The organism is Millisia brevis NBRC 105863, from assembly GCF_001552615.1.
Taxonomy (GTDB): domain Bacteria; phylum Actinomycetota; class Actinomycetes; order Mycobacteriales; family Mycobacteriaceae; genus Millisia; species Millisia brevis.
Genome location: NZ_BCRN01000001.1, coordinates 57,672 through 115,342 on the forward strand (window position 1 = coordinate 57,672; position 57,671 = coordinate 115,342).

47 protein-coding genes, 1 pseudogene and 1 riboswitch (2 of these 49 cut by a window edge) are annotated in these 57,671 nt (G+C 68.7%); of the genes and pseudogenes, 27 read left to right on the plus strand and 21 right to left on the minus strand.

Going from position 1 to position 57,671, the window contains the following annotated elements; all coding sequences use genetic code 11:
* Positions 1-648, plus strand: partial view of a catechol 1,2-dioxygenase gene (catA, locus tag MB1_RS00250; RefSeq protein ID WP_066902556.1) — the 3' portion only. Its footprint begins 228 nt before the window's first position; the window shows 648 of its 876 coding nt (coding positions 229-876); its start codon lies off the left edge, out of view; the stop codon is at positions 646-648.
* A 62-nt stretch (positions 649-710) separates the two neighbouring features.
* Here catA and pcaD read toward each other — a convergent pair whose 3' ends face one another.
* The gene (gene pcaD, locus MB1_RS00255; RefSeq protein ID WP_066902558.1) at positions 711-1,481 is read right to left on the minus strand and encodes a 3-oxoadipate enol-lactonase; all 771 of its coding nucleotides are present in this window, start codon (positions 1,479-1,481) and stop codon (positions 711-713) included.
* Between the two features lie 796 nt (positions 1,482-2,277).
* Positions 2,278-2,886 (minus strand): TetR/AcrR family transcriptional regulator, encoded by a 609-nt coding sequence (locus tag MB1_RS00260; RefSeq protein WP_245649998.1) that lies wholly within the window; start codon positions 2,884-2,886, stop codon positions 2,278-2,280.
* 406 nt (positions 2,887-3,292) lie between these two features.
* On the opposite strand from MB1_RS00260, the pseudogene MB1_RS26390 reads away from it, so the two are divergent.
* From MB1_RS26390 to MB1_RS00270, 3 genes and pseudogenes are all read left to right on the plus strand, one after another.
* A pseudogene (locus MB1_RS26390) lies at positions 3,293-3,832 on the plus strand (alpha/beta fold hydrolase); the annotation flags it as partial.
* A 283-nt stretch (positions 3,833-4,115) separates the two neighbouring features.
* Entirely contained in the window at positions 4,116-4,280 is a 165-nt protein-coding gene (locus MB1_RS27015) for an alpha/beta hydrolase (RefSeq protein WP_439646915.1), read from the plus strand.
* 177 nt (positions 4,281-4,457) lie between these two features.
* On the plus strand, positions 4,458-6,002 hold the full coding sequence (locus tag MB1_RS00270) for an alpha/beta hydrolase (RefSeq protein ID WP_066902562.1): 1,545 nt from the start codon (positions 4,458-4,460) through the stop codon (positions 6,000-6,002).
* 25 nt (positions 6,003-6,027) lie between these two features.
* On the opposite strand, the gene MB1_RS00275 is transcribed toward MB1_RS00270, so the two are convergent.
* Complete coding sequence (locus MB1_RS00275) at positions 6,028-7,458, minus strand: MFS transporter (protein ID WP_066902564.1); 1,431 nt, start codon at positions 7,456-7,458, stop codon at positions 6,028-6,030.
* Positions 7,459-7,559: 101 nt separating this feature from the next.
* Between MB1_RS00275 and MB1_RS00280 the strand changes: the two genes are divergently transcribed.
* On the plus strand, positions 7,560-8,438 hold the full coding sequence (locus tag MB1_RS00280; RefSeq protein WP_066902566.1) for a helix-turn-helix transcriptional regulator: 879 nt from the start codon (positions 7,560-7,562) through the stop codon (positions 8,436-8,438).
* A gap of 31 nt (positions 8,439-8,469) precedes the next feature.
* Here MB1_RS00280 and MB1_RS00285 read toward each other — a convergent pair whose 3' ends face one another.
* Positions 8,470-9,117, minus strand: a complete 648-nt coding sequence (locus tag MB1_RS00285) for a TetR/AcrR family transcriptional regulator (RefSeq protein ID WP_066902568.1) — start codon at positions 9,115-9,117, stop codon at positions 8,470-8,472.
* Positions 9,118-9,186: 69 nt separating this feature from the next.
* Here MB1_RS00285 and MB1_RS00290 point away from each other — a divergent pair, with 69 nt between their 5' ends.
* Complete coding sequence (locus tag MB1_RS00290) at positions 9,187-10,152, plus strand: SDR family oxidoreductase (RefSeq protein ID WP_066902570.1); 966 nt, start codon at positions 9,187-9,189, stop codon at positions 10,150-10,152.
* Between the two features lie 8 nt (positions 10,153-10,160).
* Here MB1_RS00290 and MB1_RS00295 read toward each other — a convergent pair whose 3' ends face one another.
* Positions 10,161-10,874: a M24 family metallopeptidase gene (locus MB1_RS00295; RefSeq protein ID WP_066902572.1), complete on the minus strand. Its 714-nt coding sequence runs from the start codon at positions 10,872-10,874 to the stop codon at positions 10,161-10,163.
* A gap of 71 nt (positions 10,875-10,945) precedes the next feature.
* The gene (locus MB1_RS00300) at positions 10,946-12,394 is read right to left on the minus strand and encodes an FAD-dependent oxidoreductase (RefSeq protein WP_084350543.1); all 1,449 of its coding nucleotides are present in this window, start codon (positions 12,392-12,394) and stop codon (positions 10,946-10,948) included.
* A gap of 112 nt (positions 12,395-12,506) precedes the next feature.
* Between MB1_RS00300 and MB1_RS00305 the strand changes: the two genes are divergently transcribed.
* Positions 12,507-15,173, plus strand: coding sequence for an excinuclease ABC subunit UvrA (locus MB1_RS00305; RefSeq protein ID WP_066902574.1), 2,667 nt, complete (start codon positions 12,507-12,509; stop codon positions 15,171-15,173).
* 285 nt (positions 15,174-15,458) lie between these two features.
* A complete protein-coding gene (locus MB1_RS00310; RefSeq protein ID WP_066902576.1) occupies positions 15,459-16,469 on the plus strand; it encodes an alpha/beta hydrolase in 1,011 nt (336 codons plus the stop codon).
* An 11-nt stretch (positions 16,470-16,480) separates the two neighbouring features.
* Here MB1_RS00310 and MB1_RS00315 read toward each other — a convergent pair whose 3' ends face one another.
* Positions 16,481-16,903 carry an SRPBCC family protein gene (locus MB1_RS00315; protein ID WP_174531922.1) on the minus strand — a complete coding sequence of 141 codons (423 nt, stop codon included), beginning with the start codon at positions 16,901-16,903 and terminating at the stop codon, positions 16,481-16,483.
* A 105-nt stretch (positions 16,904-17,008) separates the two neighbouring features.
* Positions 17,009-17,458: a tautomerase family protein gene (locus tag MB1_RS00320; RefSeq protein WP_066902578.1), complete on the minus strand. Its 450-nt coding sequence runs from the start codon at positions 17,456-17,458 to the stop codon at positions 17,009-17,011.
* 94 nt (positions 17,459-17,552) lie between these two features.
* On the opposite strand from MB1_RS00320, the gene MB1_RS00325 reads away from it, so the two are divergent.
* The 3 genes from MB1_RS00325 to MB1_RS00335 all read left to right on the plus strand — a co-directional run bounded on the left by MB1_RS00325 (position 17,553) and on the right by MB1_RS00335 (position 23,331).
* Positions 17,553-18,143, plus strand: a complete 591-nt coding sequence (locus MB1_RS00325) for a TetR/AcrR family transcriptional regulator (RefSeq protein ID WP_245649956.1) — start codon at positions 17,553-17,555, stop codon at positions 18,141-18,143.
* Positions 18,140-20,629: a molybdopterin-dependent oxidoreductase gene (locus MB1_RS00330; RefSeq protein ID WP_066902582.1), complete on the plus strand. Its 2,490-nt coding sequence runs from the start codon at positions 18,140-18,142 to the stop codon at positions 20,627-20,629. Before MB1_RS00325 ends, MB1_RS00330 begins: the two co-directional genes overlap by 4 nt.
* Before the next feature lie 416 nt (positions 20,630-21,045).
* Complete coding sequence (locus tag MB1_RS00335; RefSeq protein WP_066902584.1) at positions 21,046-23,331, plus strand: EAL domain-containing protein; 2,286 nt, start codon at positions 21,046-21,048, stop codon at positions 23,329-23,331.
* Positions 23,332-23,412: 81 nt separating this feature from the next.
* Here MB1_RS00335 and MB1_RS00340 read toward each other — a convergent pair whose 3' ends face one another.
* Positions 23,413-23,637 (minus strand): hypothetical protein, encoded by a 225-nt coding sequence (locus MB1_RS00340; protein ID WP_066902586.1) that lies wholly within the window; start codon positions 23,635-23,637, stop codon positions 23,413-23,415.
* 173 nt (positions 23,638-23,810) lie between these two features.
* Here MB1_RS00340 and MB1_RS00345 point away from each other — a divergent pair, with 173 nt between their 5' ends.
* Both MB1_RS00345 and MB1_RS00350 read left to right on the plus strand, forming a co-directional pair.
* Complete coding sequence (locus MB1_RS00345; protein WP_066902588.1) at positions 23,811-24,506, plus strand: ion channel; 696 nt, start codon at positions 23,811-23,813, stop codon at positions 24,504-24,506.
* Between the two features lie 97 nt (positions 24,507-24,603).
* Positions 24,604-25,605 (plus strand): AurF N-oxygenase family protein, encoded by a 1,002-nt coding sequence (locus MB1_RS00350; protein WP_066902590.1) that lies wholly within the window; start codon positions 24,604-24,606, stop codon positions 25,603-25,605.
* A 49-nt stretch (positions 25,606-25,654) separates the two neighbouring features.
* Here the strand turns inward: MB1_RS00350 and MB1_RS00355 are convergent, their stop codons facing one another.
* The 3 genes from MB1_RS00355 to MB1_RS00365 form a co-directional block, all read right to left on the minus strand.
* Complete coding sequence (locus MB1_RS00355; protein ID WP_066902592.1) at positions 25,655-25,993, minus strand: hypothetical protein; 339 nt, start codon at positions 25,991-25,993, stop codon at positions 25,655-25,657.
* Positions 25,994-26,461: 468 nt separating this feature from the next.
* A complete protein-coding gene (locus MB1_RS00360; RefSeq protein WP_066902594.1) occupies positions 26,462-27,253 on the minus strand; it encodes a thiazole synthase in 792 nt (263 codons plus the stop codon).
* Positions 27,249-27,361, minus strand: a riboswitch (TPP riboswitch). It overlaps the preceding gene by 5 nt.
* Before the next feature lie 27 nt (positions 27,362-27,388).
* Positions 27,389-27,985 (minus strand): hypothetical protein, encoded by a 597-nt coding sequence (locus tag MB1_RS00365; protein ID WP_066902596.1) that lies wholly within the window; start codon positions 27,983-27,985, stop codon positions 27,389-27,391.
* Between the two features lie 264 nt (positions 27,986-28,249).
* Between MB1_RS00365 and MB1_RS00370 the strand changes: the two genes are divergently transcribed.
* From MB1_RS00370 to MB1_RS00380, 3 genes are all read left to right on the plus strand, one after another.
* Entirely contained in the window at positions 28,250-29,827 is a 1,578-nt protein-coding gene (locus tag MB1_RS00370; RefSeq protein ID WP_066902598.1) for a protein kinase domain-containing protein, read from the plus strand.
* Positions 29,824-30,333, plus strand: a complete 510-nt coding sequence (locus MB1_RS00375; RefSeq protein WP_066902600.1) for a hypothetical protein — start codon at positions 29,824-29,826, stop codon at positions 30,331-30,333. Before MB1_RS00370 ends, MB1_RS00375 begins: the two co-directional genes overlap by 4 nt.
* A gap of 127 nt (positions 30,334-30,460) precedes the next feature.
* Complete coding sequence (locus MB1_RS00380; RefSeq protein WP_066902602.1) at positions 30,461-31,057, plus strand: histidine phosphatase family protein; 597 nt, start codon at positions 30,461-30,463, stop codon at positions 31,055-31,057.
* A 16-nt stretch (positions 31,058-31,073) separates the two neighbouring features.
* On the opposite strand, the gene MB1_RS00385 is transcribed toward MB1_RS00380, so the two are convergent.
* A complete protein-coding gene (locus MB1_RS00385) occupies positions 31,074-32,594 on the minus strand; it encodes a long-chain-fatty-acid--CoA ligase (protein WP_066902604.1) in 1,521 nt (506 codons plus the stop codon).
* A 145-nt stretch (positions 32,595-32,739) separates the two neighbouring features.
* Between MB1_RS00385 and MB1_RS00390 the strand changes: the two genes are divergently transcribed.
* The 5 genes from MB1_RS00390 (at position 32,740) to MB1_RS00410 (ending at position 37,595) form a co-directional block, all read left to right on the plus strand.
* Entirely contained in the window at positions 32,740-33,420 is a 681-nt protein-coding gene (locus MB1_RS00390) for an esterase/lipase family protein (protein ID WP_157083827.1), read from the plus strand.
* An 80-nt stretch (positions 33,421-33,500) separates the two neighbouring features.
* Positions 33,501-34,688, plus strand: coding sequence for a cupin domain-containing protein (locus MB1_RS00395; RefSeq protein WP_066902608.1), 1,188 nt, complete (start codon positions 33,501-33,503; stop codon positions 34,686-34,688).
* Positions 34,685-35,542, plus strand: a complete 858-nt coding sequence (locus MB1_RS00400; protein ID WP_066902610.1) for a fumarylacetoacetate hydrolase family protein — start codon at positions 34,685-34,687, stop codon at positions 35,540-35,542. The genes MB1_RS00395 and MB1_RS00400 overlap by 4 nt, the downstream gene beginning before the upstream one ends.
* 2 nt (positions 35,543-35,544) lie before the next feature.
* Entirely contained in the window at positions 35,545-36,258 is a 714-nt protein-coding gene (locus tag MB1_RS00405) for a maleylpyruvate isomerase family mycothiol-dependent enzyme (RefSeq protein WP_066902612.1), read from the plus strand.
* A 47-nt stretch (positions 36,259-36,305) separates the two neighbouring features.
* Positions 36,306-37,595 carry an FAD-dependent monooxygenase gene (locus MB1_RS00410; protein ID WP_066902614.1) on the plus strand — a complete coding sequence of 430 codons (1,290 nt, stop codon included), beginning with the start codon at positions 36,306-36,308 and terminating at the stop codon, positions 37,593-37,595.
* Between the two features lie 88 nt (positions 37,596-37,683).
* On the opposite strand, the gene MB1_RS00415 is transcribed toward MB1_RS00410, so the two are convergent.
* A complete protein-coding gene (locus MB1_RS00415) occupies positions 37,684-38,145 on the minus strand; it encodes a MarR family winged helix-turn-helix transcriptional regulator (protein ID WP_066902616.1) in 462 nt (153 codons plus the stop codon).
* 175 nt (positions 38,146-38,320) lie between these two features.
* Here MB1_RS00415 and MB1_RS00420 point away from each other — a divergent pair, with 175 nt between their 5' ends.
* The 5 genes from MB1_RS00420 to MB1_RS00440 all read left to right on the plus strand — a co-directional run bounded on the left by MB1_RS00420 (position 38,321) and on the right by MB1_RS00440 (position 43,291).
* Positions 38,321-39,244 (plus strand): SDR family oxidoreductase, encoded by a 924-nt coding sequence (locus MB1_RS00420; protein WP_066902618.1) that lies wholly within the window; start codon positions 38,321-38,323, stop codon positions 39,242-39,244.
* Positions 39,245-39,273: 29 nt separating this feature from the next.
* Positions 39,274-40,152, plus strand: coding sequence for an amidohydrolase family protein (locus MB1_RS00425; RefSeq protein ID WP_157083828.1), 879 nt, complete (start codon positions 39,274-39,276; stop codon positions 40,150-40,152).
* On the plus strand, positions 40,149-40,601 hold the full coding sequence (locus tag MB1_RS00430; RefSeq protein ID WP_066902620.1) for a MaoC family dehydratase: 453 nt from the start codon (positions 40,149-40,151) through the stop codon (positions 40,599-40,601). The genes MB1_RS00425 and MB1_RS00430 overlap by 4 nt, the downstream gene beginning before the upstream one ends.
* Positions 40,602-40,672: 71 nt before the next feature.
* A complete protein-coding gene (locus MB1_RS00435; RefSeq protein WP_066902622.1) occupies positions 40,673-42,505 on the plus strand; it encodes an acyl-CoA dehydrogenase family protein in 1,833 nt (610 codons plus the stop codon).
* 48 nt (positions 42,506-42,553) lie between these two features.
* Positions 42,554-43,291, plus strand: a complete 738-nt coding sequence (locus MB1_RS00440; RefSeq protein ID WP_066902624.1) for an IclR family transcriptional regulator — start codon at positions 42,554-42,556, stop codon at positions 43,289-43,291.
* Positions 43,292-43,361: 70 nt separating this feature from the next.
* On the opposite strand, the gene MB1_RS00445 is transcribed toward MB1_RS00440, so the two are convergent.
* Together MB1_RS00445 and MB1_RS00450 are read right to left on the minus strand one after the other, a co-directional pair.
* The gene (locus tag MB1_RS00445) at positions 43,362-44,915 is read right to left on the minus strand and encodes an acyl-CoA synthetase (protein ID WP_066902626.1); all 1,554 of its coding nucleotides are present in this window, start codon (positions 44,913-44,915) and stop codon (positions 43,362-43,364) included.
* 15 nt (positions 44,916-44,930) lie between these two features.
* Positions 44,931-45,488 carry a MarR family winged helix-turn-helix transcriptional regulator gene (locus tag MB1_RS00450; RefSeq protein ID WP_066902628.1) on the minus strand — a complete coding sequence of 186 codons (558 nt, stop codon included), beginning with the start codon at positions 45,486-45,488 and terminating at the stop codon, positions 44,931-44,933.
* A 198-nt stretch (positions 45,489-45,686) separates the two neighbouring features.
* On the opposite strand from MB1_RS00450, the gene MB1_RS00455 reads away from it, so the two are divergent.
* Positions 45,687-47,027, plus strand: coding sequence for an MFS transporter (locus MB1_RS00455; protein WP_169801572.1), 1,341 nt, complete (start codon positions 45,687-45,689; stop codon positions 47,025-47,027).
* A gap of 144 nt (positions 47,028-47,171) precedes the next feature.
* Here MB1_RS00455 and MB1_RS00460 read toward each other — a convergent pair whose 3' ends face one another.
* The 5 genes from MB1_RS00460 to MB1_RS00480 form a co-directional block, all read right to left on the minus strand.
* The gene (locus MB1_RS00460; RefSeq protein WP_066902631.1) at positions 47,172-48,986 is read right to left on the minus strand and encodes a wax ester/triacylglycerol synthase family O-acyltransferase; all 1,815 of its coding nucleotides are present in this window, start codon (positions 48,984-48,986) and stop codon (positions 47,172-47,174) included.
* Between the two features lie 165 nt (positions 48,987-49,151).
* Positions 49,152-50,078 carry a cutinase family protein gene (locus tag MB1_RS00465; RefSeq protein WP_066902633.1) on the minus strand — a complete coding sequence of 309 codons (927 nt, stop codon included), beginning with the start codon at positions 50,076-50,078 and terminating at the stop codon, positions 49,152-49,154.
* Between the two features lie 335 nt (positions 50,079-50,413).
* Positions 50,414-51,880, minus strand: coding sequence for a glutamate synthase subunit beta (locus MB1_RS00470; RefSeq protein WP_066902635.1), 1,467 nt, complete (start codon positions 51,878-51,880; stop codon positions 50,414-50,416).
* Positions 51,873-56,474, minus strand: a complete 4,602-nt coding sequence (gene gltB, locus MB1_RS00475; protein ID WP_066902637.1) for a glutamate synthase large subunit — start codon at positions 56,472-56,474, stop codon at positions 51,873-51,875. The genes MB1_RS00470 and gltB overlap by 8 nt, the downstream gene beginning before the upstream one ends.
* A gap of 502 nt (positions 56,475-56,976) precedes the next feature.
* Positions 56,977-57,671 carry the 3' portion of a CHAP domain-containing protein gene (locus MB1_RS00480; protein ID WP_245649958.1) on the minus strand. Its footprint extends 49 nt past the window's final position, so the window shows 695 of its 744 coding nt (coding positions 50-744); its start codon lies beyond the right edge, outside the window — the gene reads right to left on this strand; the stop codon is at positions 56,977-56,979.

The window sequence follows — 57,671 nt, forward strand, 5'->3', positions numbered from 1 at the left end:
ATCAAGGTCGGCGAGGACGGCGAGTGGCCGTTGTTCCTCGACGTGTGGCTCGAACACTCCGTCGAGGAGGTCGCCAGCTCCCACCGCAAGGGCAGCAAGGGCACCATCGAGGGCCCCTACTACATCGGCGGGTCACCGGAACTGGCGTGGGACGGCACGATCCCGATGCGCGACGACGAGCCCGGCACACCGCTGCTGTTCGCCGGGCAGGTCCGCGCCGTCGACGGAACCGCCTTGGCGGGAGCCAAGATCGAGCTCTGGCATGCCGACGACCTCGGCTTCTACTCACAGTTCGCGCCGGGTCTGCCCGAATGGAATCTGCGCGGCACCTGGATCGCCAACGCGGACGGCCGCTACGAGATTCACACCCGTCGACCGGCGCCGTATCAGATCCCGACCGACGGGGCCTGTGGTCAGCTCATCGCGGCAGCGGGCTGGCACGCTTGGCGACCCGCGCACCTGCACCTCAAGGTCAGCGCGCCCGGGTACGAGCTGATCACCACGCAGCTCTATTTCCCGGGCGACCCGCACAACGAGGACGACATCGCCTCGGCGGTCAAGCCGGAATTACTGCTCGACCCCAAGGATGATCCGTCCGGCGACGGGCTGCGCGTCGACTACGACTTCGTCCTCGACCCCGAGGTGTAATCGCCGCGCACCACTGATCGGTCCGGAGCGGCGTCGCTCGATCGCCGCTCCGACCGCTCGTTCTACGTTGCCTCCAGATGTTCGATGATCGCAGGAGTAATCACCTGCGGCTGTTGCGCATTGGCCAGGTGAGCCGCCTCGGGGACGACCAGCAGACGCGCGCCGTCCACCCCGGCCACGATCTGTTCGAGCCTGCTCGGCGGGGTGGCGAGATCATCCGCGCCGACGATCGCGAGCGTCGGCACCTTGATCGCCGAGAGGCCTTCGCGCAGATCGAGTTCGGCGATCGCCTCACAGCAGGCGGCATACCCCTCGCGCGACGTGGCGGCGACCATCTCCTCGAAGTGCCGCCGTTGCTCGGGCTCGGCCTCGAGGTAGGGCGCCGTGAACCAGCGTCCGACGACGGCCTCGGCGATCGCAGACGCGCCGTGCTCGCGGACGGTCGCCGCTCGGTCGGTCCATCCGGTGGCCGGCGGCAACTGGGCCGCCGTGCACAGCAGCACGAGTCGGTCGACGCGCTCGGGGTTGCGCATCGCCACCCGCATGGCCGTCATTCCGCCGAGCGAGAGTCCCACGAGGTGGCAGTCGGCGATCCCGAGACGGTCGAGAAGCGCGATCACGTCGTCGGCGAGGTCGTCGATGGTCGTCGTACCCGTGGGGACCGGCGACGCCCCGTGGCCGCGGGTGTCGTAGCGGATCACCCGGAATCGCTGCTCGAGGTCGGGCAGTTGCGCGTCCCACATCCGCCGATCGGAACCGAGCGAGTTCGACAGCAGAACCGTGGGACCGTCGGTTCTGCCGGTCACCACCGCGGCGACCTCTACAGCACTCATCGGGCGCACCCCGAGCCCACATACATCGCTCCGGTCATGCGGCTGGGCCGTATGCGAAGGGGAAGCAGCGATATCGGGACACCGCGCTCGATCTCGTTGTGCGCGTGGCGCCGCCCGCGTGAAGATGCCATGCCGTTCAGGGTAGGTAGGGACGCCGGTTCGAGGGAAATACCGATCTCGGCGGGATTATGACGATCGGGTTATCAAACGACACGCAGGTCTCGTGGCTGCCGCAGCCATATCGATCGGGGTAGCGATGCCGGGTTCGGCATCTGCACAATCGTTCCCACCGCTGGACCCGGAACCTTCCGGCGCCATGAGTTTGGGTTCCACTTTGGTGGGTTCGGCGGAGTTGGGAAGGATATGGGTGCGGCCCCACTCCCAATAAGTGGTCGCTGAATTGCATCCGAGGCGGAGTGTGTCGAAGTAGTTGGCGGCGTACCGCACTCGAGTTCCGAGACGCAGCCCCGGCGGACGGGCCGGTGGGCGCAACCCGCAGGACCAAGTGGCCCGCGCTGGTCGCCCACTTTGCTCCACCCCGACTGTCCCGCTCGACGGCTGGGCGCTGTGCAATCATTCGCGCCACAGCTATGCCATGACAATTATTGTCGCGACACCTCTGTGGCGCGGATGATTGCACACTCACCCGGCGCCCCGGCTCGGAACCGGTCGGACCGCCGACCACCTCGACAAGCTCGGCTAGTCGACCGGTAGTTGCCCTCCGGGAAGCACCCCGCGGCCGGCCAGGCCGCAACAGTTGAGGCTCGAGCAGGGCGGTCGCGGTCCGGGCGCCGAATCACTTCGCCGAGTGGAGCACCGCATCTACTGCCGCATAAAGCGTTTCGGTCTCCCGGTGCAGGATCGAGTCGTCGGCGGGTAGCGCTCGGACGATCGAGAGCCCGGTGCATACGGTGCCGAGGAAGTGCACGTGCGTGTCGATGTCCTCGTCCCGCAGCGCGCCCTCCTGTGCCAGGACGGTGAGCCAGTGCCGCAGGTGGCGATCGCCCTCGTTGGTCATCGCCTTGTAGGTGCGGCGCGCCTCGGCGGTCGGTTCGGAGACGATGTACGCGTCGAAGACCTTGACCCAGGCCCGGCGCGCGGGCTCCCCCACCTCCGGCGCGAGGATCTGTCGCAGGCACCGGACGAGACGGTCGCGAGCCGGCAGCGAGCGGTCGTGGATGATCTCCTCGTCCGAGGTGACGACCGAGTAGATCGTTTGCATCACCGCGTCGTGCAGGGCCCGCTGGGTGGGGAAGTGATGCCGCAGCGAACCCATACTCACCCCGGCGCGCGCCGCCACCGCCCGCACGCTGAGCGAGGAGGCCGGATCTTCGCCGATCATCTCGCACGCCGCGATCAGGATGCGCGCCCTCGTGTCCGGGGGTTGCGTGCCGCTCTCGACCACCTCGGCACCCCCTCCCGGGATCGACATACCTGCGTTAGCACACTGTGCTACCGTGGCGAAGGTACCACCAGCACAGCGTATTGGTCAGCCGACGCTCCCAACGAAGGGAGCGCCGCACCCGCCGACACCACCTGTGAAGAGGACACCCATGGGCCTGCGCCTACCGCGAGCCACCCCTGTCGCGGCGATGCTCCTGGTGGCCGGTGTCGTCGCCGGGTGTTCCACCTCTGCGACACCAGCGACGCCGACGGAATCGGCTGCCCCGGCGGCCGATCCGGCCGAGTTGGTGTGGGCCACCTGCCCGGAAGGGGTAGAACCCGCCGACGCCGAACCGTCCGGGCTGCGGTGCACCACCGTTTCGGTGCCGCTGGACTATGCCGATCCCGATGGCACGCGGATCGACCCGATGATCTCGCGACTGCCGTCGACCGATCCGGACCGGCGACGCGGCGTCCTGCTGCTCAATCCGGGCGGACCGGGTGGAACCGCCCTGGACCAGCCCACCTTCCTCGCCACGCAGGGGCTGTCGCAGGATGTGCTCGACAGCTACGACCTGATCGGCATGGACACCCGCGGTATCGGCCACTCGGCCCCGATCACCTGCGGATTCACCAATGGCGATGCCTACCAGGGCAATATCCCACCGTATCCGATCGACGATGCCGCCGTGGTCGAGCGGGCGACGGCCGTCGAGCAGATCGCCGACCGGTGCGCGGCCAACGACACCGACGGGCGCCTGCGCCACATCACCACCGGCAACATGGCGCGCGATCTCGACCGCATCCGCGCCGCCCCCGGCGAGGACACCGCAAGCTACCTCGGCTACTCCTACGGCACCGCCCTGGGCGCCGCGCATACCTCGATGTTCCCCGATAACACCGACCGCGTGGTGCTGGACAGCAATATCGGCGACACCCACCTCGATCGGGCCGGCCTGCGCCGCTACGGCCTCGGGATGGAGGAGACGTTCCCCGACTTCGCGGCATGGCCGGCGGAGCGGCGCGACCATACGTCGAGTGGCCCGAGGATATTGCCGACTATCGGCAGGCGGTCGCCGAGGATCGCGAGCGATACCCACTCTTCGGCGCGGAGGCCGCGAACATCCTGCCCTGCGCCTACTGGCACCACGAACCCGCCGAGGGATCGATCCCGGTCGACGCGGACGGCCCGACGAATGTGCTTGTCGTGCAGAACCAGCGGGACCCGGTCACCCGCTGAGCGGCGGCCGGATGATCAACGACGCGTTCGGAGATCGTTCCCGCCTGCTGGAGATCGACGGCAGTGGGCACGGCGGATTCGTTCGAGACGGCAACCCCTGCGCCGCGGAGACGGTCACCGCATTCCTGGTCGACGGCACGATGCCGGAACAGGACGTCACCTGCGAGGCCGTCTGACCGTCGGCGCCGAACGAGACCCACACAAGGCCAGCACAGTGTGCTAGCACAGTGTGCTACCGTGGCGTTTGTATCACCAGCACAGCGTATTGGTCTGCTGACATCCCCTCGTCGGGAGCGGGCTGCGCTGCCGGGGCGACACCGTCGCACCCGACATCACCTGCGAGAAGGACCCTCATGAGACTCCGATTGTCACGATCGGCCCCCGGGGCGGCCCTGCTGCTGGCGGCCGGCCTCGTCGCCGGGTGCGCCCAGGCTCCCGATCCGACCGCACCCACTCTCTCGTCCAGGACCACCGAATCGGCCGCAGCGGCTGCCGATCCGGATGAATTGCTTTGGGCGGCATGCCCCGAGGGCATCGAACCGGCCGATGCCGCACCCTCCGGGCTGCAGTGCGCCGACGTGACGGTGCCGCTGGACTATGCCGATCCCGACGGCACGCAGATCGACGTGATGATCTCGCGACTGCCGGCGACCGACCCCGCGCAGCGGCGCGGCGTGCTGCTGCTCAACCCGGGCGGGCCGGGCGGTTCGGGCTTGGACCAGCCGCTCTTCCTCGCCGGACGCGATATTTCGCCGGAGGTGCTCGCCGCCTACGACCTGATCGGCATCGACACCCGCGGCGTCGGACAGTCGGCGCCGATCAGCTGCGGCTTCACCAACGGCGATGCCTACAACGGGAATATCCCCCCGTACGCGGTCGACGGGGCCGCGGTGGCCGAGCGGGCGCCGATCGTGGAGGAGATCGCGCAGCGCTGCGCGGCAAACGACACCGACGGGGTGCTGCCCCACATCACGACCGCGAACATCGCCCGCGACCTCGACCGCATCCGCGCCGCCCTCGGCGAGGACACCGCAAGCTTCCTCGGCTACTCCTACGGAACCGCCCTGGGCGCCGCGTATACCTCGATGTTCCCCGATAACACCGACCGCGTGGTGCTGGACAGCAATATCGGCGATACCCACCTCGATCAGGCCGGCCTGCGCCGCTACGCGCTGGGCATGGAGGAGACCTTCCCCGACTTCGCACGGTGGGCCGCCGACCGCAACGATCAGTACCAGCTGGGGCAGACCCCGGAGGAGGTGCGCGCCACCTACGTCGAGCTGGCCAACCGCTTCGATCGGGACCCACTCGGCCCGCTGGACGGCGCGACGTTCCGACTGAGCACCTTCGCGTCGCAGTACCACGTCAACCTCTACCCGGACCTCGCCGATGCGTGGCAGGACGCGCGCAGCCCGAACCCCGACCTCGCCGTGCCGGGTCCCGCTCCGGATCCGGCGGCGTTGCGCCCCTTCGACAACGCGTGGTCGGCGTTCCTGACGGTGACCTGCAACGACGTCGAGTGGCCCACGGATGTCGCCACCTACCAGCAGACGGTCGAGCAGGACCGCGAGCAGTTCCCGCTCTACGGTGCGGCGTCCGCCAATATCCTGCCGTGCGCCTACTGGCCGATCGAGCGCACCGCGGGCCCGGTGCCGATCAACCGGGACGGGCCGACCAATGTGTTGGTCGTCCAGAACCAGCGCGACCCGGTGACCCCGCTGCGCGGCGGCGAGCTGCTCAACGACGCGTTCGGTGACCGCGCCCGGCTGCTCGAGGTCGACGGCAGCGGACACGGCGTCTACGCCATCGGCACCAATCCCTGTGCGCAGGAACTGGTCACCCGATTCCTGGTCGACGGCACGATGCCCGAACAGGACGTCGTCTGCGAAGCGGTCTGACCGGGCGGCAGGCCCTGCGTTGGTGTCACCGCCCCAGGCCCGCGATCCCGGCGATGGTCAGACACAGCAGGGCCTGCGCGCCGACGACCACACCGAACCCCGTTCCCATCGATCCGGAATGGGCTGTCACCGTGGTGAACACGTAGCCGAGGACCGCCACCCCCAGGGCCAGGGCGACCTGCTGGGTCGTCGACATCACGCCGCTGCCGAATCCCGCCTGCGACGGCGGCACCTCGGACAGGGTGAGGGAGAACAGCGTCGGCGCCACCAGTCCCTGGGCGAAGCCGGCGAGGGTCAGCAGCACCCCAAGGGTGACGAGGCTCGGCTCCGGCCACCCGTGAAAGACCTCGAATGCGCTCGCCGCCAGGGTGATCGCCATCGCTCCGGATCCGAGGGCGATCAGCGGCCGGCGTTCGAACCGGGCCACCAGGCGCGGGGTGAGCAGCGAGGCGGTCAGGAACGCGACCATCATCGGGGCGAGCAGCAGCCCGGCGCGCATCGCGCTCAGCCCGAGCCCGCGCTGCGTCATGACGGCGAAGGTGAACATGAAGCCGCCGAAGCCGGCGAAGAACAGCAGGCTCAGCAGCAGGCCCTGCGACATCGAGCGGACCGCGATCAGCGTCGGCGGCACCAGCGGCACCCGTCCGGCGGCCTCGACGCGACGTTCGTGCAGCACACAGGCCAGCAGCCATATCGGCGCGGTCGCGAGGATCAGCCATGCCCACCACGACCCGGCGCCCTCGGTCAGGGGGATCAGCAGCGCCAGCAGGCCCAGGCCGAGCAGCACGGTGCCCGCGACGTCGTGGCGGGCGGGGTTCGGCGAGCGGGTCTCCGGGATCAGCCGGCGTCCGAGGATCAGGCCGACCACGACAACCGGAATGTTGACCAGGAAGATCGACCGCCACTCGGAGCCCGCGATATTCGCCGAGACCAGCCATCCGCCGCCGACCTGTCCGACGATGGCGCCCAGACCGGCGGTGGCCCCGAACCAGGAGATGGCCCGCAGCCGCGGGGCACCGGTCAATGTCGCCTGGATCGTCGCCAAGACCTGCGGGGTGACCATCGCGGCGGCGGCTCCTTGTACGACGCGAGCCGCGACCAGCAGTCCCGCGGTCGGCGCGAGCCCGCAGAGCAGGGAGGCGATGCCGAACGCGGCCATGCCGATCAGGAAGACCCTGCGGCGTCCGATGGCGTCGCCGAGTCGGCCGCCCGCCACCAGCAGCAGGGCGTAGGTGATGCCATAGCCGGCGATCACCAGTTCGAGGGTGGAAGCGGATGCGCGCAGGGAGGATTGGATGTCGGCGAGGGCGACGTTGACGATGAAGAAGTCGGTCATCGACAGGAAAGCACCCATCAGCAGCAACAGGAGCGCGGGCGTGGCCAATGCGACCGGATGTCCGGATTCGCTTGTCTCGGATGGTGGGCCGACGGCCGAACGATCTGAGGTTGAGGTCATGCGGTCAGCGTGCGCGGGCCCGCACCCCGGTACCAGGAGTGCAGATATCCGGGTATCACCACCACCTGGATCCGACGCCGGCGGCGGAGCAGAATCGTCGTATGACGGCAGATGACCCGGACGCTTCGGCGGGGGCTCGGGCGGCGGGTGAGCTCCGGCGCCGGGAACTCGCGTCATTTCTCCGGTCCCGCCGCGAGCGTATCTCCCCCGCGGAGGTGGGCCTGCCGCAGGCCGGCCGCCGCCGTACCCCGGGATTGCGCCGCGAGGAGGTCGCGCAGCTCGCCGGAGTGGGCGTCACCTGGTACACCTGGCTCGAGCAGGGCCGCGCCATCCGGGTATCGGTGCAGGTCCTCGACGCGGTGGCCCGCACCCTGCACCTCGATCCGAGTGAACGCGAGCACCTGTACACCCTCACCGACGCCGGCCAACCCGAGCAGCGGCACCTGTGCGCGGCGGTCCCCGACCGGGTGCGCGCGGTGGTCTCCGCCCTGCCGTATCCGGCGAACATCGCCAATCCCCGCCGGGACATCCTGTTCTCCAACGACCTCTCCGCCCGGATCTGGGGGCCCTACGACGAGGAGGACCCCGACGGGCGCAATGTCCTCGTCCAGATCTTCGTCACCAAGAGGTGGCGTTCGGTGTCGATCGACTGGAAGGACTCCGCCACCACCCAGGTGTCCGAATTCCGCTCGGCGATGGCGACGCATATGGCCGAACCGGCCTGGACGCGGCTGTTGGATCGGTTGTTGACCGAATCGCCGGAGTTCGCCGAGATCTGGGCACGGCACGAGGTCGGCAGCGGGCAATCCCGAACCAAACTCGTCCGCAGTCGGGACGTCGGATTGTTGAAGTTGGACTACACGCATTTCTGGCTCGGGCCGACCAGCGATTTGCGGATGACGACGTACACCCCGGCCGACTCGACCACCGAGAGCCGGTTGGCGACGCTTCGCGAGGTCATCGCCGCCCGAGCGGCCTGATCACCCGGTACCCGGGCCGGCTGGTCGCCCGCTACCGGGCGGCCACTCCGATCAACTGGGCGGTCAACGCGGCGGTCAGCAGCGTTTCGAAACTGTCGGCCGGGTCGCCGAGACCCAACCGGTCGCAAGCCTGCCGGACGACGGCGGTCGGGGTGCAGAACGGCCACAGCCCCGCCACCAGTACCAAGGCGGACATCGCGGCGAACTCCGCCTGCTCGGCGGTCAGTCCGAGCGCCGCCTCGAACAAGCGGGCCAGGGCGCGATGATGCTCGACGGCGCGCGCCTTGAAGTCGACGGCCACCTCCAGCGGCACATTGCGTTCGAGCACCGAGTTCAGCGCGGCGGACAGCTCGCACAGCTCCGGCCGTTTCGCCAGGTTCGAGGCGATCGACGCGGCGACCGGGCCCGGACCGACCCCCGCCGGGAGCACCCGTTCGAGCTCCTCGAGCCATTCGCCCCAGAGGCTGTCGAGCAGATCGAGAAAGATCGCCTCGCGAGAAGGGAAGTAGTGCAACACATTTGTCTTCGACAGTCCGGACCGTTCGGCGATCCGCCGGATGCTGATGCCGTCGAGGCGCGACGTCGCGATCTCGGCGCGGGCAGCCTCCAGCACCGCCAGCCGACGTTGGCGAATCTGCTCCGGCCGTCGGGCCCGCTGAAAACTCGCGCCGACATTCACGTTTGACAAGATAGCAGACCGCAGTACCGTTATTAGCGGGACAGCGGTCCACTAACTGGAGGAGAAACCATGCCCGGCCTCACTCTCGACGTACCCGACCTCACCGGACGCCTCGCGGTCGTCACCGGCGCGAACAGCGGCCTGGGATTGGAGATGACGCGGCGGCTGGCCGGCGCCGGAGCCGAGGTGATCCTGGCGGTGCGCAACCAGCAGAAGGGCGAGGCCGCGATCGCCGACGTCACCACCTCGGTCCCCGACGCCACCCTGTCGCTGCGCCATCTCGACCTCGCCTCGCTGCGCAGCGTGCACGACACCGCGACCACACTCCTCGAGGAGGACCGGCCGATCGACATCCTGGTCAACAACGCCGGGGTGATGGCCCCGCCGACCCGACAGGCCACCGAGGATGGGTACGAATTGCAGTTCGGCGCCAACTATCTCGGCCACTACGCCCTCACCGTCGACCTGCTGCCCTTGCTCCGGGCCAACGGCGGCGCCCGGGTGACCACCATCAGCAGCCTTGCCGCCCATGCCGGCAGGCTCACCTGGGACGACCTGCAGAGCGCAGGCGGCTACAACCGGATGCGCGCCTACGGGCTCTCCAAGCTCGCGGACCTGGTGTTCGCTCGTGAACTCGCTCGACGCAGCGCCGCCGAGGGCTGGCGGATCATCAGCACCGCAGCACATCCCGGCGGCACGCGCACCAACCTGCTCGACGCCGGCCCGACCCTCGGCCGCGGCCGCCATCCCGTCATCGGCACGATCTTCGACCTCGGCAACCGGGCCCCCGGAATCCTTCAGGACGTTGCCGACGGCGCCCTGCCCGGCCTGTACGCGGCCACCAGTCCCGACGTCGCGGCGGACGGCTACTACGGCCCGACCGGCCCCTTCGAGGTCGGCGGCGGCGGTGTGCGTCCGGCCCGGCTGCCACGCGCGGCCCGCAACGATGCCGACGGCCCGCGCCTCTGGGAGGTATCGGAAGGGTTGGTCGCCGCGGCCCGCCGGAACGCGACAGCCACGGTGGCCGCCTCCTGATCGATCGGTCAGGGCCGGTGGTCGCCGAGGTCGAGCAGTTCCTCGACAAACCCACCGATACCGCGTTCCCGGTCGACGAGGTGGATCTCGAGAATCCAATGACATTGCCGCCCGGAGTGATCGAGCCGACGCATCGGCCGATCGCTACCGGGGGCGATATAGGAGCCGATCTCGTCGCCCGCGATCTTCTCGTGCGGGAACTCGCCGACGAGGTGTCCGGCGATCTGGCCGCCGAATTCCCAGCCCGCCTCCTGTGCGAGTTCGACGACGCGAGCGTAGAGCTGCGCCCCGGTGATATCGGGGTGTGCCTCGAAGTGTTCCCGGCCGGCGGCAAATACGGCCGGCAGCGCATCGCGGAGGCCGTGCTTGACCGGGTCGTCCCCCAACACGAAGGTGCGGCCGAAGTCGGCTTCCCATTGCTCGAAGATCGGACCGAAATCGCAGAAGACGATGTCGTCCTCCTCGATGAGTCGGTCCGGCGGATTCTCCCGATAGGGCTGCAGGGTATTGATGCCGCTGCGGACGATGCGCTTGTGCCAGAACTTGGTGGTGCCGAACATCTCGGCGGCGAGATCGCGAATCTCGTTGCTGAGCTGCTTTTCTCCGGCGCCGGGTCGCACCAGTCCGCGGTCGGTGATCGCGTCGAAGAGTTGAACCGCCTTGGTCTGCGCGTCGATCAGCCGCACGGCTCGGATGTCTTCGTCCTCAACGGGGGCAACCATCCCTCCAATCTACCAATCGGCCGCACCCGCAACCGCGTGCGAAGTCGGCGCATCCGGCGGCACCTGCCCGCCTAGTGCCCGGTATGTACCGCGGATGCGGTGGCGCGCTGTCGGCGCGGCGGTGGCGACCACCGCGCGAGCTCGTCGCGCCAGGTCCCGTCGGCGGCGGTCCCCGCCCAGGCGATGTACCCGTCCGGACGCACCAGAACCGCCGGGCCCCGATCGTCGCGGCGCAGCACCCGGACCTCCGACGTCGGGCCCGGGTCGTCACCGGCGGGGACCACGAGCACGAAGTGCAGGTCGGACTGCCGGTCGAGCATCAGGCCGGCGGCGGTCGGGATCATCGCCGCCCGCCGGCCGACAACGCCGGGACCGGGGTAGCGCACGGTGATTCCGGACAGTCCCGCGGCGACCGCCCGGCGGACCGCGGGCACCCGCAACGCCGCCCCGACGGCGGCCCGAGCCGGCCCTCCGATCCGGTCCGGCAGGGTGAACAAGCGCAGCATGGCGCCGCTGCGTCGCAGGACGCTACGACCGACGGGGTGACGCTCGCGCTGATAGCTGTCCAGCACCTCGGTGGGAGCGCCCGCCAGCACGTGGTCGAGCTTCCAGGCCAGGTTGGCGGCATCCTGAATGCCGGTGTTCATGCCCTGGCCCCCGGCCGGTGAGTGGACGTGAGCGGCGTCCCCGGCGAACAGCACCCGCGCCTGTCGGTAGTCGCGCAATTGTCGCTCGTCGCTGCGGAATCGCCAGGCCTGCTCCACTGTTCGGATGGTGACCCCATCGGTGCGGGTGCGCTCGAGCAGCCGACGCAGTTCGTCGTCGGTGACCGGCTCGTCCTCGGCCGGCTGCCGATGGCGATCCCACCCCATCGCTCGGTAGCGCCGGCCGTCCCCGTACGGGGCGAGGAAGGTGAACGCGTCCCCGCCGACCCCGATCGACAGGCCGTCCGGTGCCCCCTCGGCGACGACGTCGGCCAGGATCACCGACCGGATGACCGTGTGGCCGGGGAAGGGCAGCCCGAGCAGCGATCGAACGGTGCTGTGCGCGCCGTCGGCGGCCACCAGGTAGCGCGCCCCGAGCCGGGGGCCGGACTCGCCGCGGCGGCTCGTCTGCACCTGGACGCCGTCGCGGTCGAGTTCGATTCCGGTGACCTCGTGATCGCGCAATACGGTCGCGCCGCTCTGCCGCGCATACCGGTCCAGTTCGGTCTCGACCACATATTGCGGGACCACAAGAATGTAGGGAAACGGTGTGGGCAGACCGGACAGATCGACGCGGACGCCGCCCGGCACGTGCACGCGATCCTGCGGATGCCCCACCGCAACCACCGCGTCCGAGAGGTGACGCTGCCGCAGAACCTCCAGCGTGCGGGGCATGACGGCGAAGGCGCGGCTGCGCCGGTCGATGGTTGGTCTTCGCTCGACCACCGCGACCGATCGGCCCAGTGCGGCAAGATCTCCCGCCACGAGCAAACCCGCCGGACCTGCACCGATGACTACGATGTCGTATTCGTGCATTTTTCCTCCTCGCCTCTTTTCGGGCGTGACCGAGGATCGGGATGCACCTCCCAGAGTCCTCTTCGAAGCCTGCGAAGTCACGGGTGTCACCGGTTTCTCGTAACCTGCTCGGGTGGACACGGCCAACGCTCAGCTCTCCGGCTCCGGTCGACAGCAGCCGCCGATCGACGTCCGGGTGCGGGGCGCCCGCGAACACAACCTCGTCGACGTCGACGTCGATATCCCGCGCGACGCGCTGGTCGCGTTCACCGGGGTCTCCGGCTCCGGCAAGTCGTCGCTCGCCTTCGGCACGCTGTTCGCCGAATCCCAGCGCCGATATCTCGAGTCCGTCGCTCCCTACGCGCGGCGGCTGATCGATCAGGTCGGCATCCCGGATGTCGACGCGATCGAGGGGATGCCGCCGGCGGTCGCTCTCCAGCAGCAGCGCACCGTGGGCAACGCACGGTCGACGGTCGGCAGTCTGACCACGCTGTCCGACGTCGTGCGCATGCTCTACTCGCGGGCCGGCAACTACCCACCCGATCAGACGATGCTCTACGCGGAGGATTTCTCCCCCAATACCGTGCAGGGCGCCTGCCCGGTCTGCCACGGTATCGGCCGGGTCTACGAGGTGCCCGAGGAGTTGATGGTTCCCGATCCGACGCTGTCGATCCGGGAGGGGGCGATCGCCTCGTGGCCGGGCGCGTTCCAGGGGCACAATCAGCGTCGCACGCTGATCTCGCTCGGCTACGACGTCGACACCCCCTGGCGGGATCTGCCGCAGAAGGACCGCGACTGGATCCTGTACACCGAGGAGCGGCCCACCGTCCCGGTGTTCTCGAATCTCGATCCGGAGCAGACCCGGCGGGCGATCGAGCAGGGCGCCGAACCCGACTATCAGGGCACCTACGTCGGCTCCCGCCGCTACGTTCTGGACACCTTCACCGGTAGCGGCAGCGCCTCCCGCAGGAAGCGGGTGTCCGAGTTCGTCATCAGCGCGATCTGCCCGGCGTGCAAGGGAAATCGCATCAAGCCCGAGGCGCTGTCGGTCACCTTCGAGGGCCTCGACATCGCCCAATTCTCCCAACTGACGGTGCTGCAGTTGACCGAATTGCTCACCGCGGTCCTGGCCGCCGAATGGGTACCGTCCGACATCGGGTCGGCCGTCCTGCCGAGCGCGCAACGCCGCCGGGAGGAGGTGGCGCGGCGGGTACAGGCGGGCGGATCGGCGCATGCCGCCGCTCCCGACGTGCGGCATACCCCGAATATGTCCCCGGAGAAGCGGGCGGCGGCGCAGCGCCTGGCCGCCGAGTTGGTGGATCGGCTGCGGCCGCTGATCGACCTGGGCCTGGGCTACCTGTCGCTCGCACGCAGTACACCGACCCTGTCCTCCGGTGAACTGCAGCGCGCGCGGCTGGCCAATCAGCTGTCCTCGCACCTGTTCGGCGTGGTCTACGTGCTCGACGAACCGTCCGCCGGTCTACATCCGCGGGATCGGGACGCCCTGTTGGGCATGCTGAAGGGACTGCGCGACCGGGGCAACACCGTCTTTGTCGTCGAACACTCCCTCGACATCATCGGGGCGTCCGACTGGTTGGTCGACATCGGACCCGGAGCGGGCGAACAGGGCGGCCGGGTGCTCTACAGCGGGCCGCCGGAGGGATTGGCCGACGTCGAGCAATCGGTCACCCGGCGGTATCTGTTCGGCGCCCGGGCCCCGATCACCCGCACACCGCGCGAGCCCGCGGGTTGGTTGCATCTGAAGGACGTGTACCGCAACAACCTTCGCGGTGTTTCGGTGGGAATCCCGCTCGGCGTCCTCACCGCGGTGACCGGCATCTCCGGCGCCGGCAAGTCGAGCCTGGTCAGCCAGGCACTGCCGACACTGATCGCCGAACACCTCGGCCGGCCGATCCACGGGGTGGTGGTCGAGGACGAGAGCACCGACCTGTTGACCGACGAGGCTCCGCGCCCCACGAACGGTGAGATCACCGGGGACATCGACCATCTGGGCCGGGTGGTGGTGATCGATCAGAAGCCGATCGGCCGCACGCCCCGCTCCAATGTGGCGACCTATACCGGGATGTTCGACCACATCCGCAGCCTCTTTGCCGCGACCCCCGAAGCGCGTCGCCGCCGCTACAACGCGGGCCGCTTCTCCTTCAACGTCGCCTCCGGGCGCTGCCCGACGTGCACCGGCGAGGGCTGGGTGATGGTGGAGTTGCTGTTCCTGCCCAGCGTCTACACCCCCTGCCCGGAATGCCACGGAACACGGTACAAGGCAGAGACATTGGAGGTCACCTGGCGCGACCACTCGATCGCCGACGTCCTGCAGCTCAACGTGGACGAGGCGCACGGCTTCTTCGAGGGCGAGCCGGAGGTGCTGCGCGCGATCGACGCCCTGCGCGACGTGGGCCTGGGCTACCTGCGGCTCGGCCAACCCGCCACCGAACTGTCCGGCGGCGAGGCGCAGCGGGTCAAGCTCGCGACCGAACTGCAGCGCGGCCGCCGCGGCGACACCCTCTACGTCCTCGACGAGCCCACGGCCGGACTGCACCCCGCCGACGCCGACCGACTGCTCGATCATCTGCAGAATCTGGTCGACGCCGGGAACAGTGTCGTGATCGCCGAACTCGATATGCGGGTGGTCGCCCGGGCCGACTGGGTGATCGACCTCGGCCCCGGCGCCGGCGACGACGGCGGCAGCATCGTCGCGACCGGCACCCCCGCCGAGGTGGCGGTCGATACCGACAGCGTCACAGCCGATTACCTGGCACAGGCGTTGGCCGGACGCCCCTAGCGGTTCGGCAGACGGCTACATCGACTGCCGGCATCACCAACCGCCACCCACCATGAGCCCATGAGCCCTCCCCGGTTCCTCGACCGCATCGGATACTCGCGCGACCGTCCCGACGGGGGCTCGCGTCCCTGATCAACGCGGCCGGCACCATCCCCCATCCCCGGCCCCGCGATCCGGCAAGCATCTGGACGTTTCGGATAATCCGATTATGCTGCGATGCGACGCGCGTCACATGAGACGCGGTGTCCAACTCACATCTCATCGCGGGGGGAACGTATGAATGGAGTGGCTCGACATATCAACCGGATCGGGTGGCGGTTCGGCCGACTGGCGCTGCTGATCCTGCTGGCATTGGTCGCGCTGCCGGCGGCCCCGGCAGCCGCCCAACCGACCGGAGCGGCGATCGTCTCCGAACGGGTGAGCTTCGCGTCCGCCGGAACGTCACTGGTCGGATACCTCTTCCGCCCCGCCGGCGCCGCGGGTACCTCCCCCGGTCCGACGATCGTGATGGCCCACGGCCTGGGTCTGACCCAGTCCAGCGGGCTGCGGCCGTATGCCGAACGCTTCGCCGCCGCCGGAGCGCGGGTGCTGACCTTCGACTATCGCGGCTTCGGCGAGAGCGACGGAACGCCACGTCAGTTGATCGATCCGTGGGCCCAACTCGACGATTGGCGAGCCGCGATCGGCTGGGCGCGCGACCAGAGCTGGACGGACACCGATCGGGTGATCCTCTGGGGTAGTTCATTTTCCGGTGGACACGTCCTGGAGCTCGGCGCTCGGGACCCTTCGCCGGCGGCGGTGGTCAGCCAGGTACCGCACGTCAACGGCGCGCTGTCCTCGCTCGCCGCCGACATCCGTTCGGTGCCGGCGCTCGGGCTGACGTCGGCGGCGGATACCGCGGCCGGTGCGGCGGGGCTACCCCGCGTGACGATTCCGCTGGTCGGGCCGCCGGGGTCGGTGGCGCTGATGACCCAGCCCGGCACGATGGAGGGGTATCTCGGCCTGATCGGCAACAATCCGCAGTGGGTCAACGCCGTGCCGGCGTCGATCGTGCTGCAGATGCCGTTCTACAGCCCGGATGTCGTGGCCGCCGCCTCGTCGGTGCCGACCTATATCGGTGTCGCCGCCGACGACGCGGTGACCCCGGCGCCGCCGGCGATCGCGCTGGCCCACCGCATGGGCGCCGACTTGCACGTCTATCCCGGCGGCCACTTCGACGTGTACACCGGGGCACCCTTCGAGCGGGTGATCACCGACCAGTTGGCGTTCCTCGCACCGTTTCTGAACGCCGCGTAGATCGGCATCGGTCAGTGCCGGTCGACCAGGGGCAGGGCGGTACGCCGGGACTCGAGCAGGGACTTGAGGCGATCGAGGTCGTCCTCGACCATGCCGGTATCGCGGTCGAACTCGGCATTGCTCAGTTCGAACTGCCGGATGGTGAAGATGACCTCGGCGCCGTCCGGGTGGGCGATCACCCGAATCGGATTGGTGACCACGGTGCCCGAGGGAAGGATCACGTCGTGGTCGAGGATCCCGAAGTCGTTGCGGGGTACGAAGCGCACCGTCACCGCTCCCATCGGGGAGTCGACGAGCAGGTCGTCGCCGTTCCGGGTGACATCCGTACTGGCCAGGCCGGTCGCCCACAGCGGCAGATTGTCCGGGTCCGCCGCAAATCGGTAGACCGCGTCCGGGGACGCGTCGATCACCCGACTCAGATGGCGGCTGCGCATATTCGCTCCTCGTTCGCGTCGATCCGGAAGACACCAACGATAGTGGCGACGCATCGGCCGTCGGGGCGGCTCCGGAGCGCAGCGGCGCGCTCCGGGCCCCGACCGTCACGCGTCGGCGGACTGACGCTCCACCGCGGAGAGGTTCTTCAGGTCGGCGAATCGGATCACCTGGCCGCCGGCGCCCCAGTTTCCCTCGGGTACCTCGTTGACGAGGGTCCAGATATGGGCGGCGCGCTCCCCCTGCGGATCGATACCCGCGGCGGCGGCAACCAACTGATGGACGTCGCCGACCAGGCCTGCCTTGCGCCGATCGGACAGCGCGCCCGCGGGCACCGTGACGTTGATCCGGAACCGGGGCGCGCCACCCGGGCGGCCACCGACGGCGACGCGCCCCGGCTCGACCTCGTGCAGGTAGACCCAGGTGATCTCCCGGAAAAAGTCGGTATCGGGAGCACCCTCCCAGCGCAGCAGGGTGGTCGCGAGGTCGTCGAGCAGTTGCGCGGCCGCCTCCTCGGACAGGGTTCCGGCGGGGACGTACGCATCGATCAGTGGCATGGGTTCTCCCGGTGTGATGACGGTTGCTATGTACTATGACATAGCTCATATGGGAGCGGTAGGGTCGCAGACGCCCGAGCAGCCGGAGGATTCGATGGCAGGTCCCAGACCGAACACCAAACAGCGGATGACCGATGCCGCGATCCGGCTCCTGCGCGAACGCGGCGCCGCCGGGGTGACCATCGATGCCGTCCTGGACCGCAGCGGCGCACCGCGCGGTTCGCTGTACCACCACTTCCCGGGCGGGCGGGACGAGATTCTGTTGACCGCGGCCCGCCAGTCCGGTGAGGTCATCGACGCCATGCTCGCCGCGACGGTCGAAGCGGGCAGTGTCCGCGAGGTCATGGGCATCGTGTCGGCCTTCTGGCGCCGCCGAGTCGCCGGGGACAACTTCGGCACGAGTTGCCCGATCGTCGCACTGGCCCTCGACAATCGGGCCGACGTACCGGCCGCACGGGAACTGGTCGACGAGATGTTCTCCCGGTGGCATACCCGTCTGGACACGGCACTGCGGGACGAGGGCGTCTCCCCCGAACGCAGCACCCGGCTCGCCACCACGATCGTCGCCGCGGCGGAGGGCGCGATCATCCTGGCGCGCGCCCACAACAGCACCGACCCGCTCGACGACGTGACCGCCATGCTCACCGAACTTCTCGATCACTCCATCGCAAAGGATCGACGATGACCGAACCCCAGTGGCAGAAGACCGCATGCATTCTGTGCGAATGTAATTGCGGACTCGAGGTCCTTCTCGACGACCGGCAGTTGGTCAAGATCCGCGGCGACAAGGCGCATCCGCAGTCGCAGGGCTATACGTGCGAGAAGCCGCTGCGTCTCGACCGCTATCAGAACGGCCCCCATCGCATCACCAGCCCGATGCGGCGCCGTCCGGACGGTACCTACGAGGAGATCGACTGGGAGACCGCCCTCGACGAGATCGCCGCAAAGTTACAGCAGGTCAAGGACACCCACGGTGGCGAGCGGATCTTCTATTACGGTGGCGGCGGTCAGGGCAATCATTTGCAGGGCGCCTACGGGCGTGCGCTGATCGGTGCCCTCGGCGTTCGGTTCATCTCCAACGCACTGGCCCAGGAAAAGACCGGCGAGGCCTGGGTGGACCGGCAGATCCACGGCAATCACACCATCGGCGACTTCGAACATTCCGAGGTCACCGTCTTCATCGGCAAGAATCCCTGGCAGTCACACGGCGTCGCACGGGCGCGGCCCACCCTGCGGGAGATCGCCCGCGATCCCGACCGCCACATGATCGTGATCGATCCGCGCCGTTCCGAGACCGCCGACCTCGCGGATATCCACCTGCAGGTCAAGCCGGGTACCGATGCCTGGTGCATGGCAGCGATCGCCGGAACCCTGGTGCAGGAGAAGCTGTACAACGCGGCATGGCTCGCCGAGCATGCCGTCGACCACGAACGGGTCCTCGAGGCCTTCGCGGCGATCGACATCCCCCGGTGCGCCCGGATCTGTGGGGTGCCGGAGGAATTGCTGCGCGACGCCGGCCGCATGATCGGCACCGCGTCGAGCGTCGCGACCTACGAGGACCTCGGGATTCAACACGCACCCAACAGCACGCTGACCGCGTACCTGGACAAGATGCCGTGGTTGTTGACCGGCAGCTTCGCCAAGCCCGGCGGCCAGCACATCCACTCCTGGCTGTTTCCCCTCGCGGGAGCCTGGCATCCGGTCCCGCGGTCCACTTCCTTACCCGCCGAAGCTATTCGACGGCGCGTGGGCCTGGCTCTGATGCGCTTCGGCGCCGGCCCGCTGCGCAAGGGCTTGGCGGCCGCCGGGCGGACCCGCCTCGGTTCCCGGGCCGGAGAAACGGTGGCCCGGATGGCGATGTCCACCTTCTTCGACCCGGTCGGGGTGGCCACCGCGGCGCCGATCGCGGCGGCCCTGGGGCGCTTCGAGATCGAGGACGCCACCCCGGTGACCGGGGCACGGGTGATCGCTGGGCTGATTCCGGCGACGTCGATCCCCGAGGAGATTCTCACCGATCACCCCGACCGTATGCGCGCACTGTGGATCGACGCGTCCAATCCGGTGCATTCGCTGCCCGGTACAACCCGCTTCGCCGAGGCGATGCGGGCGGTGGACATCTCGGTGGTGGTGGAGGTCGCTATGACCGAGACCGCCCGTCAGGCCGACCACGTACTGCCCGCCGCCTCACAGTTCGAGAAGTACGAGGCGTCACTGTTCACGCTGCACTTCCCGCACAACACTTTCCAGCTGCGCCGCCCGTTGATGGCGCCGCTGCCGGGTACCCGCCAGGAAGTGGACATCTACGTCGCGATCATCGATCGCCTCGGCGTGGTCCCGGACGGGATCGTGGCCGAACTACGTACAGCACTGAATATTTCCCGGCACGCGTTCGCGCTTTCGCTGTTCTCCACCCTCCGCAGCCGACCGGAGTTGGCGGCTCTGACGCCCTATCTGCTGTACCGGACGCTCGGGGCGACCCTCGGTGAGGGCCGCGAGACGGTCGCGCTGGTCTGGGGTCTGGCGCATCTGTCGGCGATCGCGCAACCGGAGGCGGTCGCGCGCGCCGGCTTCACCGGCAGCGGATTCGACCGGGGCGAGGAGCTTTTCGAAGCGATCCTGGCGCACCCGGAGGGGGTCGTCTTCACCGAGGACGCCTACGACGACGCCCGGGGTTATCTGCAGCACCCGGACGGCAAGTTCCACCTGGCGATCCCGGAATTGCTCGACGAACTCGAGCGGGTGCTGGCGCAGGAGCCGGTCTACACCAGCGCCGAGTTCCCTTTCATCCTGTCGGCCGGGGAGCGGCGGGCCTTCACGGCCAACGTCATCATCAGGAATCCCGAATGGCGCCGGCGCGACGCGGAAGGGGCGCTGCGGCTCAGCCCGGCCGACGCGACCCGCCTCGGCGTAGCGACCGGAGACCGGGTGCGCGTCGTAACCGCCGGGGGCGCCGCCGTCACCCCGGTCGAGATCAACGAGATGATGCAGGATGGCCACATCTCCCTGCCGAACGGGCTCGGGGTGATCTACCCCGACGGCGAGCAGGGCGAGAGCGTCGTCGGAGTCGCGTTGAATCAGCTGACCTCCGGTACCCGCCGCGACCGCTTCTTCGGGTCTCCCTGGCACAAGAACGTCCCGGCCCGGATCGAGCCGATCGCCGAACCGGTCTGATCAGCCGGGCGCCCCGCGAGGTCACGATTCGGGCGACGACCGATCACCCTCGACCGTGCGCCCGGCACCGTTTCTCCCCATCCGAGAACACGGAAGAATGTTGGTGATCCGCCCGTACCGAGTTGTCATTCGCCGTTGTTCCCTACCTTTCAACGCCGCTTCGCGTACACAAGACAGAGCGACCGGTGGCCGTTTCACGTCACAGCAGATCGTTACCCGCTCATAATCAAACCGATCGTAGGTTTCGATTAGACTCCTGCTGGTCATCGCGGGAAATCATCCCGGATCGACGCCACTCGATCGACCGAATGACACCCATTCCGCTCCCACCGGCGGGATCGGTGGATCGGTCGGGGGAATCGGGTTGGATTCGCCACATGAATACCGTCGGGGGTGAGCAGGAAGAAGAACGAGCAATGGCGACAGAGCCGACGACAGAATCCGCGGACTCGGCCGCGCGCCCGCGGCTGCCCCTCCCCTACCGGATCCTGCGGATCATCACCGTCGCCGTCGGTGTGCTCTACGCCGCGGCAACTCTGATCTCCGAGATCTTCCCGGACGGGTTCCTCGACACCTTCTACAACGTCGCGATCATCATCACCTCGCTCTTCGCCTGCATTCGCCCGATCCTGATCGCCCGCGATCGCCTCGCCTGGGCCCTGATCGCCGCCGCGATCACCCTGTGGTCGATAGGTGACATCTATTGGACGTCCAGCTTTATCGACGCGGTCGACATCCCCGTTCCCTCGCTCGCCGACGGCTTCTACCTGGCGATGTACCCGCTCGCCTATATCGGCCTGATCCTGTTGGTGCGGTCGGCAACCGGCCGGGTGCCGGCGTCGGTGTGGCTCGACGGCGCGGTCACCGCCCTGGCGGCCGGCGCGATCTTCTCCGCCCTGACCATGAACACGGTGCTGGCGGCCTCGATCGACGACAGCCAGGCCGCCACGCTGACCAACCTGTCGTACCCGATCGGCGATCTGGCGCTGATGGTGATCGTCGTCGCGGTCCTGACGATGGTCCGCTGGCGCCCGGACCCGATGTGGTGGTCCCTCGGCCTGGGAGCGGCGTTCTTCGCCGTCGCCGATACCGGCTACCTGTTCACCGTCGCGCACGAGACGTACGCGGTGGGGTCCTGGATCGACGCGGTGTGGATGCTCGGGCTGACGCTGATGGCCGTCGCGGGCACCCTCGAGCGGCCCGATCGAGCCGATGACGTGCGCGGTCTGGCCGTGCTGCTCGTACCGATCGTCTTCTCCTTCGCAGCGCTGACGGTCCTGATCGTCGGCACCTTCATCGAACTGCACCCGTCGGCGATCGTGCTGGCGGCGGCCTGCCTGGTGACCGTCGCGGTGCGCACCGTACTGACCTTCCAGCAGAGCAAGGCCCTCGCGCGCAGCGAAATCGATGCACGCACCGACCGCGTCAGCGGCCTGGGCAATCGCCGCGTCCTCGACGCCGCGCTCGACCGAATGCTCGCCGACGCCAGCCCGAATCAGCAGGTCGGCGCCACCATCCTGGCGATCGACGACCTCGCCGAACTCAACGGCACACTCGGCTACACCGCCGGTGATCATCTGCTGCACGCCTTCGGGAGTCGGCTCGCGGCCGCGATCGAGCCCCCGGCGGCCTGCGCTCGGCTCGGCGGCGCCGAGTTCGCGGTCATCCATGCCGGCGGAGCCGACATCGCCGAGTTCCGCGAGCGCGCCAAGCAACTGCTCGAAGTGATGGCCCGCCCGTTCCTCATCGACAACACCCCGATCCAGGTGCAGCTGCGCGCCGGTATCGCACTGAGCCCCGGGCACGCCGACACGTCCGAGGAACTGGTCCAATACGCCGCCGAGGCGTTGCACGCGGCCAAGCGGGCCCACTCCTCGGTCGAGGTCTACGACGCGCGCAGCGCCCACACCCGGCTCTACGGGCCGGCGATCGTCGCCGAGTTGAACGCGGCCGACGAGGACGAACTGCTGAAGATCTATCAGCCGCGCTTCGACCTGACCTCCGACCGGGTCAGCGATGTGGCCGTATCGCTGCGCTGGAATCATCCGATCCACGGGATGCTGCCGGCCGAGACGCTCTCGAACATCGCGACCCATGCCGGACTCGCGTCCCGGCTGACCGAGACGGTGCTTCGGTCCGCGCTCGAGCAGTGCTCCCGTTGGCACGCATCGGGTTCCGGTACCGGCGTGACCATCGAGGCCACCCTCGCGGACGTTTTCGACAGTCGGCTGCCGTACGACGTGGCCCGCATGGTCAACGCCTTCGACGTGCCGTCGGCGGCCGCGACGATCCGCATCCCGGAGGAGGTGCTGCTGGTCGATCCGCAGCGGGCGGCGCACGTCCTCGGCCAGTTCCGGGACTTCGGGGTGCGGGTGAGCATCGACCACTTCGGCCGCTCCGCTCCGTCGATCACCCGTCTGCGGGCGCTGCCGATCGACGAGCTCAGCTTCTCACCGGCATTCCTGGAGACCGCGCTGACCGGGGCGCAGGACGCCTCGCTGGTCCGCTCGGTGGTCGACTTCGCTCGCGGACTGGGATTGGCGACCGTCGCAACCGGCGTCGACACCCCGGCGCTGCGCGATATCGTCGCGACCTGCGGGTTCTCCCACGCGCAGGGAAATATGCTCGCCCCGGAGACCGGCCCGGCGGGGCTGGGCCGGTGGCTCTTCGGCACCCGGCCACTGGCGGTCGCCGGCAACTGACGACCCGGTGACATACGGCGGCGCCCGCCCGGTTCATCGACCGGGCGGGCGCCGCTGTTCGGGCATCGTTGTTCGGGGGGCTCAGCCCTCCTTGTTGCCCAGCGCCACCAGAACGCCGGCGAGGGCGAAATACTTGTTGGAACCGAGGTCGCGCACGGTGCTGATATTCAGTGCACTCTTGAGAATCTCATCGTGCTTTTCGGTCAGACCGGACAAAGCAGACGGCGGCGCGTCGAGGATTTCGGCGAGGGTCTTGTCCTCCCACGCCTTGTCCAATCCCTTTGCGAGATCGACCTGTACGGCCATCGGGTACCTCCATGACGTTCACTCGGTCCGATCCCGGTCGGCATCGAATCCGTCAACCAGCATGCTCGTTAATTGCGCTTTGCGCCATTATCTTCGACGAATTTCCCTTTCGCCCGAGTCGTCCGATCACCTCGGTCCGGTTCGGCTCACTCGGCGCGTGACAGCATGACCGAATGACGACAGCGGAGCACACGCATTCCTCCTTCTGGCACTGGGCCCGCAGCCACCCGTCCGCGATCCTGATGTTGACCCAATTGGGAGCTCTGCTGGTCTATCCGTTCCAGGACGACTCGGCCGGCGGGCGGGCGGCGGTGGGGGTCATCGGTATCGCCGCGCTGATCGTCGCGGTCTTCGCCGTGCGCGCGACCGAGGCCTGGACCTGGGTGTCGGTGGTGATCGGCGGGCCCGCGCTGATCCTTACCATCGTCGAGGCGACGGTGCCGACCCTCGAGTCCGTCGCGCTGGCATCGGCCCTGGTGCACGCGGCGTTCTACTTCTACACCGGGTACGCCCTGCTGCGGTACATGTTCCACGACGACGTCGTCACCACCGACGAGGTCTGGGCGACCGGCGCGACCTTCACCGTGGTCGCCTGGGGGTTCGCCTATCTCTACATCGCCGTCCAGATCATCTGGCCCGGATCGTTCACCGCGGCCGTCGATCCGCAGGCGGCTCGTTCCTGGGTCGAGCTGCTGTTCCTGTCGATCACCACCATGACGAGCACCGGACTGTCGGACATCATCCCGGTCCTGCCGCACGCGCGATCGATCGTGATGATCGAGCAGATCGCCGGGATGCTCTACATCGCGCTGGTGATCGCTCGCGTCATGGCGCTGATGAGCAATCGGCGCACCCGCGACCACCGCTGAGCCACAATCCCCTCTTGTCCGGGTCGCCGTGTCCCATATAGATTGGTACCGACGGTTACACGAACCTCGCCCGCATTCGGACGAAGGAGGGGACCCCATGGTCACGTCGAGCACCGGGATCACGCCACGCAGTACCGAGGACTACCACGAGGTCCTCGCCAATCTGTCCGACGGATCGGTCCGTCGACATTTCGATCCGTATCTGGACATCGCCTGGGACGCCCCGGAGATGGCGATCGATCCGCAGGATCCGCGCTGGATCCTCTCCCCCGAGCACGACACCCTCGGCGCGACTCAGTGGTACCGAAATCTACCGGTGGACAAGCAGATCGAGCTGGGGCGCTGGCGCGTCGTCAACGCGATCAAGGTCGGAGCGGCGTTCGAGAGCATCCTGATCCGCGGGATGATGCAGTACATCATGAAACTTCCGAACAACAAGCCGGAGTTTCGCTACAGCCTCCACGAGATGACCGAGGAGTGCAATCACATCCAGATGTTCCAGGAGTTGGTCAACCGGTCGGGTACCGATGCTCCGGGAATGCGGCCCCTCTTCCGGCGACTCTCCCCCTGGATCGGGATCGCCGGCGGATATGCGCACGTCATCCTGTTCATCGGCATCCTCGGCGGCGAGGAACCGATCGACCACTACCAGAAGGCGCTGATCCGCCAGGGCGACAACCTGCCGCCGGCGGTCCTGCGCACCATGGAGATCCATATCGCCGAGGAGGCGCGGCATATCTCCTTCGCCGGGGAATTCCTGCAGCGCCGTTTCGCCCGAATGTCGCCGCGCGGCCGCCGTATATGCGCCTACGCGTTTCCGCTCGCCATGCGCTGGTTGGCGACCGAGATCATGAAGCCGCATCCGAAGATCGTCGAGCGCTTCGATATTCCCGACGACGTGATGCGCGAGGCATTCTGGGATTCCCCGCAGGCCCGGAAAGTGCTGGCCGGCTATTTCGGGGATATGCGCGCTCTGGCGGATTCCGCCGGCTTGTATACCCCCGGCAGCCGCCGGGTCTGGCGGGCACTGCGGGTCGACGGGCCGATGTCGCGATACCGCAGCGAACCGGATCGCACACCCTCACCGACGCCCGGATAGCTCGCCCGTCGGCCCGAGTAGGGCCCGTCGCGGCAGTGCCCGGTGGGCCCTACTCGACGACCGCGACGTCCCAGGCGTGGACCGGCGGAGCCGCCGGGCCGTTGATCAGCGGCAGGCACAGCACGAGCGACTGCTCGCCCGTCCGCACCACCGGACCTGCGGTTTCGTAACGTCCCGAGCCGTCGGTGCTGAAGGTCTCGAGCTTGCCGCAGGTGGCGGTCACCTGGTAGTTGTCGGTCTCGTAGCAGGTCACCGTGGCTCCGAAGTAGAACGACGACGGGCGACAATCGGCAGGCGCGGCCGCGGCGGGCTGGGCCAGCAGGGCGGCGAGACCCGCAGCGGCGATCAACGGCATCGATCCGAGGGCGGCGATTCGTGCAACGCGCATGAGGTGCGGTCCTTCCGGTTCAATCGGCAGTTATCGGGCCTATCGCCCGCGGGCCGCGGATTCGTTACCGCCAATCGGAAGAATTCGCCCGGAACGACCCCGCTACGTATACATGAGTAAATACTGAGAATCGGGCGACAAACCCACCGAATCGACCATCGGACATTCTTACGGTATTTTTTGGACATTCGGCCCGATTCTTATTGACGGCCGCTCCGGTGGCCGGCAGACTTCTGTGGTCTGCAGCCATGCGTCGACACATTGAATCAGGCTCGCCGCCCGATCATTTCCGGGCGGACCACCATCCGCGTGCCCGATTCGACCCGATGCACGGCGCCATCCACACGTCGGCCGGCCTCCGTGTACCCCCGACCCCGGGGGCCGGCCGATTCCCACCTGCCCGTCGCCACACACCCGGTGCCGCACAATTGTTGCGGCACAACGAGATCCGACCCCGTAGCGGACTGATCAGTCCGGATCGGGAGAAGAAGCGTTGGCCCAGAACCGTTTTGGTATGCGCCCCGCACGCGCGGCCAGGCGGCCCGCGCGAACGGCGTCGGCCATCGCCGCCGCCATCAGCTCCGGACGGTCGGCCCGGTTGATCGCCGTCGCCAGGAGCACCGCGGAGCAGCCCAACTCCATCGCCAGGGCGGCGTCGCTGGCGGTACCGACCCCGGCGTCGAGGATCACCGGCACCCGCACCGTCCGCACGATCATCTCGATATTGTGCGGATTGAGGATGCCCAGGCCGGTACCGATCGGCGCGCCCAGTGGCATGACCGCGACACAGCCGATCTGTTCGAGCCGCTCGGCCAGCGACGGGTCGTCGGTCGTATACGGAAACACCGAGAAGCCGTCGTCGACCAATTCCTCCGCCGCCGCGCACAGTTCGATCGGGTCGGGCAGCAGCGTGCGGTCGTTGGCGACCACCTCGAGCTTGATCCAGTTCGTGCCGAGCGCCTCGCGCGCCAACCGTGCGGTCAACACCGCCTCCGCGGCGGTGCGACAGCCGGCGGTATTCGGCAGCGGCGCGATGTCGAGCCGGCGCAGCAGGTCGCCGACACCGGTGCCGGTGGACGGATCGATCCGGCGCATCGCCACGGTGGTCAGTTCGGTACCCGAGGCGATCAGCGATCGCTCCAGTACCGCCAGATTGGCCGCGCCACCGGTGCCCATGATCAACCGGGAACCGAGACTGCGCCCGTCGACGGTGAAGGGATCGTCCCGATCGAGTTCGACCGTGACCGTCGCGCTGCTCATCGCCCACCCACCTCCCTGCACCGGCATTACCCGGATCAGGTTCGTTCGGTCAGGGCCGGCGCGCCCACTCTCAGCCCCGCGTTCCCCGGAGCTCCCGTCGTGTACCAACGTTCCAAGGGTAGCGCGCCACCGGAATCAGAAGATCTCCGCGATGTCCGGGCCGAGGGTGAAACCGTTGGCGCCCTGCCGGCAGGTGATGGCGGCGGTGTCGGCCTCACAGGTATAGGTGTCGATCACCAGGGCGCTGCCCGCGGGCAGGATCTCCCAGCCACCGGCATCGGGGGCGGCGCCGACGGGCGCATTGCCCGCGGGCGGCGGGGGTCCGATGAAGACACCCTGGTTGAAGCACATCAGCGCCGCGCTGCCACCGAAGACGCGGGCGCCGCTGCTCGGGCCGCCGGGGGCGAACCAGCAGTCGGCCAGCTGGGGTGCGGCACCGTCCGGCAGCGGGGCACCGGTCGTCTGACAGCCGGCGCCACCGACCGAGCTGATCCCGCAGTAGACGTCGCCGCTGGTCGACTGGAAGTAGTACTGGTCGGCGTCCGCCTGCGGCCGGTAGACCTCGGGATCGACCGCCTGGTCGTCGGGCGCGGCGCTCGCCTGGTCGTCGGCCGCCGACGATTCCACCTGCGCGGAGGTGTCCGCGGACGAGCCACAGGCACCGACGAGACCCACCGCGACCAGCAGCGCTCCGATCGTCATCGAACGGGGCGGGCGCAGGCGAACGGTCACGGGTTTCCTCCGGGTCACGGTCGTTGGGTCGGACTCGCCGAACACCATAGCGGCCCGATCCGGACACTCCTCACCGCCGGGACGCCGACTTCCGCGCCGCCGGCCGGTTTCGCGACCCTCGCTTCGACCGGGACACGTCGCGAGAACGCTTCGATAACGTCGGGGTCGGCCGGGGCGCACATCGCCCCGAACGCCCAGGTTCGGAAACGTCACCTCAGGGTCGGTAGCCGATACCGGCGCCCGTCGGGGAGACTCGAGGGCACGATGCACGTGCAACAGCCGAATTGGCCGCAACCGCCCCCGCAGGCCGGGTGGACGGGCACGTCCGCGCGCCCGGTGGCGACCGTCGGCAACCGCCCGAGCCTCTACGACCGGTTCGAACTGATCGGGGAACTCGGCAGCGGCGGCGAGGCGACCGTCCATCGCGCCCGCGAGCGCGCGACCGGCGTCGAATACGCGATCCGGATCTTCCGCGATCGGCCCAACTATCAGGTCGACTGGGGATCGCCCGAGTACGCGGCCCACTTCCCCGAGCGGACCACGGTGCGGGTCTTCGAGCGCGGCGTCGAGTACCTGGCGGTACCCAACAGCCCGGCGATGATCGAGCAGCACTACGAGGTCATGGAGTACTGCGCCTACGGTGCCCTGTGGCATCTGGTCGGCGGCGCCTACGGCCCGCTCACCGAACGGCGTTTCCTCGGCATCGTCGCGCAGCTGACCGACGCGGTCGCCACGATGCATCCGGTGGTGCACGGCGACATCAAGCCGGGCAACATCCTGATCCGCTCCCTCGAACCGCTCGAAATCGTGCTCGGCGACTTCGGCGTCGCCCGCCGGGTCGACCACACCCATACCCGCTACCGGGGCGGCACCCCGCGCTACCGGCCGCCGGAGTCGGAGGGCACCTCGACCGCCACCGACTGGTGGGGTCTGGGCATGACGCTGCTCGACCTGTTCGTCGGGCGCAATGTCTTCGACGCGGTCGGGGCCGACGACGAACAGGTGCGGCTGGCGTTGGAGACCCGGCCGGTGCCGCTCGATCGCGTGCACGACGTCGGGTCGCTGTCGGCCGACCGGATTCGGCTGCTGCTGTCGGGGTTGTTCGTCAAGGGGCCGGGCGACGGGTGGAAGCAGCGGTGGACCGGCGCGCAGGTGCGACGCTGGCTGGCGGGGGAGTCGCCCGCGGTCCCCGAGGGCGTTCAGATCGGTGTGCTCTTCGCGGGCGTCCTGCACCATCGCCTCGATCAGCTGGGCGCGGCGCTCGAGCAGCAATGGGAGACCGGGGAACGGTTCCTGCGCGGTCCGGGGGCCGCGGAGGTCGCCGAACTGGCCGAGTTCTACGGCCGCCGCAAGACCTTCGACCAGGTGATGCGCATCGGATCGGCGTTGCCCGAACGCTCCCCGATGCTGGTGTCGGTGGTCGCCTCCTGGCTCAACTCCGAGGCGCCGGCTCGCTACAAGCAGCACGAGCTGACCCCGGCCGGGCTGGCCGCGCTGGCCACCAATGCCCGCCGCACGCCCGGCAGCGCCGACTCCGCCGACATCGAGCGCCTGTTCACCAGTGGGCTGTTGTCCGCGGTCGCCCGGGTGACCGATCGCGCGGATCTGGCCGCGATCGATCACAACTGGCACTCGCTGCACGAGCAGACCCGACAGCTGCTGCACCACCGGAAGCTGGCCAACCGGGTCGATCCGCGGGCGCTGCTGTGCGGATCGTTGATCGCCGCCCTGGCGCCGCATCCGACCGCCGCCACCACGACGCTGCGCGACTCGTTGCATCCGTCGGATCTGCGGCTGGCCGATCGCACCTCGTGGTTCCGACAGTTGCGGGCGGGCCGATGAGCGACGAGGCGCTGTTGCGCGCGATCGCCGCCGACGCGACCGTGGGATCGGCCCGCGACGAGGCGATGCGACAGGTCGCCGACCGGGCGATGCGCCGCCGCCGCTGGGATCGGATGGTCGTGGCGGCCACCGCGGTCCTGATCGTCACGGTGATCGCGCCGATCACCCTGTCGCTGGCGTTCAACGGCGACCTGGTGCGGCTCTTCGGCCCCGGCACGGTCCTGCCGCAGGCCGAGCTGTGGGTGATCGGGATCTGGCTGTTGGGCCACTTCGCCTTCGGCAGCGGCATGCTGCTGTGTCTGGCGGCGGTGGTGCTGGCCTTTCCCTCGTTCGTGGGACGCCGACAGGTGTGGTTCCTGCGGGATCTCCCCCGCGGACTACCCCGCTGGGGCGCCCTCATCGGTGCGGTCTGCGCGGTCGTGGTCGCGTTCACCTTCTGCCTGCCGCTGGCGATCGAAGCCTTCGACCGCGCGGGGGCGGCGATCGCCGCGACCGGCGCATGGTGAGCCGCGTTAACACGCATTGACCGGAAATCAACGGCGACACGCCGGGAACGTTTCACATGAAACATTCGGAATGTTCGACGGCCGGCCGCCGGGAGGTCACCGGGGAATGTCGCCCTAGGCTGAGCGCATGCAGTTGCTGCTCGTGCGCCACGCCCAGCCGGTCGCCTCGGCCGATCATTCCGATCCGGAGCTGAGCGACCTCGGCACCGAGCAGGCCCTGCGCCTGGTCGAACCGCTGATCCGCCAGCCGATCGCCCGGCTGGTGTCGAGCCCGCAGCGACGCGCGATCCAGACCGGCACGCCGCTCGCGGAGGCGGTCGGCGCCGAGATCGCGATCGACGAACGGCTGGCGGAGTACGACCGCGACTTCACCGGGTACGTGCCGTTCGAGGACATCAACGGCGCCGATTCCCCGGAGTACCAGCGCATCCTCAACGGCGACCTGCCCTCGGCGGTCGACGCCGCGGCATTCCTCGGGCGGGTCACCGCGGCGGCCACCGACATTGTCGAGGAGGCCGACCACCGCGATACCGTGGTCGTCTTCGCCCACGGTGGGGTCATCAACGGTCTGCTGCACGAGGTGATCGGCACCCGCAAGCCGCTGGCCTTCGCCCTCGAATACTGCTCGATCACCTCGCTGCTGTACTCGCGGACCGGCCGCATCGCGGTCACCGGGGTCAACGCCGTCGAGCACGTGCGCGACCTGCTGCCCCGATACCGCTGAGCGGACGCGGCTCACCTCACCAGTAGATGTCGACCAGCTGACGCTTGAGGATCTTGCCGGTCGACGACTTCGGCAGCGCGTCGATGATCGTGACGGTCCGCGGGTACTTGTAGACCGCCATCCGCTGCTTGACGAAGGCGATGATGTCCTCTGGCGTCGCACTGCGCTCCGGACGCAGGGTGACGAAGGCGTGCACCTCCTCGCCGAGCCGATCGTCGGTGCGGCCGAGGACGGCGGCCTCGGAGATATCGGGGTGCTGGTAGAGCACCTCCTCGACCTCCCGCGGGTAGACGTTGTATCCGCCGCGGATGATCAGTTCCTTCTTGCGGTCGACGATGAACAGGAAGCCGTCCTCGTCCTCGTAGCCGAGGTCGCCGCTGTGCAACCACCCGTCGGCGAGCGCCTCGTCGGTGGCGGCCTCGTTGTTGAGGTAGCCGGCCATCGTGTTGTGCCCGCGGATGACGATCTCGCCGATGTTGTCCTTGCCGCGGCCCAGACGGCGACCGTCGGAACCCCAGATCTGTACATCGGTGCCCCAGATCGGGGTGCCGATGCTGTACGGCTTGCGGCGGGTCGGCAGATTCGCCGTCGCCAGCGGGCCGGCTTCGGTCAGCCCGTACATCTCGGTGATCAGGACTCCGAATTCGCGTTCGAAGCCGTCGAGCAGTTCCGCGGCGATCGCGGCGCCGGCGCTGCCGCAGGCCCGCAGCGACGAGCGGTCGTAGCGGGCGACATCGGGATGGTTGAGCAGCGCGTGGTACATCGTCGGCACCCCGTGCAGGACGGTCGCGCGGTGTTCCTGCAACGATTCGAGCACCCGGGTGGCGTCGAACTTCTCGAGCAGGATGACCGCGCCACCGGCGAGCAGGTTGGCGTTGAGGATCCCGGACAGGCCCAGCGCGTGGAACAGCGGCATCACCGCGATCGTGCGGCTGTCGGCGTCCATATCGAAACACTGCACGTGGGCGCGCGCGTTCATGAACAGCTGGAAGTGGGTGAGCTTGACCGCCTTCGGCTTTCCGGTGGTGCCGGAGGTATAGAGCAGCACGGCGGTATCGGTCGGGTCGCGCAGCACATAGGGCGCCGCCGCGTCGGTCTGCGCGGTCAGCTCCTCGAAGGCCCGCACCTCGGCCGAGGGGCCACTCCCGCCGTGCACGAAGACGTGTTCGACGCCCGCTTCCTTCGCACCGATCTGCGCCTCCGCGAGCGCCGAATCGGTGGTGATCACCGCTTTGGCGCCGGAAAAGCTGAGGAAGTACGCGATCTCGGGCCCCTTGTTGACCACGTTGAAGGGGATGGCGACCGCGCCCGCCTTCAGGATGCCGTAGAGCGCGGTGACAAACTCCGGAACATTCGGCAGCTGGATACCGACCGGGTCACCCGGTTCGATCCCCAACGCGACGAGGTGCGCCGCGACATTGTCGGAAAGCCGGTCGAGTTCGGCGTACGAGACGGTTCCCCCGTCGTGGATGACCGCGGGGCGGGTCGCGTTCCACCGCGCACCCTCTCGAACGATTTCGGCGAGGTTGAATGCCACGTCGACTCCTTTGACGTCCGGGCGAATGTGATGCCCCAGGATGGAGCATCCCCGAAGCGATGTGGATCACAAATTCCGCAGCATGGAATCGGACTCGGATGCCGCTGCGTGCGGGCACATGATGATCCCGACGCGAGGAGGCCTCATGGTGAGCAAATGGATCGGGCGAGCGACCTGGGGGATGTTCGAACCCCCGCGTGCCACATGCGAATTGGCGCTCTCGGGGGCCGCCTTCCCGGTCCTGCTGGCGACCGCGCCGCGCGGTGAACGGCATCCGGTCCTGGTGGTCCCCGGGGTCGGCGCCGGCCCCACCTGGGCGGCGCCGCTGCGCACCTTCACCCGCGCCCTGGGGTATCCCACCCACGGGCCGCGTCCCTTTGCCACCAAGGGCGGCCCGGGGTGGGTGCGCGAGCGACTGATCGCCCAGCTGGAGGACCTCGCCGACCGGTACGGAGAGCCGACCAGCGTGGTCGGCTGGAGCGTGGGCGGATCGAATGCCCGTGAAGCGGCCTACGCGCGCCCGGATCTCGTTCGGCAGGTGATCACCCTGGGCGCCCCGCTGACCTCGGGATGGTTCTCCCGCGATCATCAGGAGGCCCGCGAGTCGCTGAAGGTGCCGTGCACCGCGCTGTACACCCGCTGGGACCACATCTTCCCCTGGCGCGACTGCCTCCAACAGGACGATCCGCGAGCGGAGAACGTCGAGATCATCGCCTCCCATCTCGGCATGGCGAGCAACCCGTTGGCGTGGTGGATCATCGCCGACCGTCTCGCGCTGCCCACCGACGGCTGGCGCCGCTACCGACCGGAAGAGGTTGCGCCCTAGCATCTCTGGAACCGTGCGGGTGATTCCGTCCTGCGGAATCGCGGATTCCCCACAGCCGGAACGCCCTTAGCGTCGCCTCCATGAGCACACTGTCCGACAACGCGCTTCCCGCCGATACCGACGCACCGTCCTCCCCGGTACACCTGAACGCGGTCGCCGGGCCGGGGCAGCCGGACCCGTCCCCCGCCCTCGAGGAGCTCTACCGCGGCTTCGAACGCGAGCTGCTCGTCCCGCTGTGGACCGAGATCGGCGACCTGATGCCCGGCCATCCACGGTCGGCCGCGACACCGCATCTGTGGCGCTGGAATCGGCTGCTGGCCTTGGCCGATCGCGCCGGCGACCTGGTACCGGTCGGCCGCGGCGGCGAACGTCGAGCGATCGCGCTGGCCAACCCGACCCTCGGGGGCCGCCCATTTGCCACCCCGACGCTGTGGGCGGCGATCCAGTATCTGCTGCCCGGCGAGGATGCCCCGGAGCATCGCCACACCCAGCACGCCTTCCGCTTCGTCGTCGAAGGCGAGGGCGTGTGGACGGTGGTCGGCGGCGATCCGGTGCCGATGAACCGCGGCGACTTCCTGCCGCAGTCCGGCTGGAACTGGCACGCGCACCACAACGCGGCCAACCGGCCGATGGCCTGGATCGACGGCCTGGACATTCCGTTCCAGTACTACACCGAACAGCAGTTCTTCGAGTTCGGCCGCGAGGCGATCTCCGATGCCGAGCGCATCACTCCGGACCGCTCACGCTCCCAGCAACTTTGGGGACATCCCGGGGTGCGTCCGGTCGCCTTCACCGAACCGACCTCGGCGACCCCGCTGCTCAACTACCGCTGGGTGCACACCGACGCCGCGCTGCGCGATCAGCTCGACCTGGCGGCCGCCGGCTACCCGGGCGTCGTCGAACCCGGCCACGCCGCGGTCCGCTATATCAACCCGACGACCGGTGGCGATGTGCTGCCGACTATCCGCACCCAGGCGCACCGCATCACCACCGGCACCACAACCGCCCCGCGCCGCGAGGTCGGCTCGTCGGTCTACCAGGTCTTCGACGGCAGCGGTGTCGTCACCGTCGGGGAGCACCGCTGGTCGGTCACCCGCGGCGACCTCTTCGTCGTCCCGTCCTGGGCGGAACTGTCGGTGACCGGCGAAGCCTCGGCGAGCGATTCGGATTCCGGCGCCCTCGACCTGTTCCAGTTCGGCGACGCCCCCATCTTCGCGGCCCTGCACGGCCACCGCGAGCAGATCACCACTACCGGAGGACAGCAATGAAATTGGCAACCATCCGCACCGAGGAGGGCACCCGCGCGGTGCGCGTCGAGGGCGACGAGGTGATCGATCTCGGCTACGCCGATGTCGGCGCACTGCTGGCGGCGCCGGGCGGGCTCGCGGCGGCCGCGACCATCGACGGGCCGCGGTCGTCGGCCGACGGCGTCGACTACGCCCCACCGGTCCTCGCCCCGGGCAAGGTCGTCTGCGTCGGGCTCAACTATCGCAACCACATCCTCGAGATGGGACGTGACCTGCCGCAGTATCCGACCCTGTTCTCGAAGTTCGCGGACACGTTGATCGGCGCGAACGATCCGATCCTGCGCCCGGACGAGACCACCGAATTCGACTGGGAAGCCGAGTTGACCATCGTCGTCGGCGCCACCGTGCGGCGGGCGACCGGCGCGGAGGCGGAGGCGGCGATCGCCGGATTCACCGTGCTGAACGACATCACCGCCCGCGATTGGCAGTTCCGGACGCGCGAATGGCTGCAGGGCAAGAACTGGCAGTCGTCGACTCCCGTGGGCCCGGTCGTGGTGACCCCGGACGAACTTCCCGGCGGGGTACGCCCGAGCCTGACCATCTCCTCGGAGGTGGACGGCGAACCGATGCAGAAGGATTCGACCGGCGATCTCGTCTTCGATCCGGTCCACCTGATCGAGTACGTCTCGACGATGATCACCCTGCGCCCCGGCGATCTGATCGCCACCGGCACGCCCGGCGGGGTCGGCCACGCCCGCACGCCGGCGCGCTACCTGTCCGCCGGGCAGCGGGTGGTCACCCGGATCGAGGGCATCGGCACCCTCGACAACCTCGTCACCGCCGATCCGGCCGTCGTCGCGGCGGCCGGGGCCTGACGGTGACGCGTACCCCGGAGGCGGCCCGCGTGTGGATGCGCGCGGGTACCGCCTGGTTCGCCTCGGTGGTCGACGGTCTCGACGATGCGACCCTGTCGGCCGATACCCGGCTGCCCGGCTGGACCGGCCGGCATCTACTCGCCCACGTCGCGGCCAATGCCACGGCGTTGAGCAATCTGGCGACCTGGGCGCGCACCGGCGTCGAGACCCCGATGTACACCTCGGCCGGCCAACGCGCCGCCGACATCGAAGCCGGTGCGACGCGGCCGGTCTCGCAGCTGCGGGCATGGTTCACCGAGACCGCGGACCGGCTCGCCGCCGACCTGGACGTCCTGACCGACCGGCAGTGGTCGGCGCCGGTGCGCACCGCGCAGGGGCGGACCTTGCCGGCGTCGGAGATCCCCTGGTTGCGCACCCGTGAGGTCGTCGTGCACGCGGTCGACATCGACCCGGCCGGCAACTTCATCTCGGTGCCGCTCGACGTCGCCGACGCCCTGGTGGACGACGTGGTGGCCAAACGGTCCACCGCCGGCGACGGCCCGGCTCTGCTGCTGGCGGCCACCGACACCGGTCGCGAGTGGAAGGTCGACGGGATCGGGGACGCCGCCCGCCTCGAGGCGGACACCACCACCCTCGCCGGTTGGCTCACCGGGCGCGAGACACTGCCGCCCGATGCCGGTGCGCAGCCCGCACCGATCCTGCCGCCCTGGCTGTGACCCAGCCTGCCGGCACCCGAATCAGCCCGAATCGGAGGAACTTTCGCATGACCACTCAACACGTTCCCGGGGACGCGCAGGCGCCCGAACCCGCGCGCGTCGATGTCCTGATCGTCGGTGGCGGCATCGGCGGCCTCGCCTCCGCGGTCGCCCTGACCCGAGCCGGTCTGACCTGCCGGGTCCTCGAACAGGCCCCCGCCTTCGGCGAGGTCGGCGCGGGGCTGCAGATCGCCCCGAATTGCACACGCATCCTTCGGGAGTGGGACCTCTTCGACGAGATCGCCGAGCTCGGCGTGCTGCCCCGGTCGATCGTGATGCGCGATGCCGTCGACGGCGAGGAGTTGACCCGCCTGGACCTGGTCGACGCCGAGAAGCGCTACGGCGCACCCTATGTGGTGATCCACCGCTCCGATCTGCACGGCACCCTGCTGCGCGCGGCGCAGCGCCTCGGCGTCGATCTGGTCACCGATTGCGCGGTCACCGCCGTCGAGCAGGACGATCACGGAGCCCGGGCGATCAGTGCCGGGCGGGTCGACACCGCCGATCTGCTGCTCGGCGCGGACGGACTGCATTCGCTGGTGCGCCCACTGTTCAGCGACGACCAACCGGTCAGCTCCGCCTACGTCGCGTACCGCGGCGCCGTGCCGATCGACACCGTCCGTGGCAACGACATCTCCCTGGACGACGTGGTCTGCTACGTCGGCCCGGGCAGCCACTTTGTGCAGTACCCGCTGCGCGGCGGGGAGATGTTCAACCAGGTCGCGGTATTCGAATCCCCCAAGGCCCTGGCCGGTTTCGAGGATTGGGGTACCCCCGACGAGCTCGACGCCGCCTTCGCCGGCACCTGCGAGCAGGTGCGCATCGGGCTGCCGCATATGTGGCGCGACCGCTGGTGGCGGATGTTCGACCGGGATCCGATCGACACCTGGGTGTCCGGCCGGATCGCGCTGACCGGCGACGCGGCCCATCCGCCGCTGCAATACCTGGCACAGGGGGCGGTGATGGCGATCGAGGACGCGTACATCCTGACCCACCACGCCACCGCGCATAGGGATGCGTCCGGTCGCGTCGACTGGACCGCCGCCCTCGCCGGCTACGAGTCGGTGCGCCCGGCACACTGCCGGCGGGTGCTGTCGACCGCCCGGAAGTGGGGCGAGCTGTGGCACGTTGCCGGCGATCGGCGACGGTGGCGCAACGAGGTGCTGCGAGCCCGCGACGTGCACGACTATTCGTTTGTCGACTGGCTCTACGGCCCGACCGCGACGCAGCCGGCCGAGCTGGCGCCGATGTTCGAACCGATCCCCTACAGCCCGCTCACCGCACCGACAGCGTCCTGACCCCGGCCGGCCGTACAAACCTCGGCGAGAGTGACAGTTTCTACGGTTCAACCCCGGAAACTGTCACTCTCGCGCGGTGGTGGGCGGGTCAGACGACCGTTTTGACCACTTTGCGCAGCATCTCCCCGAGGTCGCGCCGCTCGTCCGCGTCGAGAGCGCCGAAGAGGCGATCCTCCGCCTCGCGGGAGATCCGGGCGGCGCCGTCGAGCACCCCGACGCCGGCGGGGGTCAACGCGACCAGCCGCACCCGGCGGTCCCGCTCGTCCGAGCGACGTTCGACGTAGCCGGCCGCGACCAGCTGATCGACCAGCGTCACGACGTTGCTGGCCTCGAGCCCGAGCAGCGGTCCGAGCTCGCGCTGGGAGCGTCCGGTGTCGGCCACCATTTGCAGCAGGGCGTACTGACGGGCCCGCAGTCCCGATCCCGACAGGGCGTCGGTCAGGGTCCGTTGCGCGGCCGCACCGAGCCGGGCAACCAGAAATCCCAGGTCACCGAGCAGCATGTCGGGCCCACGACCACCGCTCACGCCGTCGAATGTGTCGCTCGTCACAGTTCGAAACCTCTTCCGTGTTTACATATGATTCATAACTATTATGATTCATAACTACTTCGGGTGGGACCGCTTCCAGTAGACACCCACCCGGCAGCGCCCTCCCGATCACCCACCGGCGCGATCGTCCCCCGATCGCCGCACCGGCTCCACGCGAAGGGATCCACCCAAGACCATGAGTAGCCCCTCCACCGTCGACCTCACCGGCAAGGTTGCCGTCATCACCGGAAGCGGCCGCGGACTCGGCCTGGCCTACGCCCGCGCTCTGGCCGCCGCCGGGGCGAGCGTGGTGGTCAACGACGTCGACGAGCAGGTCGCCGCCGATGCCGCCGCCTCGATCCGCGCCGCGGGCGGCAACGCCTCGCACCTCGCCGTGGCCGTCGGCACCTCGGACGCCGCCGACGCGCTGGTCTCGCACGCCGTCACCGAGCACGGCTCGCTCGACATCGTCGTCTCCAATGCCGGCATCCTGCGCGACAAGGTGCTGTGGAAGCTGACCGACGAGGACTTCGACGCGGTGATCAACGTGCACCTGCGCGGCAGCTTCACCCTAGGCCGGGCCGCGGCGATTCACTTCAAGCAGCAGGGCACCGGTGGCCGGATCATCCTGATCGGCTCGCCCGCCGGACAATTCGGCAACTTCGGCCAGTCGAACTACTCGGCCGCCAAGGCCGCGCTGGTCGCGATGACCAAGGTGTGGGCCCTCGAACTGGCCCGCGACAAGATCACCACCAATGCGATCGTGCCGGTCGCCGCGACCGCGATGACCGCGACCGTGCCCTTCCTCAAGCCCTACGTCGACGCGCTCGAGGCCGGCGAACCGCTGCCCCCGTACGCGCGTCGCGACCTGGCCTTCGGCCCCCCGGAGGACGTCGCGGGATTGGCGGTCTTCCTCGCCTCCGACGAGGCGGCGGAGGTCACCGGCCAGGCGATCGGCATCGGCGGCGACAAGCTCTCGCTCTACCGGCAGGCCGATCCGGTGGTCACCGAATTCCACGACGGCGGCTGGTCGGCCGACGACATCGCCGCGGCGTGGCCCAAGTCCTTCGCCGAGCACCTGCAGCCCGCCGGCGAGCAGCTGCCCCCGCCGCCGGCCTGACCGGTCCCGAAACCGAAAGGAGCGCAACGATGCCTCTGAATCTCGATGACCTCGTCGCGATCGACACCCACGTGCACGTGGAGATCGACGACCACGGCCACTGCGCCTTGCCGCAGCCGTTCCTCGACGCCTCCGAGAAGTACTTCAAGGCCGGGGAGCGCACCCCGTCGATCGATCGGATCGCCGAGCGCTACCGGGAGAAGAACATCGCGGCGGTGATCTTCACCGTCGATGCGGAACTGTCGACCGGCCAGCGCCGCATCAGCAATATCGACGTCGCCGAGGGTGCGGCCCGCCACGACGACGTGCTGATCCCCTTCGCGTCGATCGATCCGCGGCGCGGCGCCGACGGCGTGGCCGAATTGCGGGAACTGATCGCCGATCACGGCATCCGGGGGCTGAAGTTCCACCCCAGCCTGCAGGCCTTCGCCCCCAACGACGGTAGCGCCTATCCGCTGCTCGAGGTGCTCGCCGAGCACGGCCTGCCCGCGGTCTTCCACACCGGGCAGACCGGTATCGGCGCCGGGATGCCCGGTGGCGGCGGCATCAAGCTGCGCTACTCCGACCCGATCCTGCTCGACGATGTGTGCGCGGACTTTCCGAACCTGAACGTGATCTTCGCGCACCCGTCGGTGCCGTGGCAGGACACCGCGATCTCGATCGCCACCCACAAGGCGAACGCCTATATCGACCTGTCCGGGTGGTCGCCGAAGTACTTTCCGCCGCAGCTGGTTCGCGCAGCAAACGGCATGTTGCGCAAGAAGGTGCTCTTCGCCACCGACTACCCGGTGATCGATCCCGACCGGTGGCTGTCCGACTTCGAACTGCTCGACCTGAAACCGGAGGTTCGTCCGTTGATCATGAAGCAGAACGCCCTGCGGGTGCTCGGCCTCGGGGGTGCGGCATGACGACCACCATCGCCCTCGCCGACCTCGACGACCTGATCGGCAAGCCGCTGCCCCCCGGCGAATGGGTGCATGTCGACCAGAAGCGGATCGACACCTTCGCCGATGCCGCCGACGACCCGCAGTGGATCCACACCGATCCGGTGCGCGCCGCCGACGGCCCCTTCGGTACGACGATCGCGCACGGCTATCTGACTCTGGCCCTGGTTATTCCGCTGTTCGAGAAGGTTCTCGATGTCACCGGCGTCACCACGAAGATCAACTACGGACTCGACAAGGTGCGCTTCCCGGCGCCCGTTCCGGTCGATTCGCGGGTGCGGATCAACGTCACGGTCGCCGAGGTGACCGATCTGCCCGCCGGGCGCCAGTTGAGCTTCGACGCGGTCGTCGAGGTCGAGGGACAGGCGAAGCCCGCGTGCATCGCCCGGCCGGTCTTCCGCTTCCTGTCCTGATCCGCACCGCACCGATCCGATCCCCGTCCCGCCCGGCTCGCCCCGGAGTAGAAAGACCACGGAGCAGACATATGTCGCACTACCGCAGCGATCTCGGACACATCGCCTTCCTGCTGTTCGATGTGCTCGGCGGCCGGCAGTACTACGGGGCGACGCCCTACGACGGAATCGACGAGGAGACCTCCCGAGACCTGCTCGAGCACGCCGAATCCTTCGCGCAGAACGAGCTGGCACCCAGCTTCCTGTCCGGGGAGTCGGCGTCCGGGCAGTACCGGCCGAGCACCCACGAGGTGATCCTGCCGGAGCCGATCGCCGATGCGATGCGCAGCCACATCGCGTCGGACTGGCTGGCGATGGAACTGCCGCCGGAGGAGGCGGGACCACATGTCCCGCCCTCTCTGCGGTGGGCGATCGCCGAACTCGCGCTGGGGGCCAACCCCTCGGTGGCGATGAGCACCCTGGTGATGCCGCAGGTCGTCGCCCTGCTGCGCGCCTCGGGCACCCCGACGCAGCGGCGGCTGGCCGATCTGGTGATCGACAGGCATTGGGCGGTGACCATGGTGCTCACCGAGGCCGACGCCGGTTCCGATGTCGGCCTCGCCCGCACCCGGGCGATCCCGCAGCCGGACGGCACCTGGCATCTGGAGGGGGTCAAGCGGTTCATCACCTGGGGTGAGCACGACGGCGCGGACAATATCGTTCACCTCGTGCTCGCCCGCCCGGTCGCGACCGAGGGCGCCGGCGGCCCCGGCACCAAGGGGTTGTCGCTGTTTGTGGTGCCCTCGCGGCATTACGACCCGGAGACCGGGGAAATCCTCGGCCGCAACGGGGTTCGGGCGACCGGCCTGGAACGCAAGATGGGTCTGCACTCCTCGCCGACCACCGAGCTGTCGTTCGGCGTCGACGAGCCCGCGGTGGGCACCCTGCTCGGCGATACACACGAGGGCCTGCGGCAGATGTTCCACATCATCACCTACGTGCGGCTGCTGGTCGGGGTGAAGGCGGCGGCGGCCTTGTCCAGCGCGCACCTCAACGCCCGCGACTACGCGGTCACCCGCGTGCAGGGCGTGCCGCTCGGCGCGCCGAATGATTCGGGGCCGCAGCCGATCGCGCAGCACCCCGATATCCGCCGGTCGCTGCTGACCCAGCGCGCCTACGCCGAGGGCGCGCGCTCGCTCTACCTGTACACCGCGACGCTGCTCGATCGCATGGAGGCCGCCGCGGCCGCCGGCGACACCGATCACGCGGCGACCGGCCGACACCGCTTCCTGTTGCCGATCGTCAAGACCTGGAACGCCGAGAACGCCTACCGCGTGATCAGCTCCGAATGCCTGCAAACCTTCGGCGGCTCCGGCTATCTCGCCGACTACCCGGTCGAGCAGTACGCCCGCGATACCAAGGTCGACTCGATCTACGAGGGTGCCACCGGCATCCAGGCGATCGACCTGCTGACCCGACGCATCGTCCCGGACGAGGGCAAGCAGCTCGACCTGCTGCTCACCGACATCCACGACACCGCAGCCCGTCTCGCGATCGATCCGCCCTTCGCGGCGGAGGGGCAGCTGCTGGCCGAAGCCGTCGACGCGGTGACCCGGATGAGCCGCCAGGCGATCGCCCGCGCCACCAACGGCTCGATCCAGGTCGCCGGACTCGGCGCCACCCCGCTGCTCCTGGCGATCGGTGACGTCGTGGTCGGCTGGCTGCTGTTGCGCGCCGCCGAGCGCGCCGCGCAGCGGCTGGCGTCCGAGGACGCCGACGGCACCCGTGACGGCGAGCAACTCGCCGGCTACGAGGCCGCCGGTCGCTGGTTCGCCCGCCAGGTGCTGCCGGTGACCATCGCGAGCGCCCGATCCGCGGATCTGTTGACCGACAATCCGATGTCCCTGCACGAAGCGGCCCTCTGACGTTCCGACGTCGGACACCGACTGCGCGCCCTTCCCTCCGAGGTCCCCATGACCTACCTCGAATCCGTCGACAACGCCCTGCGACTGCTGGTGTCGCTGGCCGCCCAGCAACGCATCAGCGTCAGCGACGCCGCCAAGGAGCTTGGAGTGGCCCCGTCCACCGCGCACCGGCTGCTGTCGACCATGCGCTATCGCGGCTTCGTGCGGCAGACCGACGACCGCTGCTATATCCCCGGCCCGGCGTTCGCCACCCTGATGAAGCGCAACCCGGCCACCGCGAAGCTCGCCGAGCGGGCGCTGCCCTATCTCGGGATGGTGATGGGCGCGCTCGACGAGACCTGCCACCTGGTGGTGCGGGTCAACCGCGACGTGCAATTCGTCGCGAGTGTCGAAGCGCAGCAGGCGCTCAAGATCAGCTCCCGACAGGGGCAGACGATGCCCGCGCACCTGGTCTCCGGCGGCAAGATGCTGCTGGCGCTGTTGCCGCGCCCGGAGCTCGACACCCTCTACCCGGTCGAGGAGCCCGATCTGCTCGCCGGCAAGGACCGGAACATCTTTGCCGCCGAGCTCGCGTCCGCCCGCTGCCGCGGCTACACGGTCAATGTCGGCGATACCGAGCGCGGCATCGCCGCGGTAGCGGTACCCGTCCCCGGCACCGACGGCAAACCGATTGCCGCGATGTCGGTTTCGGTTCCGTCGGTGCGCTACAGCTCGACGCGGGTACCGAAGTTCGCCGCCGCCCTGCGTCGCGGCGCCGACGCCCTCAGCGCCGAACTGTCCGGCTGATCCCGCTCGCACGAAGGCCGGGACCGATCCAGTCGGTCCCGGCCTTCGTCTCCGCGCTCAGATGGTGGGCTCAGATGGCGGTCAGGGTGGTCTTCAATCGGAACTTGACCACCTTGCCCGCGGCGTTGCGGGGCAGCTCCGACATGATGTGCAGCCGCCCGGGCAGCTTGTAGCGGGCCAGGGATTCGGCGCAGTAGTCCCGCAATTCGGCCAGCGTCAGCGCCGCCCCCGGCCGCAGGACGACCACCGCGGTCACCGCTTCGCCCCACCGGTCGTCGGGCAGCCCGACCACGGCGACGTCGAGGACCGCGGGGTGGCCGAAGACGGCGCTCTCCACCTCGGCGGGCGAGACGTTCTCCCCACCGGTGATCACCATGTCCTTGACCCGGTCGACGATCGCGTAGAAGCCCTCCTTGTCGCGCACCCCGATGTCACCGGTGTGGAACCAGCCGTCGGCGTCGTGGGCGGCGGCGGTCGCGTCGGGGCGCCGCCAGTAGCCGGGCGAGACGTTCGGGCCGCGCAGGCAGATCTCGCCGCGGGTGTCCGGTTCGGTGACCACCGAGCCGTCGTGGGCGCGCAGTTGCGCCTCGACGAACAATGGCGGCATACCGGCCGATCCCAGCCGGGTGAGCGCATGTTCGGCGGTGAGGAAGATTGCGGCGGGCGATGTTTCGGTCAGACCGTAGCCCTGCAGGATGCCGATCCCGCGGTTGGCGTAGCGGCGCAGCAGCGGCTCGGGGACCGGCGCGCCGCCGCAGATCACCACGCGCAGGGTGCTCAGGTCGGCGTCGACGAACGCGGCGTGGTCACTGATCGCCGACAGCATGGCGGGGACCATGAAGGTGGTGGCGATCCGGGAGCGTTCGATCTCGGCGAGCGCGGCCGCGGGGTCGAAGTTGCGGTGGATCACCACTTCGCCGCCCTTGAGCAGGGTGGTGAAGATCGTGACGTTCAGCCCGGCGATGTGGAACATCGGGGCGACGACCAGGGTCGCATCGTCCTCGTGCACGTCATAGAGGTGTTCGAGATTGATGTTGTTCCAGAACAGGTTTCCGTTGGTGAGGATGACCCCCTTGGGCTGCCCGGTCGTGCCCGAGGTGTACATCAGGATCGCCGGGTCGTCCGGCTGCGCCGCCGCGGGCGTCGAGGTCAGCCCGTCGCGGATCAGGTCCTCGTAGGAGGCCCATCCGTAGCCGAGATGGTCGCCGTCGTCGAGGATCACCACCGCGTCCTCGGCGTGGATGCGCAGGGGTGGAAGGGTGTCCACGCGATCGAGGACCGGCCGATGGGAGGAATCGCAGACGATAGCGACCGCGCCGGAGTCCTCGAGGATGAAGGCGAGTTCCGGTGGCGCCAGCCGGAAGTTCAGGGGCAGGAAGATCGCGCCGAGCCGATTGGCGGCGAGGAAGGTCTCGATCAGGACCGGCTGGTTGTGGCCGAGGAAGGCGATCCGGTCCCCCGCGCCGATGCCGGCGGCGGCCAGGCCGCCGGCGAGCCGTTCGACGCGTTGCTGCAATTCGCTGTAGCCGGTGGACCTCCCCTCGAAGCTGATCGCCCGGCGTTGGGGCGAGCGCTGTGCACGGGCGGCGAACCACGCATGGACACTGACGTCGGGTCGAGACATGTCGTGCTCCCTTGTTCATTCATCGTCGGCACCCGACCCACCGGCGTCGACCCGGGCGATCCCGGACCGGGCCTTGTCGAGCAGGGTGACCAGTTGTTGACGCTCCTGCGCGGTCAGGCCGCCGAAGCACTGATCGTCGAGCCGGAACTGGCGCTGTAGCGCCGCCTCGATGCTGTCCCGACCGGCGTCGGTGAGCTCGAGGGTGATCACCCGCGCGTCGGCGTTGTTGCGAGTACGACTGATCAATCCGTCGGATTCCAACGCCCGCAAGGTATTCGAAACCGTCTGCCTGCTGAGCTGGAGGTTTCGGACGACGTCGCGAGCACTCACCGGGGCGAACACCCAGACGACGTACAACACGCGGAACGACAGCCATGTCCGCTGGTCCTGTCGGTGAACGACGTTCTCCGACAGCACGGCGTGCGCCTGCGCGGCGCGCGCCAATGAGATTCCGACCGCGGTCGCGTCGAGTTCGGCATCGGGGAAGCGCGTCTTGGTGCGCCGCCGAACCTCCTCGGTGAAGGTGGGAACCCCACTTCCCCGCGTACCGCCGCCGATCTCCTCCATCGTCATGTCGGGCCCCGCCTCTCGTTGCTGAACGAACGTAGGTTGTCCCACTATTGACTGTCAATATTGGGACAATATAGTGTTTTGAGACACAGTGCTAGTGGAACCAGGTGCGCATCACAGATCCCTTCCGTCGATCGGGTGTGCCCGAAAAGAGTAGGGAACAAGCCCATGGAACTGCGGGACGCTATCCGCCTGAACCCAATGACGAGGTTCCAATGGAACGTCGTCGTCATCTGCATTCTGCTGACGGTGGTCGACGGGTACGAGATTCTCGTGACCGCCTTCACGCTGCCCGCGCTGCGCGCCGAGTGGGACCTCTCGCTCGGGCAGGCCGGGTTGGTCGCGTCGATCGGCACCCTCGGCATGGGCGTCGGCGCCGCCGCGCTCGGGCCCTTGGGTGACCGATTCGGCCGACGCAAACACATCCTCTGGTCGTTGGTGCTCATCGTCGTCGGCATGGTGCTGTCCGGACTCGCCCCCACGTTCACGCTGTTCCTGATCTTCCGCTTCTTTGCCGGCCTCTTCCTCGGCGGCATCGTGCCGAGCATCAACGTGCTGGTCTCCGAATACGCCTCCGACTCCAAGCGCGGCACGGTCATGGGCATCTACGGCATCGGCTTCCCGCTCGGCGCGGCCATCGGCGGCTTCCTGTCGATCTGGTTGATCAGCCACTGGGGCTGGCACGGCCCGTTCCTGTTCTCCGCCGCGGTGACCGCCCTGCTCGCCGCCTACGCCTACTTCGCCCTGCCGGAATCGGTGAACTTCCTGGTCGAGAAGCGCCCGTCCGGGGCACGGGAGGCCTACAACCGCATCGGCCGCCGCCTCGGCATCGCCGGTGACCACGACCTGCCCGAGCCGACGTCGTCGATCATCAAGCCCTCGCTCGGCAAGGACATGTGGCAGGGCATCATGCTGCGCCGCACCGCCCTGCTGTGGATCTCGTACGCGCTGCTGATCGCCGCGTTCTACTTCGCGAACAGCTTCACCGCCACCCTGGTCGCCCAGTCGACCGGCGACGACACCATCGGCATCACCGCTCAGGCGCTGGTCGCCACCGGTGGCGTCATCGGCGCACTGCTCTTCGCGGCGCTGTCGCTGCGGATCAACCCGCGGGTGGTCGCCGCTCTGGTGATGTTCTTCGGCACCCTGTCGTTCTTCCTGTTCAGCACCTTCTTCACCAATACCGCCCTGGTGCTCTTCCTCGCGGTGCTCGTCGGCCTCGCCGCCAACGGTGGTGTCGCGGCGTTCTACGCGATCAGCCCGCCGATCTACCCGACGGCGATCCGCGCCTCGGCGGTCGGCCTGATGATGGGCTTCGGGCGCATCGTGGCCTTCCTCGCGCCGAATATCGCCGCCTTCCTGCTCGCCCGCGGTCTGACCGCCCCGGATGTCTACCTCGTCTACGCGGCCGTGCTCGCGGTTTCCGGCGTCGCCGTGCTGCTGCTGCACCGCACCTACCGCGGCGACAACGCCCTCGACGCGATGCAGTTGGAAAGCGCGCTGGGCCGCACGCTCGACGACCACAAGGAACCCGCCGCCTGATCGGCACACTCAACATCGACGGAAGCCGGTGACCGCCCCGAAGCGGTCACCGGCTTCTGTGGTTGTTCCGGCCCCGAAAGTAGATTCAAAAGTGGAGTCCCACCCGCGCTCGGCGCGGGTGGGACTCCACTTTCGAACGGTGGATCAGTGGGCGACGGAGTTGATCCGGGTGACGGGGGCCGTGGAGGTGCGCGCGGAGGCCCTGCGGGGCTTGACCGCGCGTACCGGGGCGGGCGGTGCCTCGGTGGGACCATCGGCGATCGGCTCGGTGACCGACGCGGCAGGCTCGGCGGCATCGGTGGGTCCTGCGCCCTCGTCCGGGTCGACGATCTCGGCGGGGGCGGCGATCTTGGCAGGCACCTCACCCTCGGCCGGGGCGGCGATCTCGGCGCGCACCTCACCCTCGGAGGGTCCGACGGCCGGGGGTGCCGGATTGTGCGCGGCGGCGGGGCTGTGTGCCGCCTCACGGGCGTCGACGGCGGCCTCGAGTTCCTCGAGCGCCTCGTTCATGTAGTCGACCAGCGGCCACAGGTCGCCGACCAACTCGGGGGCGCCGATGAAGCCGAAGCAGATCGTGTCGACATAGCTCTGCAGCGTGATGTTCAGGCCGCCACCGATCGACAGGAACGACGCGGGCCAATAGCCGAGCACCTTGACCCCGGCCATCGTCGCCGGCTTCGAGGGCCCCCGCACATTGCTGACCACGACATTCCAGGGTGCGCGGGAGTACTTCTCCGGCAACCGGATCCACAGCTTGGTCATCCACGCGAAGGTGTCGCGGGGAATGAAGTTGCTCGCCTCGCGGATCAGATGGGTCGGCAACCCGTCGAAAGAGTTCTTCGCCCGCACCAGATCCTCGGTGACCACCCGGACCCGCTCGATCGGATCGGCGATGTGGGTGGGGAAGTCGCTGAACATCATGTGCACGTGGTTGGACCAGGGCGCTTCGATGTTCTCGTGCCGCAGCGATACCGGCACGCAGACGCACAGCGGCCGATCCGGGACCTCGCCGAGCTCGAGCAGGTACCGGCGCACCGCGCCGGCACAGACCGCGACGACGACGTTGTTCAACGTCGCGTCCATCCGCTTGCCGACGCCCTTGACCCGCGCCAGCGGCAACTCCGAGAACACGAAGTGCCGCGCGCTCGAGGCCCGCGAGTTGAACGGGGTGCGCGGCGGGAACCAGGTCTCCAGGTAGGGCTGGATATCGGTCGCGCCCCGACGTCGGCGGAAGTGATTGACCACCCGGGTGCCGCCGCGACCGGCGACGCCGGGCAGCAGCTTGGTGACCAGACCCGGGATCGTGGTGAGCCCGTCCTCCGGGTACCGGGAGACCACCCACTTGCCGAACCGATAGGTCAGTCGGGTCATCGTCAGCGGCCGCTTGAGGGTGCCGGTGACCGCGCGGGCAGCCATCTCGAGGTCACCGAGGAAGGGCTCCGGCAGCGGCGCGCCCGTCTTCTCGGCGACCAACTCCTCGCGCGGCTCGTCGGAGAACAGGTCCCAGATCCTCGGCATGGTCGAGCCGTCGACCATGCCGTGATGGATGCGCAGCAGCATCGCGATGCTGCCGTCGGCGAGGCCCTTGATGATCCAGAGATCCCACAGCGGCCGATCGGTCCGCAGCGGGAAGCCCATGATGCGCGAGACCTCCTCCGCGAGCGACTTCTCGTCACCGGGCGGAGGTAGGTGGACGGTGCGGATGTGGTCGGAGATGTCGATGCGGCCGGGATCGGCCAGGTAGCCGAAGTCCAGGGCCAACGGCACCTCGCGGACCACCTTGTTCATCGGCGGGATGAACGGCAGCCGCTCGGCCAACCGCTTGCGCATGAAGTCCTCGTCCGGCCCGCTGTGCCCGTCGGCGAGCGGTTCGAAGCGGACGAGCCCCCCGAGGACGGCGTTGGTGGTCTGGGAGTCCAGGGCGAAGAACATCTGGTCCAGACCGGTGAGCTGCTGCATGGCGCTCCTTCGACAGCCAGTCGACGACGACGGGCTCTTCGGTGACAGGTCCGCGTCATCGTGCCGAAGAACACACCACGATCTCGTGTCCGATTTCGCTGTGCGGAAAAGCACCGAGGCCACCCCCTCGCGGGGATGGCCTCGGTGAAAGCGGAGTATGCCGCGTCAGGACTTCGACAGGATGTACTGCGCCACCCACTGCGTGGCGGTATCCCCGGACCCGTCGACGACGTAGCTGGCGTAGTCGTGGTGAACGCCCGACTCGTAGAACTGCTCGAGCTGGTCGCGGCGCGCGGCGACCTCCGGGTCGGTGGTCTCCTGCTGGAGGAAGCCCACCCCACCGGCCGCGGCGATCTCGTTCCAGATCTCGACCGCTTCGCGCTGGTAGACCGCGACCAGTTCGGGCGTGGGCGACGGGTCGGAGCGGATCGCCAGGAAGCCGGCCATCCGACTGACGTAGTCGTCCTCGGGGGTCGAGCAGTACAGGTCACCGGTCACGCAGAAGGTCCGCACGACCGGGCTGACCCAGCCGAAGCCGCCGGGGCGCGCACCGCCGACGCCGCTGCCCTGGACCGGCGGACCGACCAGGGTGTCCGACTCGGCGCGACGCGGATCGGACAGCAGCCCGACCGCCACCAGCTTGTCCGGCGCGACGACCCCGGCCCCGGTGCCGATCCCCGCGGCGACATCACCGGCGGCGTCGGCGCCCTGGCTGTATCCGACCAGGGCGAAATTGGTCGACGGGCACTGCAGCGCCATCGTCTGGATCATCAGATTTGCCGCCGCGACCGCCTGGTTCTTCGAGGCGCCGTAGGTCTCGCCCTCCCAGGGGAACGCCGTCGCCGCGTAGCTGACGTAGTCGGCCCGCACCCCGTTGGCGCGCAGGGTGTTGACAACGCCGCTCAGCATGCCGGGCTGGGACGGACCGGACTGGCCGGTCTCCCAGGTGCCGGGGATCGCGAGCGCATAGGTGCCGGGGCATCCGGGCTGAGCGGCCGCCGGAGCGCTTCCGATCACCGCCGCCGAAGCCGACATCATCAGCGCCGCCACAGCGGCCACCAGTCCTCGACTGCGGCCCAACCGCACCCGCATGTAGACAATCCTTCCGACCAAGATTCCGACCGTTCGAGTCCCCGAAGGACCCTGAGGCGACGCGTCGGAGCGTCGCCGGTCACCGATCAGATCGTAGACGGCGACGGCCCGGTCCGCCCATCCACGAGTAGGCGGACAACAGATAACGATTCGGCCAACTCCGCCCCGCGGCGGCGATGACACGATATTGGCGAAACGTGCACCGCCCGAACCGCTTCGACCGAAGAATGCCCGTATTGCCCCGAATGCGACGATGCCGCCCGAAGGGAAATCCTCCGGACGGCATCGTGGTGCACTCGCCGCGATCGCCGCGGTGTGACCTCGGCGGTGTGACCTCAGCGCTGGGCGAGGCGGGTCGGCTCGATCGGCGACGGCAGTTCGGAGGTGCCGGCCAGGTACCGGTCGACCGCCGCGGCGCAGGACCGCCCCTCGGCGATCGCCCACACGATCAGCGACTGACCGCGCCCCATGTCACCGGCCACGAAGACGCCGTCGACATCCGCCGCCCAGTTGTCGTCGCGGGCGACGTTGCCGCGATCGGTCAACCCGACGCCCAGATCCTCGATCAGGCCCTCGCGCTGCGGCCCGACGAAGCCCATCGCCAGCAGCACCAGGTCCGCCCCGAGGGTGAAGTCGGTGCCCTCGACCTTGACGAACCGGCCGGCCTCGAACTTCACCTCGTGCAGCTGCAGCGCGGTGACCTTGCCGTCCTCGCCGACAAAACGCTCGGTGTTGACCGCGAACAGCCGCTCGCCGCCCTCCTCGTGCGCCGAGGACACCCGGTACATCAGCGGGTAGGTCGGCCACGGGGTCGAGTCGGCCCGCTCGGCCGGCGGGCGCGGCATGATCTCGAGCTGGTGGACCGACTCGGCACCCTGCCGCAGCGAGGTGCCCAGGCAGTCGGCACCGGTGTCGCCACCGCCGATGATGATGACCTTCTTGCCACGCGCGTTGATCGGCGGCAGACCGTCGGCGTCGGTGACGTCGTCGCCGAGCTGCACCCGGTTGGCCCAGGGCAGGAACTCCATCGCCTGATGGATACCGTCGAGCTCGCGGCCCTCGATCGGCAGGTCACGGGCGATCGTCGAGCCGCCGGCCAAGACAATCGCGTCGTGCGTCGCCCGCAGATCCTCCGCGGTGATGTCGACACCGACGTTCACCCCGGTGCGGAAGACGGTGCCCTCCGCTTCCATCTGGGCGATCCGTCGATCGATATGCCGCTTCTCCATCTTGAACTCGGGGATGCCGTAGCGCAGCAGCCCGCCGATGCGATCGGCCCGCTCGAAGACGGTCACGGTATGCCCGGCCCGGGTGAGCTGCTGGGCGGCGGCCAGACCCGCCGGACCCGAGCCGACCACCGCGACCCGCTTGCCGGTCAGGAAGACCGGATAGACCGGCTGCACCCAACCCTCGTCGAAGGCGCGGTCGATCAGTTCGACCTCGACCTGCTTGATGGTGACCGGATCCTGGTTGATACCCAGCACGCACGACGCCTCGCAGGGCGCCGGGCAGAGCCGGCCGGTGAACTCCGGGAAATTGTTGGTCGCGTGCAACCTCTCGATCCCGTCGAGCCACCGGTCCTTGTAGACCAGGTCGTTCCACTCCGGGATCAGATTCCCCAGCGGACAGCCGTTGTGACAGAACGGGATACCGCAGTCCATACAGCGGCTCGCCTGGGTGCGCAGGGTGTCCGAGGCGAAGTCCTCGTAGACCTCTTTCCAGTCGCTCAGCCGCAGATCGACCGGCCGACGTGTCGGGGTCTCCCGTGAGGTGTGGGTCAGAAAGCCCTTCGGATCAGCCACGTGCCGCCTCCATGATCGCCGCGTCGACATCGGTGCCGTCGCGCTCGGCTCGGGCCACGGCCTCGAGCACCCGTCGGTAGTCGCGTGGCATCACCTTCACGAAGCGATCCACCATTCCTTCCCAGTCGGCGAGGATCCGCTGGGCGACCGCCGAGCCGGTCAGTTCGAGATGCTCGGCGATGATCTTCAACAGCCAGGCCCCGTCGCCCGCGGTGGGCGGCTCGAGGTCGACCAATTCGGTGTTGACGTTGCCGGCGAGCGTGCCGTCCTCGTCGAAGACGAATGCCATGCCGCCGGACATGCCGGCGCCGAAGTTGCGGCCGGTCTTGCCCAGCACGACGACCTTGCCGCCGGTCATGTACTCGCAGCCGTGGTCACCGACACCCTCGACCACCGCGACGGCACCCGAGTTGCGGACGGCGAATCGTTCGCCGACCACACCGCGCAGGAAGGCCGCACCCGAGGTGGCACCGAAGAGGATGACGTTGCCGCCGATGATGTTGTCCTCCGCGACAAATCCGGCCGGAGCGTCGGCCGACGGCCGCACCACGATCCGTCCACCCGACAACCCCTTGCCGACGAAGTCGTTCGCGTCGCCGTGCAGGCGCAGGGTGATACCGCGCGGGAGGAAGGCGCCGAGGCTGTTGCCCGCGGATCCCTCCAGCGTGATGTCGACCGTATTGTCCGGGAGCCCTTCGGCCCCGTACACCTTGGTCAGCTCGTGGCCGAGCATCGTGCCGACCGTGCGATTGACGTTGGTGATACGGCTGGTGAAGGCCACCGCCTCGCCCTTGTCGAGGGCGGCGCGGCTCTGGGTGATCAGCTGCTGATCGAGCGCCTTGTCCAGCCCGTGGTCCTGCCGGCCGGTGCAGTACAGGTCCTGGTTCATGAACGCGGACTCGACCTGATGCAGGATCGGCGCCAGATCGAGCTTCGACGCCTTCCAATGTGCCTCGACCGCATGGGTATCCAGCAGCTCGGAGCGGCCGATCACCTCGTTGAGCGTGCGGTAGCCCAGCGACGCGAGCAGCTCGCGGACCTCCTCGGCGATGAACTCGAAGAAGTTGACCACGAACTCCGGCTTGCCGGTGAAGCGTTCGCGCAGCACCGGATTCTGGGTGGCGACACCCACCGGGCAGGTGTCGAGGTGGCAGACGCGCATCATGATGCAGCCCGACACCACCAGCGGGGCGGTGGCGAAGCCGAACTCCTCGCCGCCGAGCAGCGCGGCGATCACCACGTCGCGGCCGGTCTTGAGCTGGCCGTCGACCTGCACGACGATCCGGTCGCGCAATCCGTTGAGCAGCAGCGTCTGCTGCGTCTCCGCCAAGCCGAGCTCCCAGGGGGCACCGGCGTGCTTGAGCGAGGTCAGCGGGCTCGCACCGGTACCGCCGTCGTGGCCGGAGATCAGCACCACGTCGGCATGCGCCTTCGAGACACCCGCGGCGACCGTGCCGACGCCGACCTCCGAGACCAGCTTCACGTGGATGCGGGCGTCGGGGTTGGAGTTCTTCAGGTCGTGGATCAGCTGCGCGAGATCCTCGATCGAGTAGATGTCGTGGTGCGGCGGCGGGGAGATCAGTCCGACGCCCGGCGTCGAATGCCGTACCTCGGCCACCCAGGGGTAGACCTTGTGCGCCGGAAGCTGGCCGCCCTCACCGGGCTTCGCGCCCTGCGCCATCTTGATCTGAATATCGGTGCAGTTCGACAGGTAGTGCGAGGTCACGCCGAAGCGGCCCGAGGCGACCTGCTTGATCGCGCTGCGCCGCCAGTCGCCGGTCTCCGGGTCCGGCTCGAAGCGCCGCGGATCCTCGCCGCCCTCACCGGAATTCGACCGGCCGCCGATGCGGTTCATCGCGATGGCCAGGGTCTCGTGCGCCTCGGAGGAGATCGAGCCGTAGCTCATCGCGCCGGTGGAGAAGCGCTTGACGATGTCGGCGACCGACTCGACCTCGTCGATCGGGATCGGCTCGCGATCCGACGACAGCTCGAGCAGCCCGCGCAGGGTGGCCAGCCGCTTCGACTGGTCATCGACCAACGAGGTGTACTCGCGGAAGACGTCGTACCGGCCGCTGCGGGTGGCGTGCTGCAGCTTGAAGACGGTGTCCGGGTTGAACAGGTGGTATTCACCCTCGCGGCGCCACTGGTACTCGCCGCCGACCTCGAGCTCGCGGTGGGCCCGCTCGAACCGGTTCTCCAGGTACGCCAATCGGTGCCGCTGCGCGACATCGGCGGCGATGTCGTCGAGACCGACACCGCCGAGCGGGGACTCGACGCCGGTGAAGTACTCGTCGACCAGGTCCTGGGACAGGCCGATCACCTGGAACAGCTGCGCGCCGGTATAGGACGCCAGGGTGGAGATGCCCATCTTGGACATCACCTTCAGCACGCCCTTGCCGGCGGCCTTGATGTAGTTGTTGACCGCCTTGTCGTGGTCGATGTCGATCGCGCCGTTGGCGAGCATGTCCTCGATCGACGAGAACGCCATGTACGGGTTGACCGCCGCCGCACCGAAGGCGAGCAGCAACGCCATGTGGTGCACCTCGCGGGCGTCACCGGCCTCGATGATCAGCCCGACCTTGGTGCGGGTCCGCTCGCGCACCATGTGCTGGTGCACTGCCGAGACCAGCAGCAGCGACGGGATCGGCGCGAGATGCTCGTTCGACTCGCGGTCCGAGAGGATCACGATGCTCGCGCCGCCGGCGACCGCGGCGCTGACCTGCCGGCGGATCGTCTCGAGTCCGCGAGCGAGGCCCGCCCCACCGTCGGCGACCCGATAGAGTCCGCGCACCACCACCGACCGCAGGTCGGGGTACTCGCCGTCGTCGTTGATGTGGACGAGCTTGGCCAGGTCGTCGTTGTGCAGGATCGGCTGCGGCGAGTGGATCTGCCGCGGCGGCTGGGCATCCTGGTCGAGCAGGTCGCCCTCGGGGCCGATCGTGCCGCCCAGGGAGGTGACGACCTCCTCGCGGATCGCGTCGAGCGGCGGGTTCGTCACCTGCGCGAAGAGCTGCGAGAAGTAGTCGAAGAGCATCCGCGGCCGCGCGGAGAGCACGGCGATCGGGGTGTCGGTACCCATCGAACCGATCGCCTCGGCGCCGGTGAGCGCCATCGGCGCGACCAGCAGGTTCAGCTCCTCCTGCGTGTAGCCGAAGGCCATCTGCCGGGCGAGCACCCGCTCGTGGCTCATGTGCACGTGCGGGCGATCGGGCAGATCCTCGATCTCGACGAGCGACTGCTCGACCAGCTGCCCGTAGGGGCGGGCGGCGGCCAGTTCGGACTTGATCTCCTCGTCGGAGACGATGCGTCCCTGCGTGGTGTCGACCAGGAACATCCGGCCCGGCTGCAGACGGCGACGTTCGACGATGCGCGACGGCTCGATATCGAGCACGCCGACCTCGGACGCCATGACGACCAGGCCGTCGTCGGTCACCCAGATGCGGCTGGGGCGCAGGCCGTTTCGGTCGAGGACCGCGCCGACGACGTCACCGTCGGTGAAGCAGATCGACGCCGGACCGTCCCAGGGCTCCATCATCATCGAGTGGTAGCGGTAGAAATCGCGTACCTCGGGAGCCATGGTGGCGTGCTTCTCCCACGCCTCGGGGATCATCATCAGCACCGCATGCGGCAGGCTGCGGCCGGCCAGGTGCAGCAGTTCGAGAGCCTCGTCGAAGCGGGCCGTATCGCTCGCGCCGTGGGTGCAGATCGGGTGGATCTTGGCCAGCGCCTCGGTGCCGCCGAAGACGTCGGTCTCCATCAGCGACTCGCGGGCCCGCATCCAGTTCTCGTTGCCGGTCGCGGTGTTGATCTCGCCGTTGTGCGCCACGCGCCGGAACGGGTGAGCCAACGGCCAGGACGGGAAGGTATTGGTCGAGAACCGCGAATGGACGATGCCCAGGGCGGATTCGACCCGGTCGTCCTGCAGGTCGAGGTAGAACGCGCGCAGCTGCGGGGTGGTCAGCATGCCCTTGTAGACGATCGTCGCGCCGGACAGCGACGGGAAGTAGACGCTCTGCCGGCCGGGCTCGTCGCGGCCGGGGCCTTCGGAACCGAGTTCGGTCTCGACGCGCTTGCGCACGACGTAACAGCGTCGTTCGAGGTCCATCCCGGACAGCGAACCGTCCGGGGAGCCGATGAAGATCTGCCGGAAGGTCGGCATCGCGTCGCGGGCCAGGGCGCCGAGCGAGGAGTCGTCGGTGGGCACCTCACGCCAGCCGAAGACCGATAGTCCCTCGTCGAGGACGATCTTCTCCACCGCGGCCGTCGCCTCGACGACATCGGCACGTCCCTGGGGCAGGAAGGCGATGCCGGTGGCGTAGCTACCGGGTGGCGGGAGGTCGATATCGGCCACGTCGCGCAGGAAACGGTCGGGGACCTGGATCAGGATGCCCGCACCGTCACCGGTATTCGGTTCGGCGCCGGCGGCGCCGCGATGATCGAGCGCCAGTAGCGCGGCGATCGCCTTGTCAACGATGTCTCGACCTTTGCGGCCGTGCATGTCGACCACGAAGGCGACACCACACGAATCGTGTTCCTGAGCGGGGCTGTAGAGACCTTGCCGCTGGGGGCGGCGGTCTCCCGGAAAGTGCACCATGGGCTGCCTTCGGGGCTGGTCGACGACGGTGCCCACCCGCAGGCAGACACCTCACCGAGGTTCCGGCGTGCACATTCGACGCTGAACGCGCACCCAAACAGCGCACGCCAACGAAAGGTCGATCCGACCGCTCGAGGGCGCGAGCGTGGGTCAAGGCAGGACATGTCAGTCCTACGACCGATATTCAAGGATACGGCGGTACGGCCGTCCTCTACCAAAGAAGGACGACCTAAGTTGGGTCCACCTCACCGAACGATCGAGTCGCAACCAGCCCTTCGCGATGCCTGACGGGGAATGACAAATGCCGACCGCGGCGAGTCGCCAGCCGCGGTCGGCATTGAAGTCAGCATAACCGACGCCGACCCGAATTGCTCATCGTTACACGAACTGGTTGGCGATCGATGCGTCCCCGCACAAGCCCTTCGGCAATTCTCAGACTCGGGCGACCATCGGTCCGCTACCGGTCACAGAGCAGGGACACCACCCGTTTCGGGGTCGAATTTCACGCTGCGGTGTTGTTCGGCAGCACGCCATAGCCGATGATCCCCGGGTCCGAGAACCGATTGATTGTGTCGATCGTCACATACCCCTTGGGGTCCTTGCCGCGCTTGTTGGCGCCCACGGTGACTACTCGCTCGCCGTCGGAGATCACCACGAAGCTCGAGTGCTCGCCGAAATTACTGCCGGCGTCGTAGAGGATCACGTCGCCCACCTGAGGGACGTACCCCTCCGGTCGCGGGGTGAACCGTCCGGCGCCGGAGTAGTACTCCTCGAGGGTGTAGACGCCGGGGATTCGCCAGTAGCCGGTATTGGGATTGCTCACCGGGGCGCCGGCCTCGCGCATGATCCAGCTGACGAAGTCGGCACACCAGGGCTCGACGACACCCTCGGAGTAGAAGGTGCCGGGACGCTGCGCGTCGTACTCCTGGCGCAGCAGTTCCAGGATGCGGATCTGCAGGGAGCTCAGGCCGGTGGTGTCGACCGAGGGGAATGCCTCGGTCGCCGTCGATGCGGCCACCGGAGCGGCCGCCCCGGCTTGATCGACCTCGACGGTCACCCCGGGCAGTTGCATGCCGGAGATGGAGATCTTCGGGAAGGGGATCGGCACCCCGAGGACGGCGTAGGGGACGACGATGAGCATGACGAAGACACAGAGGAACATGGCGATCGTCCAGCGCATCAGTGGAGACATCGGCT

Excerpts from the sequence above, each read along its gene's own strand:
- pcaD (WP_066902558.1), bottom strand. The coding sequence starts at position 1,481 with ATGAGTGCTGTAGAGGTCGCCGCGGTGGTGACCGGCAGAACCGACGGT.
- MB1_RS27015 (WP_439646915.1), top strand. The coding sequence starts at position 4,116 with ATGATCAACGACGCGTTCGGAGATCGTTCCCGCCTGCTGGAGATCGAC.
- MB1_RS00270 (WP_066902562.1), top strand. The coding sequence starts at position 4,458 with ATGAGACTCCGATTGTCACGATCGGCCCCCGGGGCGGCCCTGCTGCTG.
- MB1_RS00275 (WP_066902564.1), bottom strand. The coding sequence starts at position 7,458 with ATGACCTCAACCTCAGATCGTTCGGCCGTCGGCCCACCATCCGAGACA.
- MB1_RS00280 (WP_066902566.1), top strand. The coding sequence starts at position 7,560 with ATGACGGCAGATGACCCGGACGCTTCGGCGGGGGCTCGGGCGGCGGGT.
- MB1_RS00290 (WP_066902570.1), top strand. The coding sequence starts at position 9,187 with ATGCCCGGCCTCACTCTCGACGTACCCGACCTCACCGGACGCCTCGCG.
- MB1_RS00295 (WP_066902572.1), bottom strand. The coding sequence starts at position 10,874 with ATGGTTGCCCCCGTTGAGGACGAAGACATCCGAGCCGTGCGGCTGATC.
- MB1_RS00300 (WP_084350543.1), bottom strand. The coding sequence starts at position 12,394 with ATGCACGAATACGACATCGTAGTCATCGGTGCAGGTCCGGCGGGTTTG.
- MB1_RS00315 (WP_174531922.1), bottom strand. The coding sequence starts at position 16,903 with ATGCGCAGCCGCCATCTGAGTCGGGTGATCGACGCGTCCCCGGACGCG.
- MB1_RS00320 (WP_066902578.1), bottom strand. The coding sequence starts at position 17,458 with ATGCCACTGATCGATGCGTACGTCCCCGCCGGAACCCTGTCCGAGGAG.
- MB1_RS00325 (WP_245649956.1), top strand. The coding sequence starts at position 17,553 with ATGGCAGGTCCCAGACCGAACACCAAACAGCGGATGACCGATGCCGCG.
- MB1_RS00330 (WP_066902582.1), top strand. The coding sequence starts at position 18,140 with ATGACCGAACCCCAGTGGCAGAAGACCGCATGCATTCTGTGCGAATGT.
- MB1_RS00335 (WP_066902584.1), top strand. The coding sequence starts at position 21,046 with ATGGCGACAGAGCCGACGACAGAATCCGCGGACTCGGCCGCGCGCCCG.
- MB1_RS00340 (WP_066902586.1), bottom strand. The coding sequence starts at position 23,637 with ATGGCCGTACAGGTCGATCTCGCAAAGGGATTGGACAAGGCGTGGGAG.
- MB1_RS00345 (WP_066902588.1), top strand. The coding sequence starts at position 23,811 with ATGACGACAGCGGAGCACACGCATTCCTCCTTCTGGCACTGGGCCCGC.
- MB1_RS00350 (WP_066902590.1), top strand. The coding sequence starts at position 24,604 with ATGGTCACGTCGAGCACCGGGATCACGCCACGCAGTACCGAGGACTAC.
- MB1_RS00355 (WP_066902592.1), bottom strand. The coding sequence starts at position 25,993 with ATGCGCGTTGCACGAATCGCCGCCCTCGGATCGATGCCGTTGATCGCC.
- MB1_RS00360 (WP_066902594.1), bottom strand. The coding sequence starts at position 27,253 with ATGAGCAGCGCGACGGTCACGGTCGAACTCGATCGGGACGATCCCTTC.
- MB1_RS00370 (WP_066902598.1), top strand. The coding sequence starts at position 28,250 with ATGCACGTGCAACAGCCGAATTGGCCGCAACCGCCCCCGCAGGCCGGG.
- MB1_RS00375 (WP_066902600.1), top strand. The coding sequence starts at position 29,824 with ATGAGCGACGAGGCGCTGTTGCGCGCGATCGCCGCCGACGCGACCGTG.
- MB1_RS00380 (WP_066902602.1), top strand. The coding sequence starts at position 30,461 with ATGCAGTTGCTGCTCGTGCGCCACGCCCAGCCGGTCGCCTCGGCCGAT.
- MB1_RS00390 (WP_157083827.1), top strand. The coding sequence starts at position 32,740 with ATGGTGAGCAAATGGATCGGGCGAGCGACCTGGGGGATGTTCGAACCC.
- MB1_RS00395 (WP_066902608.1), top strand. The coding sequence starts at position 33,501 with ATGAGCACACTGTCCGACAACGCGCTTCCCGCCGATACCGACGCACCG.
- MB1_RS00400 (WP_066902610.1), top strand. The coding sequence starts at position 34,685 with ATGAAATTGGCAACCATCCGCACCGAGGAGGGCACCCGCGCGGTGCGC.
- MB1_RS00410 (WP_066902614.1), top strand. The coding sequence starts at position 36,306 with ATGACCACTCAACACGTTCCCGGGGACGCGCAGGCGCCCGAACCCGCG.
- MB1_RS00420 (WP_066902618.1), top strand. The coding sequence starts at position 38,321 with ATGAGTAGCCCCTCCACCGTCGACCTCACCGGCAAGGTTGCCGTCATC.
- MB1_RS00425 (WP_157083828.1), top strand. The coding sequence starts at position 39,274 with ATGCCTCTGAATCTCGATGACCTCGTCGCGATCGACACCCACGTGCAC.
- MB1_RS00430 (WP_066902620.1), top strand. The coding sequence starts at position 40,149 with ATGACGACCACCATCGCCCTCGCCGACCTCGACGACCTGATCGGCAAG.
- MB1_RS00435 (WP_066902622.1), top strand. The coding sequence starts at position 40,673 with ATGTCGCACTACCGCAGCGATCTCGGACACATCGCCTTCCTGCTGTTC.
- MB1_RS00440 (WP_066902624.1), top strand. The coding sequence starts at position 42,554 with ATGACCTACCTCGAATCCGTCGACAACGCCCTGCGACTGCTGGTGTCG.
- MB1_RS00445 (WP_066902626.1), bottom strand. The coding sequence starts at position 44,915 with ATGTCTCGACCCGACGTCAGTGTCCATGCGTGGTTCGCCGCCCGTGCA.
- MB1_RS00450 (WP_066902628.1), bottom strand. The coding sequence starts at position 45,488 with ATGACGATGGAGGAGATCGGCGGCGGTACGCGGGGAAGTGGGGTTCCC.
- MB1_RS00455 (WP_169801572.1), top strand. The coding sequence starts at position 45,687 with ATGACGAGGTTCCAATGGAACGTCGTCGTCATCTGCATTCTGCTGACG.
- MB1_RS00460 (WP_066902631.1), bottom strand. The coding sequence starts at position 48,986 with ATGCAGCAGCTCACCGGTCTGGACCAGATGTTCTTCGCCCTGGACTCC.
- MB1_RS00465 (WP_066902633.1), bottom strand. The coding sequence starts at position 50,078 with ATGCGGGTGCGGTTGGGCCGCAGTCGAGGACTGGTGGCCGCTGTGGCG.
- gltB (WP_066902637.1), bottom strand. The coding sequence starts at position 56,474 with ATGGTGCACTTTCCGGGAGACCGCCGCCCCCAGCGGCAAGGTCTCTAC.